This is a genomic window from Mesorhizobium sp. WSM4308 (assembly GCF_002294905.1).
In the GTDB taxonomy this organism is placed as follows: Bacteria; Pseudomonadota; Alphaproteobacteria; order Rhizobiales; family Rhizobiaceae; genus Mesorhizobium.
Genome location: NZ_NSFW01000020.1, coordinates 57,672 through 115,342 on the forward strand (window position 1 = coordinate 57,672; position 57,671 = coordinate 115,342).

The following is a 57,671-nucleotide window of genomic DNA, read 5'->3' on the forward strand; positions in this document are numbered from 1 at the left end:
TCATCGGCGGACTGGCCGGCTATCACGGCGGTCTCTTCGACCTGATCGTTCAACGGATAATCGAAGTTCTGCAATCGATCCCCAGCATTCCACTATGGCTGGCTCTGGCGGCGATCATGCCGATAACCTGGAGCCCGATCCTGATCTACTTCGGCATCACCGTCATCCTCGGGCTGATCCACTGGACCGGACTGGCGCGGGCCGTTCGTTCGAAGCTTCTAGCCCTTCGCGAGGAGGATTACGTTCTGGCCGCGCAATTGATGGGCGCCAACAGCAGCCGCATCATCGGGCGTCACCTCATTCCCGGCTTCATGTCGCATTTGATCGCGACGGCGACGATCTCCATACCGGGCATGATCCTTGGCGAGACGGCGCTGAGCTTCCTCGGGCTCGGCCTGAGGGCGCCGACAACCAGCTGGGGCATCCTGCTCACCGAGGCACGCAGCGTCAGCGTGATCGCATTCTATCCATGGCTGCTTTTGCCGATGCTCCCCGTCATTCTCGTCATCTTGGCGTTCAACTTCCTCGGCGACGGCTTGCGGGACGCCGCAGACCCCTACAAGTGAGACCGCTATTCCGGCCGCGCGCCGGACGCGCGCCGGACGCCGGCTCCACCGGTATGATCCTTGTCGGCTGCCTGCTCGGTTATTGCTGTGTCCATCGTTCGCCTCTATATGCGGCGAGACTCGATCGGGGCTTGACACGTCGCCCCAGGGTTTCACCCGCGACCCGTTCTGGTCGCGGGCATCGCCGATCTCTTTAGCTGGTTGAGGACACACAAACGCACATGAGTCGCCTTGAGAATTTCATCAGCAGGATGACCGCACAGCGCGACATTCTCGACCAAGTCTGCGTCGAGGTGGCGAAGATGGATGGGCTCGTGCTCGAGCTGGGCCTCGGCAATGGCCGGACGTTCCATCATCTGCGCGAGCGCCTACCCGGACGCCGGATCGTGGTGTTCGACCGCGAAGTGGGCGCACACGCCAGCTCAATTCCCGAAGCTGAAAACCTCGTGCTCGGTGAGATACGCGAGACGGCGAAGAGGTTCATCGGCATCGATGCCGCTCTTGTTCATGCCGACATCGGCACCGGCTATGACGATCGCGATGCAGTGACCAATACCTGGCTTCCCGATCTGATTGCGCGAATGCTTCGCGTCGGCGGCTTCGCGGTCAGCGGCACACCGCTCGATCACCCGCAGCTGCAACGCCTCCCGCCGCCAACCTCGGAGCCCGCCGATCGTTATTTTCTCTCCAGGCGCGTGTGAGGGCGGAGACGAGTCTTCAGGGACCAAGTCTTCAAGGACCAAGTCTTCAAGGAATCGTATATACTGCTATTTCCCGCTCAATGCCGCGCAGCGAGACTTCGTGAGGCACGGGCGTCAGCGCGTTCCTGCGCAACAGATCGGCGGTGAGATCGTCGTCGACCACAGCACGAGTGGCGAAGATCGCCTGTGCGTTGGCAAGGTTCTGGACCCGCGAAGCAATGTTGACCGTCTGGCCGAAATAGTCCTGTCGCTCGTTCATGGACACCGCGATGCAGGGGCCGGCATGGACCCCGATCTTGAGCAGCAGATCCTCGCGCCCGCTCTTGTCATTGAGCGCACGCATGGCATCGCGCATCCTGAGGGCCGCAGCTATCGCGCGATCAGGCGTCGCGAAGGTCGCCATCACCGCATCGCCGATCGTCTTCACCACCGCGCCTGCCTCCGCCGCGACGATCTCGTGCAGCACCTGGAAATGCGCGCGTACGAGATCGAAGGCCGAAAGGTCGCCCACCCGCTCGTAAAGCGCGGTCGATCCGCGCAGGTCGGTGAACAGGAAGGTCAGGCTGGTGATCTTCAGGCGCTGGTTGATGTCGAGCGTATCCGCGCGATAGAGATCGCGGAACGTCTGGTTGGTGAGCAGGCGCTTGGCGGTGAGGAAGGGCCGGCGTTTACCGAGGAGATCATGCAATTGCTGGCCAGCGATGAAGACCGTCGGCAGCACGCGGGTGTCGGTCCTGTTTTCCAGCAAAATGCGCAACGGGCCGGGTTGCATCTCCAGCGTCTGGTTCTGGACATGGTCGCGGTCAAAGACCAAGGAGAGGCTTCGGCGCTCCTTTGTTGGTTCGCCCTTGACGTCGATGAACTGCGCTGAGTGGGTGACCGGCTCGAACACGATGATGAATTGGGACGGAAGCTGTATGGGCAGAACCGCCTTTTCACCGGGCGCAAGCTCGATATCCTCCAGCGAGAACGCTTCAATCTTTTTCGCGAAATCCTCATCCGGCAGATCGACGCCGGACGCCCAGTAGATCTGGCGGAAATATTCCACCAACGGCAGTTCGTGTGGATTGTGGGCGGCAATCCTGCGCATGCGGGGACTGACGGTGAATGTCACCTCGACCATCTCGTCGAGGGTCGGCGAATAGCCCTCGGCGCACAGCGCGCAGGTGTATTCTTCCTTCTGCATGGTTTTCAGCGTTGCATTGGTGTCGAGCACGCCGCCACAGCCGGGACACAGAACATTCCAGGAAATGTCAAAGATGCCCACCCGCGCCGCATGGAGAAACGCGCCTATGGTGCGTTCCTCGTCGAGGCCATGCTTGCTGGCGAAGGCTGGCGCGTTGATGCGGCAAAGTTCGCGGTCCTTGCCCTCCGCGATTGTTCGCTTGATCGCGTCGATTGCCTGTGGATCGACATCGGTCGATTGCCGCAGAAGCGAGAACAGGTCCTGAGCTTCGTTCATCGTGCAGGCTCCGGAAAATGCACCCCCGCGGCGTGTTGACCGGACCGCTCTTTAATCCGGGTGTTCTATTTTACTTCGAAACGGACCGTATGGCCATTCGAGTAGATAAGCCGGGTGACAATTCATTTCCATTCGGCCGATTTTCAACAGCCGCAAGCGGCACTATGATGGGTCATGGGGCATTCATCTTTGGGACCGTCTCCCATCCCGACATCCGACAACCCGCCATTTCCCGCGGCTCTGCGCCTTTTCTCCGCAGGGGTTATCATCGTCCTGATCGTCGGCGCAGGCCTGTTTTTCGCGCCGGCCCTGGTCAAGCCGCGCTGGCCCTGGCCAGTCACGCCATTCAGTGCCCGCTTCCTCGGCGGCTTCTACACCGCCGAAATGGCGGTGATGGCGGCGCTCTTGTTCTGGAACCGGTGGTCGCCCGGCAGGCTGGTGCTCGTCATGGCCTTCATCTTCACCGTCATCGTGTCGGCGGTTTCGTTGATCAATCTCGGCTATTTCGACTTCGAGCGAAAAGCGACCTGGCTCTGGTTCCTGGTCTATCTTGCCTCGGCCGCGGTATCCGGGCTGTTCCTGTGGCAGGCCAGGGCCCGCCCTTCAGCGAAAGGCGTGACTTTGAATCCCGCATGGCGCGGCTACATGTTGGCGGAAACGACGATCCTTGGGCTCTATGGCGTCGGCATGCTGCTGTTTCCCCTGATGGTCAGCCGCACCTGGCCATGGTCGGTCGATCCCTTCCACGCCCAGGTCTACAGCGCCATCTTCCTCGCTGGCGCTGGCGGCGTATATCTCGTCTGGAAAAGCGCGCCGCGCGAAGAACTGCTGGTGCTCGGCCTGGCGCAGTTTCTGGTCGGCCTGCTTGCCATCCTTGGCCTCGTCATCACCGACGCCGCCGTGCACCGGATCGGCTGGACGGCGACCGGGACATTGTGCTGGCTCGCCCTTTTCGGTTGGATCGGCGTCAGTGGCGCCTTCAAACTCTACGGCGCCTTCCGGTATTTCAGCGCGCAATCGGCATCATAGGTTGTAGAGACGGCTGGATTTTCAGGTGCAGTCCGGTGCATCGTGCCGGGCCTCTTGCCTTCACCGGAACGCCATGACCAGCACCACCTCGCCATCCCCCGAGAAAATCCAGCCGCAAATCCGGTCCGTCCGGCCAAGCGATGCGGAGGCGCTTTGCGCCATCTTCAACATGCCGGGCTTCCGCGAGGGCACGCTCAGGATGCCCTTCGAGAGGGTGGAGCAGGTGGAACGGCGCATCGCCAAGTCCGGCCAGGAAACCACCTGGATCGTTGCGGAATTGGACGACAGGGTCGTCGGCCATGGCAGCCTGGTCGTGCAGGGTTCGCCGCGCCGTTCGCATATCGGCGAGATCAATATCGGCCTTGACGATGCCTTTGTCGGCAAGGGGATTGGCTCGGCCATTCTTGGCGCGTTGCTTGACGTGGCCGACAATTGGCGCGCCTTGAAGCGGGTCGAATTGACCGTCTATGCCGACAACGAACCGGCCATCCGTCTTTACGCAAGCCACGGCTTTGAGGTCGAAGGCCGGCATGTGAAGGCCGGTTTTACCAACGGGCGGTACCACGACCTCCTGAGCATGGCCCGGCTGCGGTTCTAAGATCCGCTGTTGGGCCTCAACTGCCAATCCAACAATTCGTGCCGAGTCTGGTCTCCCTTGGCGTTTGCACCGCAAGCGGCTAGACGGGACCAATGACTGCCGTCCTTGACCCTACCTCTGCGCCTCCGGCGGACATTCTGGCTGTGCTGTCGCTGCTTTGCCCGGAAGTTGTGGGTGACATCGAGCAGAACTGGAATGCACCGGTTTCCGAATATGCCCGCCATCTGTGGCGGCCCTTGCCAAGGCCTGCATCGAGCCCGGCGATCGCAGCCCGCTCAATCCTGCGCGATGTCCTGCAGCAGCGCCTCGGCGTGATCATGCAGCCTGAAGAGATCGGCAAGGCCCTCGAAGAGTTCGAGCACAGACCGGTGATTCAGTCCGGCCTGCACTGCCTGCTTCTGATGGACCGGATCACCTTCGACGCCCACCTGCTTGCCTGGCTCGGCGCGGTCGAAAACGGGCTGTCCGTCTTCTTCAGCTTCATGGGAACGACGATGACCATGGAGACAGTTGGCCGGGAGGGGCCGGGATGGCTCGATGTCGGCGACGACAAGGTCAACCTGTTCGGCATGGGGCGCCACAAGCTGTGCCGCAAAAGCGCCTGCGCGGCCGGTCCCGTCACCCTCAACACGAGCGCGCTGGAAGCGGTGGGCAATGAGACGGACGCCAGTCGTTGGCTGGGCACACTGCTCGCCAGCCAGGACAAGGTGTTTGCAACCGCCGCCGATGCGCTCACAGAGCTCAACGAAGACCTAGTCGCCAGTTGGGATCGTTCCGGCATGGCCCTGCCGGTTTTCATCGATGATCGGCTCGCCGCGGCTGCCATGGCTCGGCATCTGGAATATGACGGCAGCCTCCTGTCCAGACTGCTCATTGAGCCCGCAAGGCGCCAGCGTCTCGACCGTGCCTTGCAAGAGGCCGCATCGACCCCATTTGGCAGATTCCTGCCCAATGCCACGGCTTATTTCTGGGGCATCCGCGAGGAGCGCGTGCGCAAGCTCGTCCTCGAGAACGGGCACCTGATCGAGCCTGACAGGCCGCATGGTCTTTCCATCCCGTTCGAGCGGCCGCATCTCAGGCAGGCGCTGCTGGACGGCGTGCTGCTGCCGAACTTGTTCCTGATGTTCCTCGTCCTCGCCATATTGCCGCGCGTGCGGGTTGTGGGTGGCCTGAGACAGATTGGTTATGTAGCGCTTTTCCACTCGATCCTGCTGGCTGCGCTAGATGAAAACGCGCCGGAAGAGCGCGATCTGGCTGCGGAGCTGCAGGTTCGGGAAAATGCCTGGGGCATGCGGGTCATCGATGAAAAGATCTCGGTCCGCGAGCAGCTTGCCGGCCTGCCGGAAGGGGCGCTTTTCCCGGAACTGCTCCGGCAATACCGATTGCGGACATTTGCCGAGACGACCGACGACCTGAAACTGGTTCGCGAAAACGCTCGATGGCGCAAGATCGGCCAGGCTGGGATCAAGGCGACCTGACATGGCCTCCTGTCATTGCACGACACCGGCCTTGCGGAGCCCGTCCACCACGAGTTCGAAATCGGCAGGGTTCTTGTAGGGCAAGACCTTGCGACGGTATTCCAGCGAATAGTCGGGGTTGAGGCGAAGCACTTCCTGCCATGCCGCGCGGGCCTCGGCGAAACGGCTGAGATGGCCGTAGCAGGCGGCCAGAAGCGCGCGAGAGACGTCGGTGACAGCGTTGCGAGCCAGCCGTTGCAGCAAGAGGTCAACGGCCTCTTCGTACCTTCCCAGTTGGAACGCCGCCAAAGCCTGGAAATGCAGAAGCACATCTGGAAAGTATGGATTCAAGGTCTTCGCCCGGGCGAAACTCTCGAGGGCCTCCTCGGGTCTGCCCGAATAGTACAGCGCCTCGCCGAGGATGACGTGCCCTTCCGCGAAGTTCGGATTGAGGACGATCGCGCGCTCGGCCTCGTCGATGGCCCCATCGTGCTGTCGCGTGTACAGCTTGGCTATAGCCAGCGCCCAGTGCGCCCAGGGATCGCTGCCATCCAGCGTTACCGCTCGCGTTGCGACCTCTTCCGCCTGCGCCATCGATTCCGGCGGCGAGGCACTCCACCTATTGAGGTAGTCGAGTCCGTGCGTGAGTGCGAGGAAAGCGTGGGCAGAGGCAAAGTTCGGGTCCAGGTCGATGGCACGTTGCAAGACGTCGCGGGCTGCGACGTTGGTCTCCTTCGTCAGCCGGTGCCACAGCTCCCGGCCCCGCAGGAAACAGTCATACGCCTCCGCGTTGCGCGGGTGCTCGGGCGCCAGCCGCTGACGGTCACCCTCGGTCAGATTGAGCGCCAGCGCACCGACGATCTGCTGCGTCACGTCGTCCTGCACGGCGAATATGTCGGTCAGCTCGCGATCGAACCGCTCCGCCCAAAGATGGCCGCCCGAGGTTGCATCGATGAGCTGCGCGGTGATGCGCACCCTGTTCCCCGACTTGCGTACGCTGCCCTCAAGCACATGCCGCACGCCGAGTTTCGCGCCCACCTCCTGCACATGGACGTTCTGGCCCTTGAAGGTGAACGACGAATTGCGCGCGATGACAAAGAGCTGCGACAGTTTGGACAGCGCCGTGATGATGTCTTCGGAGATGCCGTCGGCGAAGTAGTCCTGTTCGGCGTCACCGCTCATGTTGGCGAACGGCAGGACAGCGATCGACAGCTTCGGCGGCGCTGCCGTCGCCGGCCTGCCCGTCGCGGTTTCCGGGGTCGCCTTAGTCCCGGCGCCGACTTGCAGCGAATAGACCCGGATGGGCTCGGCGATGTTCTTGAGCTGCGTGCTGCCGAGATCGCTGACCGAGAGGTCCAGCCTCGCCTTGACCTGGCGATAGGCATCCTCGGACAGGCAGATGGCGCCGGGCGCCGCGACGCCCTCCAAACGCGAGGCGATGTTGACGCCGTCGCCCATCAGGTCGCCGTCGCTCTCTTCGACCACATCCCCCAGATGGATGCCGATCCTGAACTCGATGCGGCGGTCCTGCGGCACGCCGGCATTGCGCTCGACCATACCGTTTTGAACCTCAACGGCGCAGCGCACGGCATCCACCACACTACGGAACTCAACCAGCGCCCCATCCCCGGTGCGCTTGATCACCCGCCCGTTGTGCACGGCGATGATCGGATCGATCAGGTCGCTGCGCAGGGCCCGCAACCTCGCCAAGGTACGATCCTCGTCCGCGCTCGCGAGCCGGCTGTAGCCGACGACATCCGCGGCCAGGATTGCGGCCAGCTTGCGGTTCTCGCTCATCGGTCCGTCTCCTCGTCCCCACAATAGCAGGAAGACAGAGGGGAAGAGGGAACTTTCGCAAAGGACGCAGCCGCCCGAATCGGCAGCGCCCCACGGAGCCACACGGATCGCTCGATGCCGATTTGCGCTGCCGCTTGCCGGTCGACGGCTAACGGTTCATCCTTGTGAATACCTTGGCCGTGACGTGCGTAGCGCGATCACGCCGTCACGGTAGCTAGTGAGGTCTTTTCGATGGACTGCTCGGGCTGCGGTTTCGAGGTTGAGAGCGGATACGCTTTCTGTCCGAGGTGCGGCAGGCGCCAACCCGTGCCATGCGCAAGTTGCGGCTACCTCTGCGCACCTGATTTCGAGTTCTGTCCGAAATGTGGGGCAAGCGTCGGTGCGCCCGCAAAAGCGGTCGAACGGCCTGCTCCTACACCAAGCCGGACCGTTGTGCCGCCTTCTCGAATTCCGTCGCTGCTTCCGAACATCGAAGGCGATGGGCTGCAACCCGTCTCAGAGGCCGATCGTCGGACGGTAACGGTCCTGTTCGCCGACCTTTGCGGCTTCACGACACTCAGCGAGCAGCTCGACCCCGAGGTGATGCAAGCGCTGCAGAACGAACTGTTCAAGGAATTGACGGCGGCCGTGCGAAACTTTGGTGGTTTCGTCGACAAATTCATCGGCGACGCACTGCTTGCCTTGTTCGGGGCGCCAGTCGCGCATGAGGACGATCCGGAGCGTGCGCTTCGCGCCGCTCTCGACATGATCGCCCGGACGGCGCGGCTCGGCGAAAGCGCGCCCAACTCCGGCTCGCCGCTGTTGCTCCACATCGGCATAAACACCGGTCCGGTCGTCACCGGCGGATTGGGCATCGGCACCGCCAAATCCTATTCGGTTACCGGTGACACCGTGAATACGGCGCAACGCCTGCAATCGCTGGCCGCACCGGGTGAGGTGCTGGTAGGCGAGCTCACTCACAAGCTGACCCGGCATGCCTTCTCCTACGAACCGCTGGGTGATGTCGTGCTTCGCGGCAAGGCCGGCAGTGTGCTCGTCCATCGGCTGGATGCACCGCTTGCGGCGCCGCGTGCGGCGCGTGGGCTCGAGGCGCTCGGCCTCAGCGCGCCGATGATAGGTCGTGACGCGGAGCTGCATAGAATGCTGGCGAGCCTTGACCAGGCGTGCAGTGGCTCGGCCCAACTTGTCCGCCTCGTTGGAGAAGCCGGTATCGGGAAATCGCGGCTGGTGAAGGAGTTCGTCGCCCGCGTCGGCGACGAGGATCGTTTTCGCAACGTCGCCGTGCGGCAGGCCACGTGCTCACCGCTGGGCGAACGATCATTTGGCGCCTTGGGCGCGGTGGTGCGTAGCGCTGCCGGGATGATGCAGAACGACAATGGGGACGAAATGCGGGGGAAGCTCGCAGGCTTGCTGGCCGATCTCGGCCTGCAGGGCGAGGAGGCGAAGCGGCTGATGCCCTTGCTCTACCATGTGCTTGGTCTTGGCGACCCCGATGCCACCTTGCAGCATGTCGAGCCCGAGCAGCTGCGGCGGCAAATTCTCTACGCAGTCCGCACAATCATCGAACGGCGGCTTGCGTTGTCGCCGCTGTTGATTGTCGTCGAAGACCTGCACTGGGCCGACGCCGTGTCGCTCGAGGCACTGCGTTTCGTGATGGACAGGTTGGAGCGCACGCGGTTGATGTTGCTGGTCACGCATCGTCCGGAACCGGACCACGGCCAGCTCGACTCAAGTCGGGTCAGTCACACAGCACTCAGGCTTTCACCGCTTAGCCGCGATGACGGACGCAGCCTGTTAGCGGCGCTTTTCGGCGAGAGCTGGGTAAACTCCGCAGGAGGGCTTCTTGACCAGATCCTCGAGCGCGCGGGCGGCAACCCCCTTTTTATAGAGGAGATCGTTCGCGGCCTTATCGATCGCGGTGTACTGGTGCGCGAGGGCCAGCGATGGCGGACTGTGGCAGGCGAGGTCGCAACCGGCATCCCCGCCACGATCCAGGCAATGTTGCTCGCCCGCGTCGACCGGCTGCCCCAAGAGGTACGCCGGTTGGCCCAGGAAGCCGCGGTGATCGGCCCGCGCTTCGATGCCACACTTCTGAAAACCGTGACAGCCGATCCTGGCCGGCTGGAAGCCGGCTGCGAACTGCTTTGCGATGCCGAAATCATCGAGGAAGTTGCCGGATCAGGCTCGGTCTCGTCGCAAAGCTACCGCTTTACGCAAACATTGCTGCAGGACGTGATCTACCAGAATCTGCTCTTGCAGCGCCGGACCGACATCCACGGGCGGGTCGGTGCTGCCTTGGAGAAACTGTGCGGCGACAAGCCGGAACGGCTCGAGGATTTGACCGTGCTCGGTCATCATTTCGCACAGAGCGCCGAGCGGGAGAAGGGCGCGCACTACCTGCAGGCGGCGGGCGATCACGCTCGCATGATCTACGCCAACGACGACGCCCTTCGTTTCTACGAGCGGGCACTGACTGCGTTGGGCGCGACCGGGCAGACACCGCTCAAACTGGCAATTGCAGAGCGCATTGCCGATTTGAGCGGTCCGGCAGGCCGCCGCGAGATCGCGCACCGCCATTACGAGACGGTGTTGCAGGCATATCGCGAGTCAGCCGATCGTGTCGCTTCGGCGCGCGTTTTGCGCAAGATCGGTCGCCTGTTCTGGGACGTCGGCAAGCGCGACAACGCAGAATCCCGCTATGCTGAAGCGGCAGCGCTCCTCGATGGAGCGGATGCCCCGATCGAGCAGGCGCATCTCTGGCAAGAACGTGGCCGGCAGGCGTTCCGTAGCGGAGATCATGCTCTCGCGGCAAAATGGGCGGACGCGGCGCTGGATTGCGTCGGCGCTCTGACGACGGAGCGTGCCTCCGAGGCAGGGTGCGATGCCACCCTTGTGACAGCCGAGGCACTCAATACCAAGGCTGTCGCGCTGGCTCGCCTTGGACGAGACCGTGAAGCCGTGCGGCAGGTTGAGCGTAGCATTGAATTGGCCGAAGCCGCCGGTCTACTGGGCGCGGCCTGCCGCGGCTACACCAATCTCGGCGTGCTTTACACGACCATCGATCCGGCAAAGGCGATCGAGGTCTGTCGGCGCGGTCTTGAAGTGGCGCGCCATATTGGTGATCTGGGTTTCCAGGCGCGCCTCCTCGCCAATCTGGCGGTCGCTTGTTGTACTTTCACGGATCGCTGTCCGACGGAGGGCATCCCTGCCGCAGAGAAGGCCATCGAGATCGACCGGGCACTCGACCAGCGCGAGCACCTGCCGGTGCCGTTGATCGTGCTTGGGCAGATCCACCAGTGCAACGGCCGTCCGGAACTGGCGGTTGGCTTGTTCGAGGAAGCACTGGACGTAGCCCGCGAAACGGGCGAGCCCCAGTTGCTGTTTCCGTGCTATGATGGTCTCGCAACGCTCAATCTCGACCTCGACAATCTGGCCGAGGCCGAACGTTACTTTTCCCTGGCGCAGGGAACATGCGCCCAGCACGGGCTGGATCCGGAAACGCTTGTGGTGCTGCCTTTTCTCGACTAGCCGGGTGGGAGGTTGAAATGTCCGCGCCTATTGACTTGTTACCGCTTCAACCGGGCGACCGCGCGCCGAACTTGGTACTCGACGCCATTACCCAGGAAGGCAAGATCGCGCTTGACGACTTTCGTGGACAAAAGCCGGTGCTGGTCGGGCTGTTTCGAGGTCTGCATTGTGCGTTTTGCAGGCGCCATATCGCCGCCCAGGCGCGGCTCGATCCGGAGTTGCGCGAAAGGGGCGTGGGGAGCCTGACGGTGGTCAACACGCCGATCGAACGGGCGCGTCTCTATTTCCGCTACCACCCGATGCCGAATCTGCTTGCGGCCTCGGACCCTGAACGCGCTTCACATCGTGCTTTTGGACTGCCCAATCTCGAATTCACCGAAAACGAGACGAACTGGCCGTACAAGGTCTCGATGGCAGCGGCAAAGGATATGCGGGTCGACATGCCAGGCGAGTTGCCCGGTCCTTTGGATCCCTTTGCCGCCAGCGAAATCCTCAACAACAAGGACCACTACGAACTGACCGAAGCCGACGAGCAGATGATGGCGACCGGACACGGACAACTGATAGGTCAGTTCCTGCTGGACCGGCAGGGGATCGTCCGCTGGAGCTTCACGGAGGTTCCAGAGGGTGGGCGATACATGTTTGGGGCGCCAAACCCGCAGGAGCTGATGTCAGCCGTGTCCCAAGTCGCCCAATAGACTAGCGAAGGCGGTACCGGCGGGACATTGAGCAAAAAGCGGAACCAATTTGTCACAAATCTAGACCGGCCTCGACGAGCCAGAATGTAAGGTTCTGGCAATGCTCTGCATCGCCTCTGACTGGCGATGTTCTTTGTGGATCATTGGGGCGCGCTGCGACAGCAGTCCTTCCAACCGCTAGAATGCCATCGTCAACGCAATAATCTCGTCGAGAGCACGATAGACTTGGCGCGCACGCTGCGGAGCGTCTCGTCGATTGTGTCTTGCCTATTGTGAGCGGGAGCAATGACACTGATACGTTCACCGTTTATTCGAGCACGGCCTCGACAGTGGCGACAAAGTCATCGAGCGAGCGATCCCCTCGAATCTCGATACGCGGAAGGTCGATGGGATCGCAATCGAGGTCCGCCGGCCCGTGTCTGGCGCCGAAGCCGATCCGATAACCGCACTCCCTGGCCAGCCGGCCAAGCCGTCCGTCGGTGACAGAGAAGGGTGCCGTGAACGCCGTGGTTGGACGACCGGTCCACCGTTCGATGAACATACGAGAGCGCAGGAGCTCGGCGGCCAGGTCAGAACTCGACAGACCATCGATCGCGCGATGCGTCGCCATGTGGCTTCCGAAGAACGCGCCTTCGGCGGCGAGGCGTCGCACCGTCCCCGCTCCCATAAGTTGCGTCGGCGGACCGTTGTGGGCGTCCCACTGTGCACTTTCCCCCACAAGGTCCGTCACCAGGAACACTTCCGCGGTCAGGTCGTTCGCGCGCAAGGTCGGCCAGGCATGGTCGGCAAAATTCTGGAAGCCGTCATCGAAGGTGATAAGAACTGGGCGGCCAACGAATGGTTGGCGCTTGGCGATGCACACTTCCAACTGATCTGAACTAATCGCGTGAAAGCCATTGGCGCGCAGCCATGCCATCTGGCTGGCGAATGCGGCGGGCGTGAGCCGGAAACGGGCGAGCGCGGCCGGACCATCATCGGAGACGCTATGATACATGAGGACAGGGATACGCTGCCGCCGTTCGTTGCGCGCGACGTCGCGGCGCAAGGCCCGCGCCCCACCCCAGATGATATTTCGCGCGACCCCGATTTCGATAGGCGCGCGGATTGGCACATGATCGATCATCGGTTTCGCTACCAAATCGCCCTGCGACAGGCGAAGGAAGCGGTCTATGCGGTAGAGCTCCGTCTGGATCGATTGCTCGAGCACGAGGCCTTCGGTCGCTGCCAGCGTCTCCGAGATCGCCTGGGCACCGAATGTGTTCCAGTCGAAGCCCGTCCTTTCAACATTGTCACGTAACACGAATGCGTGTGCGCTGATGAAACTGCCGCCAGGGGCCAATGCCTCAGCGAATTTTTTAGTGATACGCTGCAACTCGGCGAGATCATCCAGGTAGTAGAGCACTTCCGAACAGAAGATCAGATCCATCTCACCCGGCAGGGCGTCCGCAGCGAAGTCCAGCACACCGAACTCAATGTTAGGCTGATCACTGCATCGCGCACGGGCCCGCTCGATGGCTATGGCGGAGATGTCGGTTGCGGTCAAATGGCCAACACGCGGCGCCAGCTGCCGCGTGAAGTGGCCCTCCGCGCAGGCCAGCTCAAGCGCCCGTCCGATGGGGCCGGCAGGCAGGATTTCGAGCTGCCGCTGATATTTTTCCTGCTCATAGAGCGAGCCGTAGTTCCACGGATCCTCGGTCGCGAAATAGCTGTTCCAGAACGCCGCGCGATCATTCCTGTCCGCGGACCGTGCTCGGCGCGGCGCTGCAGGAGGTTGTGCTGGTTCGGCGCTCGACCGAACCAGCTCCCGCGCTGCAGCGGCCAATAGGGCGAGTTTGCCGAAGTGACTTTCCGGATCGGTCCGGCGTTCGGCTGTGGACAGCAACGCCTCGGGTGCAAGCGTGTTTGACGTGTCGGCACCGACGCCCTCTTGCGGCAAAGTTGATCGTACTGCAAGCCTTGCCGTACCGTCTGTAAGCCGCTCAGCGGGCACGACATTCTGAATCAACTGAATCCAATGATCTCTTGTCACTGTCCCGAGCACGCCAAACTGCACGACAGCCTCGATCTGGCCGTCCATCATCAGATAGGCATAAATTCGATCGATGCCTTCCGGGAGTTCGATCGCGGTCGGATTGCGAGCGTCGACGCGAATTCCGAGTGTCCGCGCCAGCCTGCGCCGCGCGGCAAGATCGTCGACGTCGAGAAGCATTTGCTCAAGCTGATACTGGGCGCGGCGACCCGCTGCGGGATCGCCCCAGACCTTGCCGAGTTCGACGATCAACTCGGTGACGGCGCCGCCGAACTTGTCCCATCTGGCAGCCAATTGCGCCGGCGCCGACAGGCTTCCGACCATAAGCCCATCGAAGACCACCCTGACGGCCTCGCGCATCCATTTCCGCCCTGCCGGCAGCGCGCGCAGGGACTGCAGGTTGATCGGGCGCGAGCCGCTGCCACAATCTGACGCGGCGTTCCACAACGCAGTCCACGCGAGAGTAGCAGTACCGCCGTTTGCGTTGTCCTGAGCCATCGAGCTTTCGTCTTCTTCGGCAAGAGTCGGCGAATGTCAAAAACGGACGACGGCATCGGATGGCGGCGCTGCTCTGTCAAGGTCGGGGCGAATTAGAGGCAAGGCTAAAAGGTCTGGAGACAGGCTGAATGGCAAGCGATTATGCTCTCGTTGTATGGGCCTAGGATCCCGATGCCGGGCGTTCTGCGCCCAGAATCACCAATGCCCAGTTCATGGAACGGCCGGAGGCCGAGGTCGGAATGCCCTGCCCCTGCGGCTAGTAGACACCGCCAATTACCCGGCGCAAGGGTCTAGCTCAGACCGATGATGTCTTGCACCACAACATCGGCTTGTTCAAGGTAGAAGCAACGGCGGACATAGATGTCGTTGCTTGCCGATTGACCGGAAGGGTACAGCACGATGCCACGCATGATTCGACGATTGGAAGCCAGGAACCTGGCGCGCCCGGCACCACGTCTCGAAGATCTGGCGGCGATGTTTGTCCTGATTGCCAGGCCGCTGGTCTTCGGGATCGCCCTCCTATTGGCTGGCCCGACACAGGCGCAGTCACCGCCAACCGTCCCGCCTGAAAGGGTCAAACAGTTATTCGAGCTTCTCGACGATCCGTCAGTGAAGGCCTGGGTGGCCGAACAGCGAAATCAGGCCCCCGGGTCAACGGCAGCGCCCGCCGCGGCAGGAGCTTCGCCGGCCGATGCATCGTCCGACGCGGTGGCCGCGCCGGGCCAGATGAATACGATGGCATCCTCTACGCTCGATCGGATCAAGCATCATATCGAGCGGATCGTGCGAACTCTACCCTCGCTGCCAGGCCAGTTCGCACGCGTTCGGGAAGCGACGATGGAGGATATGTCCAGCAGGGGGCCAGCCGGCGTATTTTTGCTGATTGCGATTTTCATCGCCGCCGGCCTGGCGCTGACCTGGGGCACGTACAAACTCACCCGCCCATTTCGTCTTTGGATTATCGCCCAATCGAAGGATACGCCCATCGGGCGGGCCAAGAAGATTGGTGGTCGCACGCTTTATTCCAGCCTGCTGATCGTCTCGTTCGCGGTGGGCAGCGCCGGCGCGTTCATATTGTTCGACTGGCCAATGCTTATCCGCCAGATTGTGCTGACATTTCTGATGGCTGCCGTCGTTACATGGGGTGTGCGCACGTACGTCATAGCCCTGCTCGTCCCTTCCTTCATGCATGTCGAGAACGCCGTCGAGGTTCGTGCCTTGCCGATCGCCAACGAGACCGCCGACCATTGGTCCTATTGGCTATCGCGGATCGTCGGCGTCTTCGCCTTCTTCGCCGCCGCCTTTAGCCTCTTGCCGGGTCTCGGCATTGATCAGGACGGAATGATGGTCCTGTCTCTGGGCGCCGATTTCATCCTGCTGCTGCTCTTTCTGCGCGCCGTCTGGCGTCGGCCAAGAACACGGCGGGACGGCGGGCACGGTCACACGGCAGCGACATGGCTGTTGACTGCTTATTTCATCGTTCTGTTCCTGGAGCGCATAGCCGGCCTTTATATACTCTTCTGGTTTACCTTCACCGCATTCGTCTTGCCGTTGGCAATCGTGCTGACGCAGCGCGGGGTCAATTTCGTCCTACGGCCAGGATCCGAAGATGCCGGCCGGCCGACGATTCCGGCGGTGACGATCGCTGTCATCGATCGCGGGATCCGGATGATTTTGATCCTGGCGGCGGCTTACCTTCTCGCGCGTGTCTGGGGTCTGGACATGCAGTCCATGCAGGACAGCGATCCGACGACCACGCTGATATTGCGCGGCCTGATCAACGTCGTGGTCATTGCGCTTGCCGCCGATTTCGGGTGGTCGATCATCAAAGCCTTGATCGAGCGAAAGCTGGGCATTGAAACACCGCATGCGGTGATCGGCGACGAGGACGTCCCGACCCTCGATCCGCAGCAGGCACGGCTGCGCACGCTGTTGCCGATCATCCAAAACATTCTGCTTGCAGTGATCGTCGTGATGGCGGTGCTGATGATGCTCGCCTCAATCGGTATCCAGATCGGCCCGCTGATCGCCGGCGCCGGCGTCGTTGGCGTCGCTGTCGGATTTGGGGCACAAACCATCGTCAAGGACGTGATCTCAGGGGTGTTTTATCTGCTCGACGATGCGTTTCGTGTCGGCGAGTACATTTCATCGGGCAGCTACAGGGGTACGGTGGAGAGCTTTTCGCTGCGCTCGGTGAAGCTGCGCCACCATCGTGGCCCGCTGTTCACAATACCTTTCGGTGAACTCGGGGCGGTGCAGAACCAGAGCCGCGACTGGGTCACCGACAAGTTCAACATCACCGTTGGCTATGATACCGATGTCGAGTTCGCCCGCAAGCTGATCAAGCGGATAGGCCTCGAACTGGCGGAAGATCCAGAATTCAAACACTGGGTGATCGAACCGATCAAGATGCAGGGCGTACAGGAGTTCGGCGAGTACGGCATCGTATTAAGGGTCAAGGTCACAACCAGACCGGGAGGCGCCTTCAGTATGAAAGGCAGATTCTTTTTACGCCTCCGCCAAGCCTTCAAGGAGCAGGGCATCGAACTCCCATTCCCCACCGTCCACGTCCAAGGGCTGCAGAACCCACACGAGGCAGAGAATGCGCCATTGGAGATGACACCCGAGTTGCGAATGGCCGTCGCGCAATCGCACATCAATCGGCGCAGAAAGAAAAGCAGTACAACGGAGTAGGAAGGCTGTGACACCTGCCGGTCACAACGCGGCTTTTTCGCGCATCGGCCGTAAGGGGATACTCTTTATGTTCAATCGATTGAGACGAAGAAAGTGCGGTCACGAACCTCACTGGCCCTGACGGTCCTTTGAAATATTCAGTCGGCAGTATGCCGGAGATCCGTTGGACGTGGCGTTGGTGTCAAACTGTATATGCCGACGGATGCCGAACGCCAGCGAACGGATTTATTCAGTCCTATGTGGCGCACATATGAAGTCAGGTGAGTGGACCTTGATCACGCCCCTGCGATGCGGTCGATTTCGTCGCAGCCGCGGTAAGCCCCGTTTGGTTAGTTGTGGAACCTCAACAGGTTGTTAGCCCGGGGCGGCTGATAGGCGGTCTTGATTTTAAGCTGCCATGTGGCCTGTGCCAATTGTAGCGATGAAGCTATCGTGGCAGTTCTGCGGTGCGTTCATGAGAAGTGTTGTAGGCTCGAGCATAAACCCATTCGCGCAGGCTCGTCTGGATGAAGCCTCCGCCTTGCCGCTGGTCTCGGGCGTGTATGGTCGGCCAGCCATCGTACTCATCGATCGCCACGAGGAGCTGACCGAATTTCTTTTCATCCGTGATAGCGGCACGACCATTGGCCTTAGGCGGCTGGAGGCGCCCCGGAGGGGCAGGGTCGGGTCGCCCTCGGCCCGCAGGGTGACAATCGCCAACCGGAAGGCACTGCCGATCACGCCGCGCAGACGCCGCGCCGTTCCCGTCGGCCGCTCTTTTCGATCTTCTGGAGAAGTTGAAGAATCTCCGCTGGAGTGATCTCTTTGATTGGACGTTTGGCGAGCGGGCAGGCCAAGTCTTCGAGGAGCCATTTGGTTTTGGTGGCGGCCGCTGCGGCGTCCCGCTCCTGCATCCGCTTGACGTATTCCTCGGAGATCAAGCCAAAGGTAGTGCGCGCTTCTATGAGAGCCGTGATCTTCTCCTCCCTGCGCGACATGGGTAACGAACCTCCCGGGCAATGGGGAACGTCTGGATCGTTACCCACAAACCGATGCGTTGGAACGGCACGCGGCGGGTCCGCATGAGCAGCTCAGACAAGCTAACTCGTTGATTATGTTGATTGGTGGGATGCTGTGAGAAGCTATGGGAAAGGGAAATGGTGCCCAGAGGCGGATTTCGACCGAAGTGTTACTCGGCGTTGATTTTCCAGCAGAATTTCCGCCCGACTTCAGGTGCGTGTATGACAGCGTGTATCACAAAAGGCAAGCAAGCCTCTGGCAGTTGCGGTGGAGTTCCCAATCGCAGTCGTCACTCGCCTTCGCGTCGCCTTTCGAATCTCTTACCCTCGGCAATCATCCAGTTCATGAACGCGTGGCCTTCCTCTAGTTCTACGTCTACGGCCTTCGCGTACTCGTAGGCGAAGTTGTCGCGCGCTTCGTCCATCGAACAGCGGTAGACCTTCATAAATCCGTGAATCCGACCGAGGTAGTAGCGAGCGTCGTTCTCGTGCTCTCGATACTCATACACGGCCTTCAACAGATCGGTATTCTCGTGCGCCCGTCTCTTGATGGCCTCATAGTCAACATCGTGCATTTGGTTTGGGGCCACGGTGATCCCGCCGGCAACATCCCCGATCGTCAACGCCTGATAGTCGATACCGTCGTCCATCTGCTGGACCTTCGTGACGACCAAACGGCAGTCCTGACAAACGAGTACGGGGATGTGATCGATGATCATGCGGTTGGCCGACCCTATCCGCCAGTAAAGCGCACTCGGATCGTCATCACTGAATATCCAATCCCGAACGACGTGGATTTGAGCGGTCCACTTCCGGCTGTTCGCGGACACTCGACATATATCCTGCTTGGATCGCCTACAGCATCCGCAGGTCCAGTCGTCACCAGCTTTTGTCCAGTGTTTTTTCTCTTTGTTGATCGCCTCGACATAGGCGAGATCGGCTGGGTTTGGCGGGCGTCCTGGAGCCTTTGATTTCGGCCTCGCTGATGTCCCTATGGCATCTCTGGAGGTAGAGCGGGCCAACACCTTTAAGCCGATGCTATTGCCCCGTGGCAGGGCTGGGAAGGCTTTCGCGACCTGCTCCCAGATGATGGAGCGATCATCCATCCATAGCTCGGCGCGGGTGCCAACCGCCACCTCACGCCGGTTCTTTCCGTTGGCGAACCGCCTCGCCATGCGCTCGGCGAAGTCAAGCCGGTCGGCGATATCGGGCTTCACACGATCCCAAATCAACCGCACTGCTGCCATATCCAGTTCATGAACCCGGTTGTCGCTCGCACGGATGAAGGTCGCAATTTCTCTCGGCGAGAATGTAAAATCGGGTTCTATGTCGGAGCCCAGCGCCTTCTTGGCCTTTCCCTCGACTAGGTTGCAATCGATGCAGATCAGAGTCCGCTGGAACCGCTCAACAAACTGTAGCATGCCATACTTGGCGTGGGAGATTTGAATGTTGAACTCGCGCTCTTCGGTCTTCGGATTGATTTCCTCGAATAGCTTCCCGGCCTTGTCGCCTAGGTGATCGTGATGCGATTCCAATTCGCACAGGAGCACGCCAGCCGCGCTCACCCTCACAATCTGCGGTTTGGTCCGATGGCAGCAGGGACACGCCCAGCTCTGCCACGTGCCTGCCCATTGCCGGTTCAGGCTGAGCTTGTCCGTGTTGAACTGGCGTAGCAGGCGCTTGGTCTGCTCGCTCCAGCGACCGTCACGGAGCCGGGCGAGATCGGCCAATGCCTCATCGTCCATGTTGTCTACGTCGGGCACGATGATGTTTATGGAGTGACCGTTCACGGCGATTCGAACCTGAATGATAGTGGAAGTCTTGGATGCGTTCCCATAATCTAGCGTAAGGTGTTGAGCCATTCGCCAAGGCCGCGCGACGGGGGGAGAAACTTAGACGTGCCCAGCTTAACAGAAAATATCGAGAACCGAGTCCGCAAGCTTACTAAGCCGTCGAACAATTCCCAAGGCCTACAGCCGCTTTTCGAGGCTGTAAGCAACGCCTTCTTCGCCATTGAAGACCGGCAAAAGCTCCATTCAGAGTACAAGGGCCGTGTCGATATTCGAATCGAACACCTGAGCGACCCCAAGAAGATCGCGATAGAAGTAGAGGACAATGGAATCGGGCTTGATGGACCGCGATACGAGGCATTTTGTACCGTGGACACGGATTTTAAAAAATCAAAGGGCGGCAAAGGTGTCGGACGGCTCTTTTGGCTGGACGCGTTCAACAGCATCCGTGTTGAGAGTTCATATGATGAAGAAGGGGTCGACAAGCGCCGTGCGTTTCATTTTGAACTGGGCAATAGTGAGCAGATCGTACCTGAGACGCCCAAGGGACAGGCGTGGGCGAAATATGGCACCCTGATTCAGTTCGTAGGGTTACGTGGTGCCGAGTATGTCCAGTATTTTCCAAGACGGGCCGACACGTTCCTGCGTTACTTCACCGCGCATTTTATAGCGGACTTCCTTATGGGGAGCGGGCCTGAAGTGATCGTTCAGGTCGGCGATCATATCGCTCATTATCCCAAAGAGGTCTCCGATTTGGTTGTCGGCAAACCCCTGAAATTGGCGGCATTTGAACACGAGGATTTTGGTACGCTGTCAATCGTCGGGTTCGTCTGCAAGCCGGAGGCCAGTACCGGGCTCGATGGCAATCATCAACTTCATTTGCTAGCGGACGGACGCACTGTGGAGTCGCGGAAGATCGACAATCTGCTTGGGCTTCGTGATCTTTCGGCCGAAGGCGAGGTCGGCCTGTTCTTCCACGGATGTGTGACCGGCGAATATCTGGACAAACGCGTCAACGAAGGCCGCACGGCATTTAACATCCCGGAGAAGACCCTAAAGGACTTGACCCGGCACTGTGTTGAACAGGTGAAGGCGAAGTTCTTTCCCACCCAGCTAGCGGGTTATCTCGATGAGAGGCGGCAGAGCTTCGAAGCGTTCGTCAGCCGGCACCCGATCTACGGTTTCGACGACACCGACGTTCAGCTAGATAGGGTGCCCTTTCATGCCACCGAACCAGAAGATTTTGCTGCCGGCTTGGTCAAGTATCAGATCAGACGGGATGAAAGCCGCAGCGTAGCCATGCAGGGTGTCATCAACCAGCTAGACAGTCCAGCCGCGATCCCGGCGAATTTCAGCGAAGTGGTCTCGAAGGCCGCAACAGAAATCCATGACTCGGAGAAACTTGCGCTCGCTCAACACGTCGTTAGGCGCAAGCTTGTCCTAGAACTGGTAGACAAGATGATACGCCGCGTTCGCCAACGTGACGGCAGGGAGGACGACTACCACCTAGAAAGATCGCTTCATTCCCTCATCGTGCCTATGGGCATCCGTGGCGACGATCACAACGAGAGAAAGAGCCGCGCGCACGATCTATGGATTGTGGACGAGCGCCTTGCATTCACCCGTGCATTTTCTTCGGACAAACGGTTGGACGCGATCCTTCGAGAAGGTGGCACCGATGTCCGTGCAGACCTGATCGTCTGGGATTTGGCCTACGGCTTGGGCGTGACCGACCCAGAGAAAAGCCCTGATCAAGTCGATATCTCTGAACCGCTGCGTAAGATGATGATCGTGGAGTTCAAGCGACCGGGTCGCAAGGAGTACAAGGGTGTAGAGGATCAGATAGAAGCGCAGATCATCAAGTACCTCTCGCAGCTAAAAAGCGGCGAGATCGAGAGCTTTTCACGCGAACGTATCCGAGTAGCGGATGACTGCATCTTCTACTGCTACGTGGTGGCCGATATCGAAGGTGATCTGGTCCACCAACTGTCTGCATGGCAAACTACTGCAAACGGGCAGGGACGAATTAGGCCGCTTCAAAACGCTTACCGAGGATCAATCGAAGTCGTACAATGGCGTGACCTGATCAACGATGCTTGGCTACGAAATCAGGCTACGATTAGCGCGGCAGGTCTGAGCCGCAATGCACCAATTCTCGATCCAGACAAGGCTGAGGTTCAACTTAAAGGCCCCATTCTCACCCGTCTGGATACCCTGAGCACGGCAAACCCTTAGTGTGCGTCAATAATGGGCTGGTCGAATGTAAAGACTTACCTGATCATCCTTTTGTCCTGATTGCCATGACTTTCCTACCTGCAAAAACCCATATCGTTCGAACAAGCGGCGCGAGGGCAGGTTTTTTGACTGTATCGTGGCAAACAGCCCCCGACCTTTGACGGCTGCGAAGATGCCCAAGGCGAGAAGGTTACCGAGACGCGCACCGCGATGCCCCTCTGCAATGTGCAGGTAGCCGACCTCGGCGAAATACTCAGAATCGGGCAATTTGACGCCCGCGCGGTCTGCCCCTTCAAGCCTTCGTTGGTACGGCCGATTATTCTTGATGGCGTGGGTGCCGACTAGCTTCTCTTCGATATACAAGAATGCGAGGAAGTGCGCCTGTTCGACAAGACCAGGTAGTGAGGCTTTATTAACTTGCGGGTCCTTCTTGACCAGTTCTACAAAAGCATTTCGCTCAATGGAGGAAAACGCGCTGGGCGGCCTTACGACTAGTTGCAGCGTCATGATCAGCCCTCTTTGCCCAGGTCGATGGTGATTGTGATCGCTGCCTGAATCGGTGCCGAGCGGGCATACAGCAGGTTGCGCAGATTCGGGTCGGTGGCATCCTCAAATAGACGCCCCTCACGACACCGTAGGACTTCATCCGCGACGAACCGCTCCAGCCTCCAGCCACGGAACGAACCCGCATCGGCGGGGTCAATAGGCAGGCTCACGGTGAGGCTTCCGGCAGTAGGTGCTTGCCCGTCTGTGAGGCTCGTGAGGACCCCATGCACCAAGTCGGATTTTAGGACGCGGCAACCTACCCTGTTTACGGCGGCTGGCACCGCTCCTGCCAAAGCTGGATATTGTGCCGAGAAGGGTAGGGACGTGGGATTGTAGAGGCCGTAGTACACAGGAATGCCCCGGTCATCAAAGTAGTTGTCGATAGCCTCGATCTGGTGGTCGCCAGCCCGCATCGCGCCATACACACAGGTATCGTCGAAGGTGAAACGTCGCTGGGTGCTCAATGGCCTTGACGGGTCCGTGCGATCTGCGATCCGGCCTATACCGATCTCCCAATCTGCTCGCTCCAATTCATGAACGGGCACCTCGCGTGAGTAGAGGCGCTTTGTCTGGAGCAGTGCTACCTTGCGCATTTGGAGATGCCCCTGTCGTCGCAAGACGACAAAGAAGGCAATGTCGGCAATCTCCCATCGACGCCACATGTGTCGACCGCCAAGCCAATGTGACTCGATCGCCACGCCAATGCGCTCATTCGCGAAGAAGGCCGGGGGCGCGGCCGTAAGTTCCATGATGAGCAAATGGTCTAAGGACTCTTCATGCATTGAAGGATGCGCGTCCATTGCCCTCGACACCTTGTCGTTGGCTGCCGCGAAGACACCGCGCACGTACTCAATGACCACTGATGGAATATCTGGAAAGCCGAATGTCATGTACTGTCCCTCCCGCGACCGAATCTATCACAGACTGTGAACGACTGGAGACCCATGCGTAACTTCTTCCGAAGATCGGGCAAGGTGACAGCCGATGCCGCTCGGCGGGTGACAGGGATAAGCACTCCTGTCTTCGGGGTATCATGGTCTGATCCTGGGCCAGCCGAAGGCGAGATTGTTCGCCGGTTCCTCGTCTTTCTCGAAGATCGACGGGTGCTCTATAACCCGTTCGACATGGAGACCGAGGCAGAGGTTGAGCATTCAGTCCATCAGATACGCGAGGAATGCACCAAGACCCTTCAGACCCTGTCTGTAGATGCGTTTGCAGTGGTTGCCGTACGCGCGATACGTGAGGCGGGACGCCAGTTCCATGACGACCAACGAGAGCACTACCGACACTTCGATTTCCAATGGCGCGACAAGCACCCCAGCCCCGCGTTTTTTGTGGCTTTAGGAGCCTTCCGCGCAACGGTGGGTCATCAGATCGCCGTCCTCGCTGGGCGATATGACATCGATGTCGAAGGACCTCTGGCGAGCATCATGCCGACGCTTGGCGACTCTCTTATTGAAGACTGAGACTTCGGTGTGAGCTACGGTGAAGCGCGGTCAGTTCGGTAGCAGAAACACGCCTGACACCAATTCCTGCCCGGCGTCTTCGATTGCCGAGGCGAGCAGTTGCAGACGCAGGCCAATTTCGACAGCGGCTTCTCTGGTTGGAATGGGTCGAGTGCAGATGTCGTCCAGAACGTCCCTCAGTCGCATGGTCGTGGCGGTAAGGTCCTCTAGTTCGTCGAAGTTTTCGATCTCCTGCATCCCGTCCTCTGGAATATTGTTTGCGCCACAGACAATGGTTTGTCTTGTAAGTTTCGTCAAGTACTTGTTTTTGAACAGAATATCTTGACGATTAACTCCGTTCTAACGGCTCCGGCGGTTGAGCCGTTGTCCAGTTTTTCTGTACATTGTCGGTCAGATATGCAATCATGCGTTTGAATTTATCTCGTGCTTTTCGCGCGTCAAAAGATCAGTTCCTCCCGTTGCGGGGCAACGGCTTCACTCACACCTTTGAACCTAGTGACCGGCTCGGGCCGGAGGGATTTCGTTATGGAAAATCACGTTACATGGGAGTTGACGCCCACGGATAAGTTGGCGCTTGCCACCACTTTTAAACTGGAAACGGTCGCGGGTCGTCATGAGCTTCGCTTACGCGCTCGGGGGCTTGTTCCTGCGCTGACGCTCGACTTCCTCACGATTCGGAAGAAGCCCAATTCTGTCGTGGTCGAAATTTCAGTGAACTACCGGGTTTCCCTCCAAGAAGCCGATCGGAGCGCTTCCGGGCGCATCGTTCTCGTGCGCGAAGCGCGAGTTTTGGAGGTGGCGGTTCGTGATGCTGTAGCCGAGGTGGCTGATGCCGTTCTGGCGAGGGTGGCTTTCTCGCACGGGCAGGTAGGATGGGCAGCGTGACCGACACTCTTCTATCGGACGCCGTACTCAGCCTCTACTCGCCCGGCCGAGATCGCTTTGGCGTGATGGCATGGCGCGAGCTTGTGCACTCTTCTACAGAAGTTCGGTCGGCATTCTGCGAAGCTCACTTCAAGTGGACGATCGCATGCGACAAGTCCCAGATCGCTCTGAAAGCGCGCGGTAGGACCGTCGGTCTGAAGCTTACCCTCTTTGCCGTGAGCCATAACGATGAGGCGGCCGAATGTGAAATTGAATATGAGGTTGAGGTCAGCCGCTCGCGGGGGCGTTCCTTTAGCTTCACCGAAACTATCACCGGCGACTCCTTCGGTCAGGCCATGTTCCTGATCGGGAATCCATTTCGTTTGGCCGATATCGTCGCCGACGAGATCGATGCTCGCGAACCAAAGAGCACATCATAGTTCCGCGCGAGTTGGACGGCGCGTGGACGGCGGCTGCGGCGGTTCTTGGGTGCGCCGCAGCCGCCGTCAAAAATATTGCATGATGCTGGATGAGGTGGTGTTCACCATCACTACTTCGACAGCCGCAAACGCTTCGAGGATTTTGAGCCGTTTTTTCAAATTTCTGGACCCAGCTCGCTGCTCGTGCAACCTTGCGACCGTGGGTCTTCCAAAGAAGCGGAGTGGCTGTTGCCCCACGGGGTGACGGCCACTTGCCACCCACCAGATGGGCGCATGGCGGGGCCAGCGCTGACATCACCTCAACCAGCGCTGACTTTGGGAAGTCCCACAAAATCTCCCGAAACGACGCTGAATTTTGGCGCAAGCAATACGGTTGCTTGTGGGTGCGTTCGTGCGCCCAAATTTTGGAGATTTTCAAATGGCGAAATCCGCCCGCAAGGCCTCTGGCGATGCCCAGATCACGGCTGAGATTATAGACATTCAAACCAAGGAGCCGTGGATGCCGGACGCGGCATTCGATTGGCATGCTCGGCAGCTTGCGCCCGACACCGAGCCGACCAGCCGGTTTCACGACGCCGAGATTTGGGGCGAGATGTCGCCCGAGGTCGCGGCGCTGCCGATCGCCGTTTCGGTTGCCGAGAACCGCTTTGAAAAGGAATGGAAGCCGGTCCCCGAAGCACCGTTCAAGGCGGTGTTCGAGGGCATGTTCGCGCAGCACAAGATCGGCAAGAAGGAAGGCCGCTGCTTCGTCACCGGCACACTCGGCCAGTCCAAGCGACGGACCAAGAACAACGTCCTCAAGAACTACATGATGGGCATCGACGTGGACTCGGGTGCGTCTCTGGAGGATTGCTTCCAGAAGGTTCGCAATGCGGGTCTGACTTGCATTTTTTATTCCACGCACTCGCACGGTTCGACCGGCATCGAGATCGCTCAGGATCGCTTCCACCGCTGGGCTGAGAAGAGCCAGATCGACACCACGCCGACGACCGAATCCATTCGCCGCTATCTGCGTGAGGAAACGCCCTACGTCGACGACGTGGTCGACGCGGCAGAGTTCATCGAGAAGCGTCAGGACGACGGCATGAAGCTGATCATCCAGACGCGGCCGATCGACAAGTTCCGCATGATTTTCCCGCTGGCGGTACCGTTCGTCTATACGGAGCAGGACGGCGCGCATAAGGACGTGATCAATCTCTGGTCGCAGAAGGTCCTTGGCCTCGGCCGGTCGTTCGGCATCGATCCCGATCCGGCCGCGCGCGATCCGAGTCGACTGTTCTATCTCCCGCGTCACTCGAAGGACCATCATAACTACCGCGTCATGCTGACCTGCGGTCGGCTGATCAAGTTCGAGGACATCCCGAGCGCCGGCAGCGCCAAGGTCTCTTCCGACCCGTTCGATCAGGCTGCCTACATCATGGGCGCGACGGCGCGCCGCCAGATCGTATCGCCGACGCTGGGCATGGAACTGCGGCAGTGGGCGCGCGACCGTAGCCATGGCTTCGACATCGCGCAGGTCTTCCGCGACTATTGCGACGACAAGATTCGTACCGAGCAGTCGGACTCGAAGCTGACGATCGAATGCCCGTTTGATGATGACCATTCCAATCCCGGCGACCCTGACGATCAAGGCTGCTTCGTCCAGTCTGCCGGTGCCGACGCCGAGACCTTTTCCTTCCACTGCTCGCACGCTGGTTGCGCCGGCCGCGACCGTCTCACCCACATGCAGAAGGCGATGCAGGATGGATGGTTCCCCGATTCCATCCTGACCGATCCGACCTACGATCTCGCCGGCATCGACGACGAGGGCGATGGAATTACTCAGCATGGCTTCGATGCCTTGTTGAAGCGTGCAGTTGCGGAAAGGGCGGACGGCGGCGTCATTGGAGCAGCAACTAAGGATGCACTGATCGAATGCTGCGCTTCGGGGCGCGCGCCCTCCAATGCGATGGAATTGTTGAAGGCGCGAGCAAAGATCGGCGCGACCGAGTTCGGCAAAAAGGTTGCCGATCGCAAAAAGGAACTCCGCAAGGAACGTAAGAACGATCGCGCCAAGGGCACGATCTATGCGAGCGACGATTTCGACGTGCAGTGCGAGGCTTTGGAGTCCGCGCTGTTGCAGCGGAACGATAATGAACCTTCGCTTTATAACTTCGGTGGAGCCGCATCGCGGCTGATTGAGACGGTAGACGACAAGGGACCGCGAATGGTCCTTGCACCCATGAACCGCGACGAATTTGAAAGCGAGTGCAACGACACGCTCACCTTTGTCTTCGACCTCACAGACGGCGAATATCGGAAGGAAGCTCTTCCGCTTGTCGTTGTGAAGAAGACTTGGAATATGGCGATCCGCGACTATCTACTTCCCCTTCGTCGGATCGTTGCCACGCCCATTCATGCCGCCAATGGCTCGCTTTGCCAGACGGCCGGCTATGCACGCGACGTTTGTGCATTGGTGGATATCGGCCCCCTTACCATTCCTCCGGTCAGCGATTGCCCGACGCCCGAGGAACTGGGCCGTGCCAAGAACCTGATCCTGATCGACTTCTTGGGGGACTGGTGCTTTGCCGACGACTTCGGCGGCGAACCGCGTGATGGCATCGCATCGAAGGCGCATGCCGTCGCGCTTCTGCTCCAGCATTTCGCTCGCGAACTCTATACCGGCTGCACGCCGGGCTTTCTCATCGACAAGCCCGCGCCGGGCACGGGCGCTACCTATCTGGTCGATATGATTCACCGCGTTGCTCACGGCCGATCCGCTGCTGCTGAAGCGTTCCCCGAGACCGAAGACGAGGTTCGCAAGGGCACTACAGCCAAGTTGCGGGCAGGCGTCAGCATGATCTTTTACGACAACGTCCGGCGCAAATTCGGCGGCAACGCCGTCGCAGCCCTTCTGACCGCTGAATCGTGGCGGGACCGCATTCTTGGTGAGACGCGGATTGCAGAGTATCCGAACCTTGGCGTCATGGTCGTAACCGCCAACAATGCGTCGATCTCCGATGAGCTTGTGCGGCGTTTGCTGCCGATCCGTCTGGATGCGCGAATCCCGGAAGCGGCGCTGGAAGATCGTACATTCAGCAAGCCCGACCTTAGCGGATGGGTGATGGAGAATCGTGGGGAACTGGTCTGGGCCTGCCTGACGTTGATTCAGAACTGGATCGCGAAGGGCCAGCATCCGGCCCGACAGGGGTTTAAGAGTTATGAGAGCTTCGCCAAGGTCATGGGCGGCATTCTCGGCGCGGCCGGCATTCGCGGATTCATGCAGAATGTTGACGCGTTCCGAGCTTCGAAGAAGGTTGAGAACCTTGAAGATGTCGACCTTATGCAGGCACTCTTTGACGGCCTCCAGACGAAGGATGCAGATGCTAACGTGCCGGCCTTGACGGGCTTCACGGCGGCCGATGCTCACGACATTGCGTTTGAACAATCCGGTGTCTGTAAATTCGCAGGATTGGCGATTACCGCCGACCGTGATGACGAACATCTACAGAACCGTGTGCTCGGCACGCGGTTGGAAAAGCGCCTGAACTCCTATCGCCTCGCGGGTGGTGACTACCGTTTTGAGAAGGCCGGCACGCGCGACGGATCGAATGTCTACCGTTTTGCCCTGATCCGGGCGAACGGTGCGCCCGAGCCGGCGTGAAACACCGTGAAACGGGGAGACGGGGAGACTTTTCCTTACCCCGCGTGTGCAGAAAAAAAAGGGAGTGCTGTCTCTCTGAACTCGACTCGGTTTCCATCATTCTTTTTTTTCCGAATGATGGGTAAGGGTGGAATCATTCCCCGTCTCCCCGTCTGCACTCGACCCGCCCTAGCGTCCGGCGCCGGTCAGCCTTCGCGAGCAGAGAACCGTCACCTCGTCGGTCGAGCGCAGATCGCCGCACGATTGCCCTGCATGCCGACACGCGAAGCGGGATGAGTGCAGACGGCTAGAATTGGGGCTCCGCACGTCGAGACGCGACGTGGCGTTCATCCCCTGAGCGCGCCCGACGACAAAAGCAGCAATCGCAAAGAGATCGAAGTCACCCCTGAGATGAAGGCGGCGGGGGCTGAGGTGATTGAAAATCTGGTAGGGGACTCCAGACTAGAGCCTGTGGCACGGCAGGTTTATCGAGCGATGGTCTTGGCACGAAAGCGTGAGGATTGCCGGCTGCGGCCATCTTGAGCGACGTCTCTGTATCGCTCGCCAGCGAAAAGCCAAACATGCTGTAGTCGTGGATTTCGTCCGCGACGCGCCTCAACTCCTCAAGCGTGACCGGGCACAATATCTGCTGACCTGATTTGTTGTACTTAGCAAGAACGATGCCTCCGACGTCTCGTGATTGGCTTGTAAAGCGACCGTTAAAGCTGGAATGCATGATATTATTCCGATTACCTGTGCAAACGTCGTACCCCTTGGCAAAATGCGCCATGAAATCTTTGTACAGATCGGGCATGTCGGTTCGTGGCTTGTAAAGCTGGTCGAAAATCCTGAGGCGACCGTCATTCTGCAAACGCTGAAATAACGCCTCTACCTGGAACGCACTCATGCCGGTCGAAACAGCAAACAGATGACGAAAGGCAGTTTCCAACTGGCAGTAGTTGAGGCCGATCATTCCGATAGCGTATATGTCATCATGCCAGCCGGGCAGATACCAAGGCCATTTGGGTTCATTCATAGGTAGCTCACCTCAACCGCACGAGACCGATCACTACGGAGACAACGAAGCGGAGGCACGCTTTCGCCGGCTTCTCAAGTCTGCGGTGGGCACCCCTTCCCGCTCCGTCGAAGAGCTTGGCACCGATAGGCGTCCCGGCGCAACAGGGCGGCCCTGCAAAGGACTTATGACGACTATGGAGACTGACACCGAAGAGCAAGACGCGGAAGGCAGCGAATACGTCGTGGTGCCCGAAGAGGCGATTCAGTTCCTCCCTCCCGAATGGCGCGATGCGCTGCAATCGAAGCTGGACGACGGCCGAGCGATTTTGGAGGCCGTCGATAGCGACATCAAAAGTCTGGTCCGGCTTATTGGTGCCTCTCAAGTGATGACGAGCGTCAGCTACATTCACCAGCGCCTCGCGACGGCGGACTTCAAGCCGACCATTGAGGCAATCCTAGAGCATGACATGCTCACGTCCGCTTTCGTTGTTGCGTATGTTCGACTCATTGATGGCGGCATTGGAAGTGGTGTCTCCCGGAAAGCTATCCCTGCGCATCTTCGCCAAGCCCATGACGAAATCATCGAACTGCGGAACAAGCGATTTGCCCACAATGCCGGCCACCATTCTATCGATGGAACGATTGAAGTCGGCTTCGGCGATGGCCGGTTTGACCTAAGCGCCACCATGCGGCTGGGTTACTATGTCAGGGGTGCAAACGAGTGGGGAGACTTGGTGGCCTTCCTCAACGGATTAATGTTCGAACGGCTCGCTAAGCTGCTGGAGAGGCTAAGGGACAGGACCGGATACGAATGGACCTTCCCCAGCGGGCCACCGCCGAGTTGGATCGAACGCCAGCGCGAGGGATAAGCGACTCATTTGAGCGGCGAGATGGCCGGGTCACGATCGCCGAACTCGAACTCGATCCAGTCGTCGCTATCATCCTCGCCTGTCTTAATGACCTCGACGGTGACAGGAAGCTGCCCCCGCTGAAGGTTCCAGAGGAAAACGTTTTTGGCCGGATTGGCATGGGGTGGCTCATTGCGGCTCGCCCCGACATTCATGGCCCCATTGTCGTCAATCGTCCGGAGGCCAGCCATTATCTCCATCAACTCTCGCGAACTGATGCGAATTTTCCCGCCTTCCATTTGAAATCCTCCATGATGGCCAAGGTGATAGCCTGACTCCCGTGCTCGGAACGCGCCATTGACCGGCAAGGCAATCGGCTTGGGGAGTTTTCCAATCACCGCAGCGAAAAGGGCTTCGAGTTGGTCTTGGCCGTGGAATCCTTTGCGGACCACGAGCAGGTGGTGCACCCAACGCTCCGGAGGCTTAATCTCCCACCGCGACTGCCGAGTCTCTCTAATCGTTAACAGCAGAACGAAATCTATTGATGAATATTGACGCAGGAACTCCTGCGCGATTGCCGTCGCCGATACATATTTCGAATAGGCCCCGCGATCGGAAAAAGCTGCACAGTCCCCATCACATACAATAACACCCGTAATACCCTCAGCACCGCGAAGCTGCTCAACCTTGGCCTTCATGGCATAAAAAAGCGGATTCCGGTCCTTAATCGTCGGAGCATCGTACAACGCATATCCGCCCCCGCTGTAAGGAGACTTTTCAGGATCAATGGTGATTTCGAGGCCTACGTCATCGCTGTCGATCGCGATGCGCAGCACCTTCTCGCCGGTACGGATTTGATCACGCATTCGTGGGACAATCTCGTTCCGAACAAACTCTGGTAGCCGCTTTCGCGGAGGTAGCCGCAACACGGTCTGGATACCCCGCGCAGAGCGATGATCTTTCGACTTAGCTTGCAGGTCTAGGCCGCCGATGGGGAGACCCAGCCTGTTTTTCTCCTTTTCGATAAGGTCGAGAAGATCGAAAAACGGGTTCTTGTCGTCCAAACCCTCATCAGAGACCGTCGTAATGTCGGCGACGAACCGCACGTCGTCGTTATTAAATGCGGCGTCAGGACGCCGCCCTGTCGGGAGTGCCACTTCGCTCTGAAGGCTGCCGCAACTTGCCAGCGCATGCAGGACTACGACTTCCCACATTATCGCAAGCCGGTCCCTTCCGGGCTGGTTAAGGCGGGCCGCGAGCAGATCAACCGCAGCACCATCAAGTGTCGAACGAAGGTCGTTCAATCGCCGTTGCAACGCTCGTCTCGCAAAAATCAAGATACGATCCAATTATGATCTATGTGAGGATAGCGTAAGCGACTGCGATATAGGATTATCGCCAGCCCGGAGGCGGAATCTCTTGTACCAATGGCGTCCGAAGGCGCGATTTGTACACTTTTTTCCATCGGCGGGAACCTGTCCAGCTTGTATCATGAGGTTTTTCCCGCGATCCCGCTGTGCCGGCAATGGCGTGCGCTGTATCAATGCAAACCTGGCCTGAGGAAACGCACTCGGACGACGAGATAGCATCCGCGATCGTTAAAATGAGCATCAAATACCGAATAGCTCGACCGATACGAAAAAGGCCCGGCAGGAAGACCGGGCCTTTCAGGGTGGCAGACTTATCGCTTACGCGGCCTCGGCGGCCTGCTCTTTGAGAATGCGAAAAATGCTGGCGCGAGAGACGCCGAGCGTCGTAACGATCTCTGGCACCTTAACGCCCTCCATCTTCAACCGGATGATCTCCTTGGCCTGCCGTTGAGCAGTGGGGGCTCGGCCTTTGTACTTACCTTCACCCTTGGCCTTGGCGATACCTTCTCTCTGGCGCTCCAGCATAAGCTCTCGCTCGAATTGCGCGACCGACCCGAGCATGTTCACCATTAGCTTGCCAGTTGGTGTTGCGGTGTCGAGGTTGATGGCGAGGATACGCAACGTCACGCCCTTGGCCTCAAGCTGGCGCTGGATATCGACCAGATTGCCGACAGAGCGCGCGAGACGATCGAGCTTGGTCACCACCAGCACGTCACCCTCGCGGGCAAACTCGATCGCGGCGTCCAACTTGACGCGCTTAGCGTCTACGGATGATCGCTGCTCCTGAAAGAGCTTGTCGCACCCTGCGGCCTCTAGGTCTCTGACTTGAGCCTCAAGACCGGCCTCTTGCTCGACGGTTGATGTTCTCGCGTATCCGATGAGCATTCCTTTTGGCATGTCTTCGGCCTCCAATCCAATTGAACTTAAGGACGTTGATAGACTACATGAGTCTCATTTACCAACCATTCTTGTGAGACTGGTTAATGGCCCGTTTGGCTATGTTTCACTAGTCGCGTGGAAGCCTGCTCTAGTGAGACTCGTCTTGCGCAGGTTTGAAGCAACGCACCAGGGGGCAAGCATAGATGCCCGTATGCGCAATGCCGGCCGCACAGGCATGGTAGTGCGCTCAACCTGTTAACCACACCACGCGGAAGACAAGTGGAAGATGTATCTATTAGTAGTCGCTTTGCAGAAAAAATGCTATTAAATCAACGGCCTATGGTACCTAGTGGGGTATGCGGGGTGGGGTGGGTCTCAGGCCCTCATGGTGGCTCTGGCGGCCGAGTAAACATTGAGCCCAGCTCTCTTCTGCACTCAACCCCGAAAGCTTTTCGCCTCCGGGTCCCATAGGCTGGGGACCCGAGCTAGGGCGTACGCGCCGAGGCCAATGGGACCTAGAGCCAAGGCCGATCTCCAATCGCAAGCAACAGGGTTGAGTTCAGAGCCAGGGCGTCGAGGTTGAGTTAAGACCGTTGGGACGTAGGAAAATATTCCTTGCCAATAGCTATCAGATAGCTTACCATTCGCTCGACTGATGCGCGGGGCGTGTCACAAATCCCAACACAATCAATTAGGATGAAAAACGATGGCCCGACCTCGGCGTCCCGGTCTAACCGTGCCCATTTATTGCCGCGTCAGCGAAGAGGACGCCGCCTACCTTCGCCGGTACGCCGCCGAAAACCGCCTTACTGACTCAGATGTCATTCGGCAGGCTCTGCTTTACCATCAAAAGGCCACGGCCCGGTTGGCCCTGCTTGGGGGCGAACTCGCATGACGGAGGACCAGCGTGCTATTCTTGATCAGCACGGCGTCACGTCGCCGGTCGATCTTCCCCTCATGGAGCGGTTGCGGTTCGCCAACGCTCCCTCCGAGGCAGAAGTCGTCGCCGCGTCGAAGGCGGAAGCGCGCTCGACCCCGGCAGACAATGTTCCCGCCGATGCTGGGCGCTTTGCAATCGACGGGCCGATGCTTTGGGAAGCCATACGCGACCCGCGCACCCGCGCAGAGATCAACGATAAGTTCGAGCTGTTGGCCTCAGAGCGTGTGGCCCGAAACGTCGGACGCGGCAGCATGTCGGATGACGCGTACTTCCGAGAAATCGCGGCCATGCGACCGTACGTGACTCACTATACGGCTCAGACAATCACCCGTATGCTCATAGCTGCCGGACGCGCTGCGGGTTGAGTTGGGGTTTGCTGTGAAGAATGGCAGGAACCGAGAGAGAAAGCCTGCCCAACTCGCAACCAAAATGTTAACCGTTTGTTGTGAGAAAGACTCACGTCAATAAGTGGACCGCCGTGGCCCGAAGCGACCTCCTACTGTCGATTGTTCGCGCCGGTGCATCCGGTGACAGGGCAACGCTGCGTTCATCGGTTGAGGCGATAGTCGCGGACGAGCGCAGCAAGAACCACCACACATTGGCGGATCGGCTCCAGCGCGCCCTAAGCGCCGTCGTTGTGAGTCCGCCAGCGACGGTTCATCCATCGGTTCAAACTGGCAAAGACACCATACTCGAGTCAGTGCCACGTCAGCGGCTCGATGATTTGATTCTGCACCTGCCGGTGGGTCAGCAGATTAAGCAGCTTGTCGAAGAACAGCATCGGGCAGACCTGCTGCGATCGCACGGAATGCAGCCACGGCATCGCGTTCTGCTGTCAGGGCCACCCGGCAATGGGAAGACCTCTGTCGCAGAAGGGATTGCTGAGGCGTTGGCGGTTCAGTTCTTTACCGTTCGATATGATGCGCTGGTTGGCTCCTTTCTTGGTGAGACCAACACCCGTCTTGCTCGGTTGTTCGACTACGCTCGCACCGTCCCGTGTGTTCTCTTTTTTGATGAGTTTGATTCAATTGGCAAGGAGCGTGGCGATATCCACGAGACCGGCGAAATCAAGCGCGTTGTTTCCTTTCTACTCATGCAGATCGACCAGCTTCCGAGCTATGTCGTCACTGTGGCTGCAACAAATCACGCCGAGCTTTTGGATCGGGCCGTATGGCGTCGCTTCCAACTCCGCCTCTCAATGCCGCAACCCACTCGTGAAGCGCTAGCCGTCTTTGTCGACCGTCAGTTAGACGCTTGGCCCGAACCGGCTGGTTTGAACGCCTCGACTTTGGCTGACAAACTTGGGGAAGTCAGTTTCGCAGAGGCACTGGAATTTTGTCAGACGGTACGACGGCAACATATACTTTCGCTCGCCAATCGGACTCTAAAAGATATTCTGCACGAACAGATCAGTCTCTGGTCAACGCGAGTGAAACCGGTCGAACCCGATGCCGTACGATCCAACAAAGCCGCTATTACGCTTGAACGGCCCAAATCCGGTTCCAAGACGTCGCTCCGGAAGCGGCGGAGCAACACCCCGTCAGCTTGATCGCGGTGCGCAGGTCCAAGCGCACGGTCCGGCGTTTCAAAATCTCCAAAACGTTTTGGGAAGCCCAAACGCTTCGCTTCAACTACGCGCCGACCCGAACTCCCTCGCACCAGAACGCCTCTTGGTTTTTGAGGTAACCGGGTCCGTTGCGAACTTCGCGCGGGCAGTAGCGCAAATTCAGGGGCTAGAGTTCGCAGGCGAGGAAGAGCTTGCGGCAGATGCGCTGGATGCGGCACCGGAGTTCTACCTCCTGGTGCCACAACTCGCGGCGCTCCGGGAAATCGTCTCTCTCTGGTCACGCTGGCAAGCCAACGGTTCGGTGCCCAGGAACTATACGCCTTGGCGGGACCTATTCCTCCAGCTCCGTGCCGTTCGACCTTGGGGACCGGCCGATCGCGTCACGCCGCTGAACCGCGCATACTTCGAAAAAATTGTTGACGGCGCACCAAACAACGAACTCGTTCGCATCGAAGTCGAGTTAGTGTACCGTGGCAACGCTGCTGCCGCCACGGCGGCCGAGACCGACGTGATAGGCCGAATAAACGAAGCTGGCGGCCAAATAATCCACCGATCGCGTCGCCCCGATTTCGCTTATCATGCCTTGCTCGTAGATCTTCCGGCGGCGGAAGTCAGGCGAATAGCCGCCTTAGACCCCGCGTCGCTTGCCGGAGCTGATCCGGTCGTGTCGATCGTGCCGCAGAGCGTGGGCACGCCGATCGAGGCCGGGGATAGAGTGCCCGATGACGTCGCTCGCTGGCCCCCGGCTAACGCTGATCCGATAGCGGCGGTTTTCGACGCTGTGCCGGTGCAGGCACATCCAATGCTTGCCGACTACCTTACAGTTGATGATCCGGACAATCTTGAAGCCCGCGCGGTCGGGGCTCGTGTCCATGGCACCGCAATGGCATCTCTTGCCGTTCATGGCGATTTGAACGATCCGGCTTCGCCGATCAGCCGTCGCCTATACTTCCGGCCCGTCATGTTCGCTCAAGCCTTTGGCGACGAAATTTTCGACAGCGGGAAACTCGTCATTGACGTGATTGTGGAAGCTGTGATGCGAATGCGCCAGAACGGTGGAACGAACGTGGTCGTGGTCAATCTTTCGCTGGGCGATCGGACTAAGCCATTCGGGGGCAAGATTTCGACTTGGGCTCGCGCCCTCGACTATCTTGCCTACACCTATGGTATCCTGTTCCTCGTCAGTGCGGGCAACGTCAATGATGGGGTGCTCGTTGACGAGTTCGCGGATCAGGCAACCTTCCTAGCGGCTACATCGGACGACAAAGACAAAGCCATTTTTCGGGGCCTTGATGCAACCAAGGCTGACCGCCGAATCCTTTCACCGGCTGATAGCGTGAATGCCCTCACAATTGGCTCATGGCATCGGGATTCGTCGCAGGAAGTGTTCCCGGGCGTCAGTCCCTTTCCAGCATATGCAAACGCGCATATGCCAAACCTGTCATCTCGCCTCGGTCTCGGTCTGCGACGCGCCACGAAGCCGGAAGTGCTACTGGCGGGTGGTCGCCAGAGGGTTAGGCTTGATCCAATGTCGGTTGCGCCGGTGATCATTCCGCATCCTCATCCGACCCGATTTGGCGGGTTGAAGGTCGCAGCTCCGCCCGAAAATGGGGCGGCGGGTCTACATTTCACCATCGGCACGAGTGCCGCGACAGCGCTAGCGACACACTCCACGCACCGAATTTTTGACGCTCTTGAAGAAGCGTACCCGCAATTGATTGGCCCAATGCCGCTGACCGAGCGGGCCGCGCTGCTTAAGGCCCTGCTAGTTCATTCCGCATCATGGCGAGGCTCCGAACGCTTAATCCGACCGATTGTCGATCCGAATCTAGACCTACACCACGAGCATTGGCGGCGCGAAGTCAGTCGGCATCTCGGTTACGGTTTTGTCGATCCCGAGGACGCGGTATCTTGCGCGTCCGATCGGGCCACGCTTTGGGCTACAGGTACTCTCGCTCCAGAATCATCATATACGTTCGACGTTTCTCTACCTGCGGCGATAGGAGCAAGCGCGACACCTAGGGAGGTTCGGGCAACACTAGCGTGGTTTACGCCGATCCGACCGGGGCACCTCGCCTACCGGGCTGTGAAGCTGAAAATCGCTTCGCTACAAGACCCGGCTATTGAAGCTCTCGGCGTGAGTACCAACTCTCAGCAACCTTCAAATAGCCAATCCGAAAGCGGCACCATCGTCCACCGGAGATGGCTGGATTCGCGAATTGGAAACTTCGCTGCGGGCGCGACTTTCCCGCTGCAAATCCAGCGCGAGCGGGATCAAGGCACACCTATTGATGAGGCAATTCCGTTCGGCCTTGCAGTGACGCTAGAGATGCCCGGCGCGGCGATATACCAAGAGGTCCACGCAAGCGTGGCGATCAAGCCGAGGGTGCGAGTCCCCGCATAGCGCTAGCTGACGCGGAAACGTGCTGTCGCGCAGTGCCGCGCACCTATGCGGAACTATGTGGAGGGCCGGTCCGAGCCGCACGAACCCGATTGCCGAACGGCATTCGTCCCACGCGTTCTTTGAAGATGGTGATCAATCGGTGCTCTACTTGGGCGTAGTCAGCAACCTCTGCCCAGGTGATCATTAGCGGGGCATCGAGCAGCAAGATTGCCTGCCCGCCTCGATGCGGTGTCGATCCACCAAACTTGTGCCGCCGAAACTGGCTTAGCCGCTTTCGCAGATTCCTCGCTCGACCGATGTAGACGATGGGCTGATCGCCTCGCCATATGTGAGGACCAGGGTCGAGGTCGGGCTTCAAAGCGACGGCCTCGGGATCGGCGACAGAGATCACATAGACACCGGAGGCGGTCGACGGAACGCTATTGCCCCACTGCGTACTGCCGCTCGGCACTATCGCCGCGAGTTTATATAGATCGCCGGGTAGAAGGCATGGGTCCATAAAGTCAATCGTTATGATTGCGGATCAGTTGTTCGGCAATGCCACGAAGCCGATCACGTACGGATGCGCTTTCGGCCCCCGCAATTGCGGTGAACTCCTTGGCTGCCTTTTCGACCGCATCGGCACATTGTGGAAATCTCTCCAAAGCGCCCGGCAATGCGTCTTGCATTCGCTGCATGTCATCGTCGGACACCATTGGATCACCAGCATACTCAGCCGGGGCGCTGATGTTGGCCGCACAATCAGAAAGCGCTTCAAGCGCGTCGATGACCTTAGCACGCGCTGCCTCAATGCGCAGGGTATCTGCCTTGGCGATCTGGTGCCTCCCAAGCTCCGACGCTATGTGGTCGGCGTGCTGCCTAATGTTAAAGGCCCATTCCGGCTTCACGGAAGATGGATGGTACTCGGCTTCATCGTCGTTAAGATCGTAAATCGTCCTCCATATCCCCTGCAAAAGCTCCGTTGTGGAGTTGTTGAGATAACGGCTTTTGGTCTCGATAGAATCCAACCGCCGCTCAATAATCTCGCGCGCCATGATGTCTTGCTGGACATTCATCTTCTTGATTTGGTGCCAAACTGGCATCGCAGCGATTAATGCGACGCCCGCCGCCAGCAGCGTCTGAAACTCGCTTAGGACGCGATAGGCAAGGCAGACTACGTTGTTACAATCCGCTGCTGCATTCGAAGGCACGAACATCGCCTTCATGGTCAACAGCAAGATGAACACGAATACGTAGCCTGCGGCAAACACCGCGATTGTTGAATTGTTCCGCATGCCGCCCTCTGCACTCAACCCGCGAACTAAGTTGCCCCACTTGTGACGATAGGCTGCCTCGGAAGCAAACGACAGGTCACGCACGCCGAATTAGGCGTCGGTCAAGAGGGGGAGGCAACTTAGAGGTTGAGTTCAGACAAGCTGGTCTCGGGTCGAGGCTTGTCATTGTTTTCAAACGACAGGCCGTACCTGATTTTCTTAATGGCGGCATCCAGTCGCTCCAATCTGAAATCGCTGCCATACCGCCCCGCCATGCCGCGCTCGACGTGGCCTTGCAACGCGTTCATGACGGCCGAGTCTATCTCGGCATCGCGGCAAGCGTCTTCGAATGAATGGCGAAAGCTGTGGAAGCAGTTCTTCCGCGATTTGACGCCGGCCGCTCGGATGAGACGGACAAAGAGCTTCGACGCTGGCGACGAACGGTTCGACGCTTCACCAATTTCGATGTCTGGGAACAGTCGGTCACCCGGACTTTTCACCTTGGCAATGTATTCAAGAAATCCTGCCCTGACCAATGCCGGATGAACTGGAATGCGCCGCTTTGATCCCCGTGTCTTCAACTGTTTGTCGCCTTCTTCGTTGAGATCGAAGAATGTCACGTCGCCGATGGTTTGAACGTCGCCTCGGCGAAGCTGGACAATCTCCATCAACCGCGCGCCGGTATATGCCGCGATGAGAGGCACCCAGAACTTGCCGGATGAGTGCAGAACTTCGTCGCCGGGCTGCAACCAATGGCTTTCGGATTTTGCGCCCGTAAACGGCGGACTGGCGAAGATCGCTTTCAATTCGTTCGAACTGAACGGGTCACGTTCTTCGCGCGCTACCGTGTCAACCTGCGGCTTCACGCCCTCGAATGGATTAGACCTGACCTCATCGAAGTTCTTTTTCGCCCAGAAGAACAGCGCTGACACGGCGTCCATTTTCAGAGCGACGTTCTTCGCCGTGGGCTTCTGGTCGCCTGCGGCTTCGGCCTTCTCGGCGATGGCCACTAGGCCGAGCCCCTTATAACCTGCTTTCTTATGCGCGTTCGGCGGGATGTTGAATAGAACATCCTTGAACCGCTTGGCTTCGGCCTTCACGTAGCTGCCAACAGGATGGTCGCCAACAACTTCGATGAATGCTTTGACGTTCGCTTCCCGCTCAAGGCGCGTCTTCTCACGCCACGCATTGGTGCGCTCCTTTTCGGCCAGCCAGTCGGACAACACGAGCGACAAGCGAGGGCCGGAGCCGCCTTTGCCGTTCGCTGGCGCTGCCGCGCTGACCGAACGCTCTTGCGGCCCTGTCGCGCTGCTAGATGGCACTGCGGCCTCGATAACACTAGCATCAGGTTCGCCCGCGTCGATTGACTGTAAGGCGTCTATCTCAGCATGGGCGATGAGCCTTGCGAGGATCAGTTCGCGGGCGCTGTCGATCCCTGGTGAACGGCTCCGTGCGATGGCTACCATCTCGGCGAGATTGCCGGCTGCAAGCGCGCGGCGAAGTTCCGTTACACGATCCTTTACACGGCAGCGGACGAGGTAGCCGACGATCTTGTCTAGGTCACCCTCTTCAACAAGGTGGTCGAAATAGCGGGACTCTGGTCGCGGCTCTCCCTCTTCCCCATCTTCATCCTTCCACTTCCGACCGGGTAGCGGAGTCACTTCGTTTTTCCAAAATGGACCGTCCTTGTCTAACGCGGCCTCGAATAGGGCGGCACGTTCGGCGAACTCCCGGTCGCTGATTTCGCGGGCGTGTTGCCGGGATATCTCAGCAAAGCTCAGCACTGGCACTGCCGGTGCGACCTCTTGAACTTTGGATGCCTTGATAGCGGCGCGCTTCTCTTCGAACTCCCCGAGGATTGCCGCCATACGCTTCTGTGAAGCCCGGCAGGCTTCCGCCTCTCTATTTTTGATGCCGAGGGACTCCGTGATGAAGCGCTTGCCGTAACTCTCTATGAGGTCTTTCGGCACGCGGACGTGAACATAGTAGATGCCATTTCGGATGATTGTGTTTGGTATCTTGCGCATGTCGTCCATTCCTCGACTGTATCACAGCGTGTATGACAGTCGAGGTGGGTCAAACCCTTGGAAAATAATGCTCTCAGGAAAATCAGCGGCTTGGGAGAAAATGGTGCCCAGAGGCGGATTCGAACCACCGACACGCGGATTTTCAGTCCGCTGCTCTACCAACTGAGCTATCTGGGCCTGTTCCGGCAAACGAAAACGCGTGAACCGGATTTCATGAAGGCACCGTGGGGCGCCCCTTGAAAGCGCGTGGGTTATAGCACGGGAATTTAGCCTGTCCAGCGCCTAGGTGGCGATTTCCGGCAGGAAAAGCGAGGCTGTGGAAAGGCTGGCTTCCTCAGGCGCTTTCATTGCCGTTATGGCGCGAGGGCTGGGCCCTTCCGGCCTTTTTTGCCTCCGTCCCGGGGCCGTAGCAACTGCGGGATCCGTCGTTAGGCAATGATCGAGATGCCGCAATGCATTCGTATCGATGGGAAGGCGGCAACGAGCCCTCACTCTACCTTGCGCCGGCCACACCCTTGCGGAAGTCGGAGGGCGTCATGCCGGCCAGCTTGCGGAAGGATTTGTTGAAGGCGCTGAGCGAGCCGAAGCCGGAGTCCATGGCGACGCGCAGCACGTTGGCATCCTGATGCATCAGCAATGCCTGCGCGTAGCTCAGCCGCAGAAGGTTGACATATTCGTTGAGTGTCATGCCGGTCGATTTCTTGAACAGGCTCATGGCGTATTTGGGATGGATGTCGGCGGCCGCCGCTATGTTCATGCAATCGATGTCGTAGAGGAAATTCTCGGCGATGAAGTCGCACATGCGTCCGACATTGCGGGAGGATTGCTGGTCGAAGGCACTGCCGGCTTCCTGCCCGGCCGCCGTCTCGGGCACCAGCCGGTAGGGCTCGAACCGCACCCGCTCCAGCCGCAGCAGAAGCTCGTTGACGGCATGCTCGGCCTTGGCCGGATCGCCCGAGCGGGCATAGCTGTTCCAACGGGCGAAATTGTCGTTGTCGGATTGGTCGGTGGCGCTGGTCACCAGCGTCGCACCCGTCATCAGCCGGTGGCGCACGTCCGCCGGCAGATGCAGGCGGAAAAAATGCACCAGCGGCAGATGCGCGCCGGCATAGATGGCGTCGTCGCTGAGATCGTCCATCTGGTGCGGCAGGCCACCCCAGAAGAAGCACATCTCGCCGGCCGAAAGCGAGATTTCGTGCTCGTTCATGCGGTAGTGCACGCTGCCGCGGACGATGAAATTCACCTCGACCTGGGCATGCCAGTGCGGCTTGAGCATCACCAGCGGAGCGGTGTGAAACATCTGCAGGAGCAGCGGCAGGCCTTCCACGCTGCTGGCCCCTGGCTGGTAAAACGGCCGCTCCGGCATCTTACTTTCCGCCAATTCCGTATTCCCTTTGTCGGCGACAAGCCTTCCGCGCCGAATAGTGTAGCCACGCTCGCAGAGAGAGCAAATGAAATGGGAGGATTTCAATGCGCATCACACTGACCTGCGCCGCGCTCGCGCTTGCCCTGGGCTCAGCCCCGGCCTTTGCGCAGTCCGGCGAAATCACCATCTGGAGCTGGAATGTCGCCGCTTCGTCGCTGAAGGCGACGGTTGCCGGCTTCAACAAGCTGCATCCCGACATCAAGGTCACGGTTCAGGATCTCGGCAACCAGCCGACCTACGACAAGTCGATCGCCGGCTGTGCGGCCGGCGGCGTCGGCCTGCCCGACATCGTCACCATCGAGAATGGCGAAGCCGAGAATTACTGGAGCCAGTTCCCCGACTGCTTCGTCGACCTGCATACGCTGGGCTACAGTGCCGAGGACCAGAAGAAATTCCCCGATTTCAAGCGCACCGAGCTCGAGGTCGACGACAAGGCCTATGCCATGCCGTGGGATTCCGGCCCGGTCGCCGCCTTCTATCGCCGCGACTTCTACGAGAAGGCTGGGGTGGATCCGGCATCGATCAAGACCTGGGACGATTTCATCGCCGCCGGCAAGAAGATCCAGGCCGCCAATCCGGGCGTCTCGATGACCAATGCCGATTTCAACGGCGACACTGAATTCTTCCGCATGATCTCCAACGAGCAGGGCTGCGCCTATTTCGCCGAGGATGGCCAGTCGATCACGGTCAGCGAACCCAAATGCGTCGACGCCCTGACCAAGGTCAAGGAGATGAAGGACGCCGGCATCGTGTCGTCCGCCGACTGGGGCACCAAGATCACCAATAACACGGCGGGCACCGTCGCCACCCAAGTGTATGGCGGCTGGTATGAAGGCACCATCCGCACCGAATCAGCCGGCGAGAACGGCAAATGGGGCGTCTATCTGATGCCGAGCCTGACGGCCGACGGTCCCCGCGCCGCCAATCTCGGCGGCTCGTCGCTGGCCATCACCTCGGCCTCGAAGAACAAGGAAGCGGCTTACGAATACCTGAAATACACGCTTGGAACCAATGAAGGCCAGATCACCATGCTGAAGGAGTTCGGCCTGGTCCCTTCGCTAGTCTCGGCGCTGGATGACCCCTACGTCAGCCAAGGCCTGCCCTATTGGGGTGGCCAGGCGGTATGGAAGGATATTCTGGGCACCTTGCCCAAGGTCGTCCCCAGCCGCGGCACGCAGTTCCAGAGCGATGCCGAAATCATCGTCCGCGCGGTGCAGACCAAATATCTGGCCGGAGGCTATCCCGACGCCAAGGCGGCACTTGACGACGCCGCAAAACAGATCGCGGCGGCGACCGGATTGCCGGTCAAATCATAACCTCCCAGGGACGGGGTCCGGGACGGCTCTTGCCGCCCGGACTCTGCGCCTGCGAGCTTGTCTGAAACACCGGATATGAAGGAGGAGCAGCAGGATGCGCAACCGCAACGCCACGGCCTATCGTTTCCTGGCGCCTTATCTGCTGATCTTCTCCGTCTTCTGGGTATGGCCGATCATCTCGTCGTTCATGATCTCCTTCCAGGCGACACGCACCGTGCCCTGGCGTTTCGCGCCGGGCTTCAACTGGGGCCGGCTGATCGGCGATCCGGCCTTCTTCAACGCGCTGAAGAACACGCTGCTCATCCTCGTCATCCAGGTGCCGGTGATGATCGCGCTGGCCATGGTGATGGCCGTGCTTTTGAATTCGCCGCTCTTGAAGGCGAGGGGTCTCTACCGCTTTGCGTTCTTCGCTCCGGTCGTCGTCGGCGAGGTCGCCTATTCGGCGGTGTTCCGGCTGATGTTCAGCCTCGATTTCGGCATCGTCAACAAGCTGCTGAACAGCGTCGGGCTCCCTAAGGTCGACTGGTTCTCCAATGTCACGCCGGCCATGGCGCTGATCATGATCGCGGTCACCTGGCGCTGGGCCGGCTACAACGCCATCATCCTTCTGGCCGGCATGCAATCCATCCCCGAGGATGTCTACGAGGCGGCGACGCTCGACCGCGTCAGCAAGCTCAAGCAGTTCTTCTACATCACCTTGCCGCTCTTGAAACCGGTCATCGTGTTCTGCCTGGTGCTGTCGATCATCGGCACCATGCAATTGTTCACCGAGCCCTTCCTGATCACCGAGCGCGGCGGGCCGGGCGGCGGCACCGAGACGCTCGGCCTGCTGCTCTACCGCCAGGGGTTCCGCTCGCTCAATTTCGGCTATGCCTCGGCCGTCGCCTACACCATGGCGGCGCTGGCGATCGCGATCACGCTGGTGCAACTGTGGCTGACGAGGGAAAAGCAATGAGTTCGCTGTCCTCCGCCCGCCTGAGGCGCAGCATCGCGCTGCATCTTGTCCTCACCCCGCTGGCGCTGATCTGGCTGTTCCCGCTGTGGATGATGGTGGTGTTCTCGACCATGCCCGACAACGGCATCTTCAGCCCTGGCATCGAGCTTTTGCCGCACGGCAATTTCGTCGACAATTTCAACAATCTGCAGCGCGACACCAATTTCGTCGGCGCCATCGGCATCTCCGTCTCGGTGGCGGTGACCTACACCTTCCTGTCGGTGCTGTTGACGTCGATGGCCGGCTGGGCGCTGGCCCGCTACCAGTTCTTCGGCAAAGGTGTGGTTGTCGGCATCATCTTCGGCACCATCACGCTTCCCTATGCGGTGGTGCTGATCCCGCAATTCATCATGGTGGCGCGCGACTTCCAGCTCGCCAACACCTGGGTGGCGCTGATCGTGCCGCCGCTCTTCAATTCGCTCGGCGTGCTGTTCATGCGGCAAAGTTTTTCGATGATGCCGGACGATCTGTTCGACGCCGCCCGTGTCGAAGGCGTGAAGGAGTGGCGCATCTTCCTCTTCGTCGCGCTGCCGCTGGCGCGGCCGATGCTGGCCGCGCTCGCCATCATCCTGTTCCTTGCCTCCTGGAACAATTACCTCTGGCCGCTTTTGATCAACAGCCAGCCGGGTTCGATGACGGCGCCGGTGGCGCTCGGCACGCTGATCGGCCTCACCAAAGTGTCGTGGGGCGGCATCATGGCAGGGGCCGTGATGCTCACCGTGCCGATGCTGATCGTCTTCGTGCTCCTGCAGCGCCATTTCATCGCCGGCATCGCCGCCGGCGCAGTCAAGTAAGAGGCAGCATGGCAACCGTTACGCTGAGCAATGTGGTCAAGCGCTTCGGCGTCTTCGAAGTCGTCCATGGCGCCAACATCGACATCAAGCACGGCGAGTTCGTCGTCTTCGTCGGTCCGTCCGGCTGCGGCAAGTCGACCCTGCTCAGGATGATCGCCGGGCTCGAGGACATCAGCGGCGGCGAGATTGCCATCGGCGGCAAACTGGTCAACGATGTCGAGCCGGCCGATCGAGGCATCGCCATGGTGTTCCAGTCCTATGCGCTCTATCCGCATATGAGCGTCGAGCAAAACCTCTCCTTCGGGCTGCGCATGACCGGCAATCCCAAGGCCGACACCGACCGGCGGGTGAAGCGCGCGGCCGAGATCCTGCGCATCAGCGAATTGATGGACCGGCGCCCGAAGAAACTCTCCGGCGGCCAACGCCAGCGCGTTGCCATCGGCCGCGCCATCGTGCGCGAGCCGCAAGTGTTCCTGTTCGACGAGCCGTTGTCCAATCTCGACGCCGAACTGCGCGTCCAGATGCGCGTCGAGATCTCGCGCCTGCACAAGGAACTCGGCGCCACGATGATCTACGTCACGCACGACCAGACCGAGGCGATGACGCTCGCCGACCGGATCGTCGTGCTGCGCGCCGGGCATATCGAGCAGATCGGCCGGCCGCTCGATCTCTATGACGATCCCGACAATCTGTTCGTGGCCGGCTTTGTCGGCTCGCCGAAAATGAACTTCATCAAGGCGCAAATCGTCGGGCACGATGCGCGTGGGGTCGTGGTCGAGCTTGCGGGCCAGGAGAAAACCCGTATCACCCAGCCGCTGGCCGGCGCCGCGCCGGAAGCGGGCAGCAAGGTTATCGTAGGTGTGCGGCCCGAGCATTTCGGCAGTGCCGGGGAAGGTGGCACCGACCTTGTCGTCGCCATCGACGTGGTCGAGCATCTCGGTGGCACGAGCTTTCTCTACGCCCGAACGGCCCATGGCGAAGACGTGGTGATCCAACGCGACGCGGCGAAGGTTCCCACGACGTCCGAGGTCACCGTTTCCATCCGCAAATCCTACCTGTTCGACGAAAAAGGGCTGCGGCTGCGCTGACCGGCTGCCCCCTTCCAGCCTTCAAGGAGAATGACAATGACCGCAACCACGCCCATTCGCTGGGGCATTCTCGGCCCGGGCAGCATCGCCCAGGCGTTCGCCGGCGGCCTGGCCGCTTCGCGCACCGGAAAACTGGTAGCCATCGGCGCGCGCAATCCCGACAAGCCGGGCCTTGCCGGGAAATTTCCCGGCGCCCGCATCGTCCACGGTTATGAAGCGCTGCTTGCGGATCCCGACATCGATGCCGTCTACATTGCGATCCCGCATCCCGGCCACGCGCAATGGGCGATCCGGGCTGCGGAAGCGGGCAAGCACGTGCTGTGCGAAAAGCCGCTGGCACTGACCGCCTTCGAGGCCGACGCCATGTTCCATGCCGCGCGCAAGGCCGGCACTTTTCTCGGCGAAGCCTTCATGTACCGGCTGCACCCGCAGACTCTGAAGCTGGTGGAACTGATCAGGTCGGGCGTCATCGGCGAGGTCAGGATGATCAAGTCGAGCTTCGGCTTCGCCATGCCGGGCTTCATGCCGGAACACCGTCTCTATGCCAATGATTCCGCCGGCGGCGGCATACTGGACGTCGGCGGCTATACCGTCTCGATGGCGCGGCTGATTGCCGGGGCGGCATCGGGACAACCTTTCGCCGAGCCCGACAAGGTGGTTGGTACCGCTCATCTTGGCCAGTCCGGCGTCGACGAATGGGCCTCGGCGCTGCTGCATTTTCCCGGAGGCATCGTCGCCGAGGTTTCCTGCAGCATCTCGCTGAACCAGGACAATGTGCTGCGCATCCTCGGCACCAAGGGCCGCATCGAAGTGCCGGACTTCTGGTTCGCCGGCGGAAATCGCGATGTCGGCCTCGGCCGGATCGACGTGATCGGCGCCGACGGGTCGCGCGAGACGATCAGCGTCGATGAAAAGCGCCATGTCTATTCCTTCGAGGTCGACGGCGCCGGCGAGGCCATCCTTGCCGGCCGGCAGGAGTTCGCCTGGCCGGGCATGGATTGGGCCGACAGTCTCGGCACCTTGCGCGTGCTCGACAGATGGCGCGCTGCCGTTGGACTGGAGTACGAAATCGAAAAGGCCCCGCTGCGCACCAGCACCATCTCCGGCCGGCCTCTGCGGTCGGGCGGCACGGCGATCGGCAAGCGCGCCATTCCGGGCCTGGCGAAGCCGGCATCGGTGGTGGCGCTCGGCTTCGAGGATTTCCGCACGTTCTCCTCGGGCTCGATCCTGCTCGATGCCTTCTTCGAGGCCGGCGGCAATCTCTTCGACACCGGCTATGTCTACGGTGGCGGCTACACCGAGACACTGCTTGGCCAGTGGTTGCAGAGCCGCGGCGTGCGCGAGCAGTCGGTGATCATCGCCAAGGGCGCGCATTCTCCGCTCTGCTATCCCGACGTGATCGGCAAGCAGCTTGCCCAGTCGCTCGATCGCCTGCAGACCGATCATGTCGACATCTATTTCATGCACCGCGACAATCCGGATGTGCCGGTCGGCGAGTTCGTCGATGCCATGGACCGTGAGGTGAAGGCCGGTCGCATCCGTGGCCCGTTCGGCGGCTCGAACTGGACGATGCAGCGCATGGACGAGGCGATTGCCTATGCCGAGCGCACCGGCAAGCAGAAGCCCGGCGCGCTTTCCAACAATTTTTCGCTGGCCGAAATGCTGGAGCCGATCTGGGCGGGTTGTGTCGCCTCTTCCACCGACGACTGGAAGGCCTGGCTGACATCCAGGCAGATGCCGAATTTCGCCTGGTCGAGCCAGGGCCGTGGCTTCTTCACCGAGCGCGCCGGGCGCGACAGGCACGACAGCGAGGAACTGGTGCGGGTCTGGTATTCGGAGCGCAATTTCGGCCGCCGCGACCGCGCCATCGAGCTCGCCGCGCGGCTGCGCAAGAGCCCGATCCATGTTGCGCTGGCCTATGTGCTCAACCAGCCTTTCCCGTCGGTTCCGCTGATCGGGCCGCGCACGCTGGGCGAGCTGGAGGACAGTCTGCGGGCGCTGGACATCGCCCTTTCGCCTGCCGATCTCGAGTGGCTGGACGGCGGCAGCCTGCACGCGGCCTGATGGAACAGGCCTCAAAGCGGCATCAGGTCTCGTCGTCCGACACCCTGACGCCGCGCCTGGCCGGCGTTCGCAGACTGGCATACATGCCCGTGGTGCGGAACTGGCTGGGCGTGGTGCCGTAGAGGCGGCGGAAGACCTTCGAAAAATAGTTCGCATCCTCGAAGCCGCACAGGATGGCGACTTCCTTCACCGGCAGGAAGTCCGCCTTGGTCAACAGCTTCGCCGCCCGCTGCAGGCGCTGCTGCAGCACGAATTCAGCGGGCGGCAGGCCTTCGCTCTCGGCGAAGCAGCGCGAGAAATGAGCCCGGCTGAGGCCGCTGATCTGGACGAGCTCCGCCACCGGCAGCGGCTTGTCGAGATTGGCGTTGATATGGTCGATGACCGGTTGCATGGCGCTCTGTTTTTCGGCAAAGGCATGTGAGCCGAAGACATCGTCATAGAGCGCCATCGCCGCCTCGTAAGCGATAGCGGACGCGGCACCCGCTGAGGCCGCCCCCTTGATGAGGCGCAGGCTGCAATCGGCAAGGTGGTCGATCGTAGCCGGCTTAAGCCGGAACACCGGACCGGAGATGCTGAGGATCGACTTGTGGATGCGCAGCGCCTCCTCGCCGTTCATCGAGATCCAGAAATATTCCCAGCGCTCGTCGCTCGCCAGCCAATAGCGGTGGTTGTGCGGCACCAGCACCAGCAGCGTGTCGTTCTCCTGCAGGCGGTAGTTGCGGTTCTCGTAGCGCAGCCGGCCGGTGCCGCTGATCGTGTGCTGGAGCACGGTGAACGGCGTCTGGCCGCGTTTGCGTCCGTCCCAGTCATAGATCTCGTCCTCGCGCACCTCATAGCCGGTGCTTGTCGGCATGGCATGCAGGCGCTGCCGGCCGCGCGGCAGCGAGATCGTGCGCATCGACTGTCCGTTGGCGATCAAATCTCGTAGCACAAAATTACCCTTGAAAGCATAATCCTTCTCTGGTCGCGCTCGTGAATAAGGGCATAATCCCCCTCGAAAAGCGAGAGAGATCCGCAGGCGAGGAGCGGACAGGGAGGTCGACAGGCCGGAATCCGGCTTGTCCCGCACACATGCCATGGCATGTGGCTGCGACCCGCCCCCTGTCACTCCCGGCCTGTCACTGGAATAGGATGAGGTGCGGCAGATGAGTTTCAAAATCGCTATCATCGGTGCCGGCAGTGTCGGATTCACCAAGAAACTGTTCACGGACATCCTGTGCGTGCCCGAATTCAGGGATGTCGAATTCGCGCTGACCGACCTCAGCGAACACAATCTCGGGATGATCAAGGCGATCCTCGACAAGGTCGTCGAGGCGAACGGATTGCCAACGAGGGTGACGGCGACAACCGATCGCCGCAGGGCGCTCGAAGGCGCGCGCTATATCATCAGCTGTGTGCGGGTCGGCGGTCTGGGGGCCTATGCCGACGACATCCGCATTCCGTTGAAATATGGCATCGACCAGTGCGTCGGCGACACAATCTGCGCCGGTGGCATCCTCTATGGTCAGCGCAACATCCCGGTGATCCTCGACTTCTGCAAGGACATACGTGAGGTCGCCGCGACGGGCGCCAAATTCCTCAACTACGCCAACCCGATGGCCATGAACACCTGGGCGGCGATCGAATACGGCAAGGTAGACACGGTCGGCCTCTGCCACGGCGTCCAGCATGGCGCCGAGCAGATCGCCGAGGTGCTGGGTGCGAAGTCCAGGCACGAGCTCGACTATGTCTGTTCCGGCATCAATCACCAGACCTGGTTCATCGATTTGCGGCTGAATGGCCGCAGGATCGGCAAGGATGAGCTGATCGCCGCCTTCGAGGCGCATCCGGTCTATTCGCAGCAGGAAAAGCTGCGCATCGATGTCTTGAAGCGCTTCGGCGTCTATTCGACCGAGAGCAACGGCCATCTCTCCGAATACCTGCCATGGTACCGTAAGCGCCCCGACGAGATCACGCGCTGGATCGACATGTCGGACTGGATCCATGGCGAGACCGGCGGCTATCTCCGTTACTCCACCGAAACCCGCAACTGGTTCGAGACGGAGTATCCGCAATTCCTCGAAGCGGCGTCGAAGCCGATCGATCCGGAAAAGCGCTCCAACGAGCATGCCAGCCACATATTGGAGGCGCTGGAGACCAACCGCGTCTATCGCGGCCACTTCAACGTCAGGAACAATGGGGTGATCACCAATTTGCCGCAGGACGCCATCATCGAGTCGCCCGGCTTCGTCGACCGTTTCGGCATCAACATGGCCGCCGGCATCACGCTGCCGGAAGCCTGTGCGGCCACCTGCATGTCCTCGATCAACGTCCAGCGCATGTCGGTCCATGCCGCGATATCAGGCGACATCGATCTCCTGAAGCTCGCCGTGCTGCACGACCCTCTGGTCGGTGCGGTGTCGACGCCGGAGGAAGTCTGGCAGATGGTGGACGAGATGGTCGTCGCCCAGGCTCAATGGCTGCCGCAATATGCGCATGCGGTTCCGGCCGCCAAGGAGCGGCTGTCGAAATCTGCGGTCAAGACCCGTGAATGGGCCGGTGCTGCGCGGCGAAACGTGCGCTCGATCGAGGAATTGCGTGCCGAAAAAGCCGCGCTCAAACAGGCCGGCTGAAAAATCCGGGCGCGGCGGACACACGGGAGGCAGGTCCACCGCAGCCAGTTTCGGGCAGAAGACGAGCAGCAGAAAACGTCTGAACATGAGGGAGGAGATTATGAGAAACCTACGCAGCATTGGCATTGCCGCCGGACTGGCGCTGAGCGTCTCGGTTCCGGCACTCAACGCTTTCGCTTCAGAGCCGACAGTCCCGCCGGTGCCGGCGACCTTTCCGGCCGAGGGCAAGATCAAATACGTCGCGCGCGACTCCATCCTGGAGTTCAAGGCCCTGCCGGAATATCACGAGCCGGATTGGGTGACCGAAAAATACGTGAAGACCGGCAAGCTGCCGCCGGTGAAGGACAGGCTGCCGAAGGAGCCGCTGGTCTTCAAGACGGCCAACATGCCTGACGGCGTCGGCGTCTATGGCGACACCATGCGCCATGTCATCGGCGGCCGGCCGGAAGGCTGGAACTATGGCGCCGGCCAGACGCAAGGCTGGGGCGGCATCGATATCGGCCTCTCCGAATGCCTGACGCGCACGGCGCCGCTGTTCCAGGTCGAAGCCAAGGACACCGAGCCGCTGCCGAACCTCGCCAAAAGCTGGGAGTGGTCGAAGGACGGCCACAAGCTGACCATGCATCTGATCGAGGGGGCCAAATGGTCCGATGGCGTGGCCTTCAACGCTGACGACGTCATGTTCTATTGGGATGACGAGGTGGTCGACCCGAACGTCTCGCCGCTCAATGGCGCGACGCCGGAAACCTTCGGCGTCGGCACGACGCTGAAGAAGATCGACGACTACACTGTCGAGTGGACGTTCAAGGAAGCCTTCCCGAAACAATACCTCTACGCCATGGCCTACGGCACCTTCTGCCCAGGCCCCGCGCACATACTGAAGCCGCAGCATCCGAAATATTCGAAGAACACCTACGACCAGTTCAAGAACGCCTTCCCGCCGGAATATATGAACATGCCGGTGATGGGCGCCTGGGTTCCGGTCGAATACCGGCCGGACGACATCATCGTCATGCGCCGCAACCCCTACTATTGGAAGGTCGACGAGAAGGGCAACCAGCTGCCTTATCTCAACGAACTGCAATACAAGCTGTCGACCTGGGCCGACCGCGACGTCCAGGCGGTCGCCGGCTCGGGCGACTTCTCCAACCTCGAGCAGCCGGAAAACTTTGTCGCCTCGCTGAAGCGCGCCGCTGAAGCGAACGCGCCGGCACGGCTCGCCTTCGGTCCACGCCTCATCGGCTACAATCTGCGCATGAACTATTCCGCCAATGGCTGGGGCAACCCGGACGAGCGAAGCCAGGCAGTTCGTGAGCTGAACCGCAATGAGGACTTCCGCAAGGCCGTCACCATGGCGCTCGACCGCAAGGCGCTGGGCGCCTCCTTGGTCAAGGGGCCGTTCACCGCCATCTATCCCGGCGGCTTCTCCTCGGGCACCAGCTTCTATGACCGCAAGTCGACCGTCTACTATCCGTTCGACCTCGCGGGCGCCAAGGCCGAACTTGCCAAGGCCGGCCTCAAGGACACCGACGGCGACGGTTTCGTGAACTTCCCGGCCGGCACCGCCGGCGGCAAGAACGTCGAGATCGTGATGCTGGTCAACAACGACTACGGCACCGACAAAAGCCTTGCCGAAGGTGTCGTCGCGCAAATGGAAAAGCTGGGCTTGAGGGTCGTGCTGAACGGCCTCAACGGAACCCAGCGCGACGCCTCGCAATATTCCGGCCGTTTCGACTGGCTGATCCGGCGCAACGACCAGGAACTGACCTCGGTCGTGCAGAACACCGAACAGCTTGCGCCCGTCGGCCCGAAAACCAGCTGGAATCACCGTGCGCCGGAAAGCGGCGAGGTCGACCTGATGCCTTTCGAAAAAGACCTCGTCGACATCGTCAACAAGTTCGTCGCGTCAGAGGACAACGACAAACGCGCCAGTCTGATGAAAGAGTTCCAGAAGATCTCGACCGAACACGTCTACAATGTCGGCCTGACGGAATATCCCGGCGCGCTGATCGTCAACAAGCGCTTCTCGAACATTCCGCAGGGCACGCCGATCTTCATGTTCAACTGGGCCGAGGATTCGATTGTCCGCGAACGCGTCTTCGTCGCGGCCGGCAAGCAGGCGAAATACGAATTGTTCCCGCAGGAGCTTCCCGGCAAGCCCGGGGACAAGGGCCCGATGTAAGTTTACCTCCCCTGACCAAGAGAGACCCGGTCGCGCCGCTGGCGCGGCCGGGACAGACCAACCCTCCGAACGACCCTCAATGGGAGCGTCCGGCGAAATGAGGAAGCCGACCGTCCATGCTGCGATTCTTGGCTATGCGCATAGCGTCGGCAATTCCGGTCCTCGCAATCCTGAGCCTCGTCACCTTCGCCATCATCCAGGCGCCGCCCGGCGACTATGCCGACTACATCCGTTCGCAGCTGATCAACCAGGGTGGCGCGTCCTTCGCCGAGGCCGATGCACAGGCGCAGGCCTACCGCGTCGAACACGGCCTCGATAAGCCGCTGCCCGTCCAGTATCTCAACTGGATCGGCGGCATCATCACCCGCGGCGATTTCGGTTACAGCCTCTACTACAACAAGCCGGTGGCCGATGTCGTCGGCGAGCGCCTGCCGCGCACGCTGCTCCTGGCGCTGGTCTGTCATCTGCTGGCCTCGGTGCTGGGCATCACCTTCGGCATATGGGCGGCGACAAGGCAATACACCTGGATCGACTCGACGCTCTCGGCCATCTCCTTCCTCGGCATGACCGTGCCGCGCTTCCTGATGGCGCTGATCATCGTCTATCTCTTGGTCTTCCAGTTCAACGTGTCGGAGATCGGCTCATTCTTCTCGCCGCAATTTGGCGGCGCGCCGTGGTCGTGGGCGAAGTTCGTCGACCTGGTCAAGCATGTCTGGCCGGTCGTGGCGATCGCCACTTTCGGCGGCCTCGCCTACAATATGCGCGTCATGCGCGGCAATCTGCTGGATACGCTCAACGCGCAATATGTCGAGACGGCGAGAGCCAAGGGTCTGACCGGCAGCGCTGTCGTCATGCGCCATGCCGTGCCCAATGCACTGCATCCCCTCGTCATGTATCAGGGCGTGGTGTTGCCCTACATGCTCACCGGCGAGATCGAGACGGCGATCATCTTCGCGTTGCCGACCGTCGGCCCGGCGATCGTCGGTTCGATGGCGGTCGGCGACGTCTATGTCACCGCTACCTTCATGATGGTGCTGTCGGCGACGCTGATCGTCGGCAACATCATCGCCGACATGCTGCTCGTCCTGCTCGACCCGCGCATCCGCCAATACGGAGAGAGCTAGATGCTTGCCCGCGATCCATCACCCCCGCCGCTGCCGGCCGAAGGACCCATCGTCGCCAAACCGGCGCGCGGCAATGAGAGCTATGTCGCGCTCGTCTGGCGCCGGCTGAAGCGCTCCTGGACCGGCATGGCAGGGCTTTGGCTCGTCGTGCTGCTGCTGGTGATGGCTGTGTTCGCCGAATTCCTGGCGCCGATGGATCCGAAGGCGACCGATGTCGGCTTCGCCCCGCCGCAACTGCCTTCCTTCCACGACAAGGACGGCAATTTCGTCGCGCGGCCACGGGTCTATGCGCTGGCCGATTCGGCCGACCTCGATCCGGTCACCTTCCAGCCCGTCGTCGGCCCCGACTACGACCATCCGAGGCTGCTTGGCTTCTTCGTCGAGGGCGCGCCCTACAAGCTCTTCGGGCTGATCCCGGCGGACCGGCATTTCTTTGCTTCGACGGACGGCCAGCCTGTACATTTCCTCGGCACCGACAAGTTCGGCCGCGATGTGCTGTCGCGCGCCATCCACGGCTCGCGGGTCTCGCTGATGATCGCGCTGACCGTCGTCTTCATCATCACCGTCATCGGCACCACCGTCGGCATGGTTTCCGGCTATTTCGGTGGCCGGTTCGACGTCTGGATGCAGCGCTTCGTCGAACTGGTGCTGGCCTTCCCGCAACTGCCGCTCTATCTGGCGCTGACGACGCTGATCCCCGTCACCGCGCCGACCAACGTCTTCCTCGCCTTCGTCATCATCGTCATGTCGGCGCTGGGCTGGGCGCAGATGTCGCGAGAGGTGCGCGGCAAGACGCTGGCGCTGGCGCGCATCGAATATGTGCGCGCCGCCATGGCGGTCGGCGCCACTGACCGGCGCATCGTCCTGCAGCACATCTTGCCCAATGTGATGAGCCACGTGATCGTCGCCGTCACCTTGGCGATCCCGACGGTGGTGCTGCTCGAATCCTTCCTCGGGTTCCTCGGCTTCGCGGTCAAGCCGCCGCTGATCTCGTGGGGCCTGATGCTGCAAGACACCGCGACCTATTCCGTCATCGGCACCTATCCCTGGATCCTGTCGCCGGTCGGTTTCGTGCTTGCCACCGTTTTTGCCTTCAACGCGCTGGGCGACGGCCTGCGTGACGCCGTTGATCCGTATTGAGGTGGCTGGGATGACCGTCGTACTCGCCGATTCCTTCGCCCCGACCGTTCGTCATGACCATGACGGTCGCCAGGACCAGCCCATCATCGATGCCCGCAACATCGAGGTCGCCTTCAAGGTCGAGCACGGTGTTGTCGAAGCGGTCAAGGACATCTCGTTCCAGCTCTATCGCGGCGAGACGATTGCCATCGTCGGCGAATCCGGTTCCGGCAAGTCGGTGACGGCGCGCGCCGTCATGGGGCTGCTGTCGCGGCGGGCCACCGTGTCGCCCCGGTCGAGCATTTGTTATGACGGCCAGAACATCCTGAAATTCCCCGAGAGCGAGCGGCGCAAGCTGCGCGGCAACCGCATCTCGATGATCTTCCAGGAGCCGATGAGCTCGCTCAACCCGATCTATACGGTGGGCAGCCAGATCGTCGAGGCGATCCGGGTGCACCGCAAGGTGAGCCGCCGGGAGGCCTGGGCACGGGCGCTCGAACTGCTGCGGCATGTCCAGATCCCCGAGCCGGAGGCGCGGCTCAAACAGTATCCGCACCAGCTTTCGGGCGGTCAGCGGCAGCGCGTGATGATCGCCATGGCGCTGGCCAACGATCCCGACGTATTGATCGCCGATGAGCCGACCACCGCGCTCGACGTCACCGTCCAGGCGCAGATCCTGAACTTGATCCGCAATCTGCAGAAAGAGCTGCGGATGGCGGTGATCCTGATCACCCACGATCTCACCGTGGTGCGCAAATTCTCCGACTATGTCTATGTCATGCAGCATGGCGCGATGTGCGAGCACAACGTCACCGAACGGCTGTTTGCGGACCCACAGCACCCCTACACGCAGCGGCTGCTCGCCTCGGAGCCGCGCGGGCGTCCGCAACCGCTTCCTGAGGGCAGCGGCGCCATCCTCGAGGCCAATGACGTGCGCGTCTGCTTCATGCTGCGCCACGGCGGTTTCCTGAAGCCGGACTGGCGCGAGCTGGTCGCCGTCGACGATCTCGGCCTTAGGCTTTGCCGCCACGAGACGCTGGGGCTGGTCGGCGAATCCGGTTCCGGCAAGACCACCTTCGGCCAGGCGCTGCTGAGATTGATCGACGCCAGGCGCGGCGAGATCCGTTTCGACGGCCAACCGATCCAGGGCCTGTCGCGCAACGAGATGCGGCCGCTGCGCTCGCGCATGCAGATCGTCTTCCAGGATCCGTTCTCCTCGCTCAATCCGCGCATGACGATCGGCCAGATCATCGAGGAAGGGCTCATCGTCAACAGCATCGGCGCGACGCGAGCCGAGCGGGTCGACCGGGTGCGCGAGGCGCTGGTCAGCGCCGGCATGCCGGGCGATATCCTGTCGCGGTTCCCGCACGAATTCTCCGGCGGCCAGCGCCAGCGCGTCGCGATCGCCCGCGCCATCGCGCTTGAGCCCGAATTCATCCTGCTCGACGAGCCGACATCGGCGCTGGACCTCTCCGTCCAGGCGCAGATCATCGACCTCTTGCGCAAGCTGCAGGACGAGCGCGGCCTTAGCTACCTCTTCATCTCGCACGATCTCAAGGTGGTGCGCGCGCTGTGCCACCGCGTCATCGTCATGCAGCACGGCAAGATCGTCGAGCAGGGACCTGTCGA

42 protein-coding genes, 1 tRNA gene and 1 pseudogene (2 of these 44 cut by a window edge) are annotated in these 57,671 nt (G+C 60.3%); 27 read left to right on the top strand and 17 right to left on the bottom strand.

The features are described 5' to 3' along the window. Both CK227_RS29845 and CK227_RS29850 read left to right on the top strand, forming a co-directional pair. Window positions 1–566, top strand: the end of a protein-coding gene (locus CK227_RS29845; RefSeq protein WP_095775246.1) for an ABC transporter permease. Its footprint begins 616 nt before the window's first position; 566 of the gene's 1,182 nt are visible here — the last part of the coding sequence; its start codon lies beyond the left edge, outside the window; the stop codon is at window positions 564–566. A 221-nt stretch (window positions 567–787) separates the two neighbouring features. Next, the gene (locus CK227_RS29850; RefSeq protein ID WP_095775247.1) at window positions 788–1,267 is read left to right on the top strand and encodes a class I SAM-dependent methyltransferase; all 480 of its coding nucleotides are present in this window, start codon (window positions 788–790) and stop codon (window positions 1,265–1,267) included. 46 nt (window positions 1,268–1,313) lie between these two features. Here the strand turns inward: CK227_RS29850 and CK227_RS29855 are convergent, their stop codons facing one another. Next, the gene (locus CK227_RS29855) at window positions 1,314–2,729 is read right to left on the bottom strand and encodes an adenylate/guanylate cyclase domain-containing protein (RefSeq protein ID WP_095775248.1); all 1,416 of its coding nucleotides are present in this window, start codon (window positions 2,727–2,729) and stop codon (window positions 1,314–1,316) included. Between the two features lie 189 nt (window positions 2,730–2,918). Between CK227_RS29855 and CK227_RS29860 the strand changes: the two genes are divergently transcribed. From CK227_RS29860 to CK227_RS29870, 3 genes are all read left to right on the top strand, one after another. Continuing rightward, on the top strand, window positions 2,919–3,758 hold the full coding sequence (locus tag CK227_RS29860; protein ID WP_245318298.1) for a hypothetical protein: 840 nt from the start codon (window positions 2,919–2,921) through the stop codon (window positions 3,756–3,758). Between the two features lie 73 nt (window positions 3,759–3,831). Next, a complete protein-coding gene (locus CK227_RS29865; RefSeq protein WP_095775249.1) occupies window positions 3,832–4,356 on the top strand; it encodes a GNAT family N-acetyltransferase in 525 nt (174 codons plus the stop codon). Window positions 4,357–4,448: 92 nt separating this feature from the next. Further along, entirely contained in the window at window positions 4,449–5,834 is a 1,386-nt protein-coding gene (locus tag CK227_RS29870; protein ID WP_095775250.1) for a hypothetical protein, read from the top strand. A gap of 12 nt (window positions 5,835–5,846) precedes the next feature. Here the strand turns inward: CK227_RS29870 and CK227_RS29875 are convergent, their stop codons facing one another. Further along, a complete protein-coding gene (locus CK227_RS29875) occupies window positions 5,847–7,610 on the bottom strand; it encodes an adenylate/guanylate cyclase domain-containing protein (RefSeq protein WP_095775251.1) in 1,764 nt (587 codons plus the stop codon). A gap of 231 nt (window positions 7,611–7,841) precedes the next feature. Here CK227_RS29875 and CK227_RS29880 point away from each other — a divergent pair, with 231 nt between their 5' ends. Both CK227_RS29880 and CK227_RS29885 read left to right on the top strand, forming a co-directional pair. Further along, window positions 7,842–11,138 (top strand): adenylate/guanylate cyclase domain-containing protein, encoded by a 3,297-nt coding sequence (locus CK227_RS29880; RefSeq protein ID WP_142877443.1) that lies wholly within the window; start codon window positions 7,842–7,844, stop codon window positions 11,136–11,138. Window positions 11,139–11,155: 17 nt separating this feature from the next. After that, window positions 11,156–11,836, top strand: coding sequence for a redoxin domain-containing protein (locus tag CK227_RS29885; protein WP_095775253.1), 681 nt, complete (start codon window positions 11,156–11,158; stop codon window positions 11,834–11,836). Between the two features lie 307 nt (window positions 11,837–12,143). Here CK227_RS29885 and CK227_RS29890 read toward each other — a convergent pair whose 3' ends face one another. Continuing rightward, window positions 12,144–14,363 carry an SAM-dependent methyltransferase gene (locus CK227_RS29890; RefSeq protein ID WP_245318299.1) on the bottom strand — a complete coding sequence of 740 codons (2,220 nt, stop codon included), beginning with the start codon at window positions 14,361–14,363 and terminating at the stop codon, window positions 12,144–12,146. Between the two features lie 408 nt (window positions 14,364–14,771). On the opposite strand from CK227_RS29890, the gene CK227_RS29895 reads away from it, so the two are divergent. Further along, complete coding sequence (locus CK227_RS29895; protein WP_245318301.1) at window positions 14,772–17,057, top strand: mechanosensitive ion channel family protein; 2,286 nt, start codon at window positions 14,772–14,774, stop codon at window positions 17,055–17,057. Between the two features lie 329 nt (window positions 17,058–17,386). Here the strand turns inward: CK227_RS29895 and CK227_RS29900 are convergent. From CK227_RS29900 to CK227_RS29910, 3 genes and pseudogenes are all read right to left on the bottom strand, one after another. Next, window positions 17,387–17,606 (bottom strand): annotated as a pseudogene (locus tag CK227_RS29900) (integrase core domain-containing protein); the annotation flags it as partial. A gap of 167 nt (window positions 17,607–17,773) precedes the next feature. Beyond that, window positions 17,774–18,034 carry a hypothetical protein gene (locus CK227_RS36940; protein ID WP_179296540.1) on the bottom strand — a complete coding sequence of 87 codons (261 nt, stop codon included), beginning with the start codon at window positions 18,032–18,034 and terminating at the stop codon, window positions 17,774–17,776. 311 nt (window positions 18,035–18,345) lie between these two features. Beyond that, window positions 18,346–19,845 (bottom strand): hypothetical protein, encoded by a 1,500-nt coding sequence (locus CK227_RS29910; RefSeq protein WP_143750545.1) that lies wholly within the window; start codon window positions 19,843–19,845, stop codon window positions 18,346–18,348. Window positions 19,846–19,953: 108 nt separating this feature from the next. Between CK227_RS29910 and CK227_RS29915 the strand changes: the two genes are divergently transcribed. After that, the gene (locus CK227_RS29915; RefSeq protein WP_095775255.1) at window positions 19,954–22,080 is read left to right on the top strand and encodes an ATP-binding protein; all 2,127 of its coding nucleotides are present in this window, start codon (window positions 19,954–19,956) and stop codon (window positions 22,078–22,080) included. Window positions 22,081–22,086: 6 nt separating this feature from the next. Here the strand turns inward: CK227_RS29915 and CK227_RS29920 are convergent, their stop codons facing one another. After that, entirely contained in the window at window positions 22,087–22,587 is a 501-nt protein-coding gene (locus CK227_RS29920) for a GNAT family N-acetyltransferase (protein ID WP_095775256.1), read from the bottom strand. A gap of 2 nt (window positions 22,588–22,589) precedes the next feature. Beyond that, window positions 22,590–23,516, bottom strand: a complete 927-nt coding sequence (locus tag CK227_RS29925) for a hypothetical protein (RefSeq protein WP_095775257.1) — start codon at window positions 23,514–23,516, stop codon at window positions 22,590–22,592. A gap of 54 nt (window positions 23,517–23,570) precedes the next feature. On the opposite strand from CK227_RS29925, the gene CK227_RS29930 reads away from it, so the two are divergent. Further along, entirely contained in the window at window positions 23,571–24,092 is a 522-nt protein-coding gene (locus CK227_RS29930) for a DUF6650 family protein (protein ID WP_095775258.1), read from the top strand. A 30-nt stretch (window positions 24,093–24,122) separates the two neighbouring features. On the opposite strand, the gene CK227_RS29935 is transcribed toward CK227_RS29930, so the two are convergent. After that, window positions 24,123–24,329: a hypothetical protein gene (locus tag CK227_RS29935; protein WP_095775259.1), complete on the bottom strand. Its 207-nt coding sequence runs from the start codon at window positions 24,327–24,329 to the stop codon at window positions 24,123–24,125. 288 nt (window positions 24,330–24,617) lie between these two features. Here CK227_RS29935 and CK227_RS29940 point away from each other — a divergent pair, with 288 nt between their 5' ends. The 3 genes from CK227_RS29940 to CK227_RS29950 all read left to right on the top strand — a co-directional run bounded on the left by CK227_RS29940 (window position 24,618) and on the right by CK227_RS29950 (window position 29,039). Further along, window positions 24,618–24,977, top strand: a complete 360-nt coding sequence (locus CK227_RS29940; RefSeq protein WP_095775260.1) for a hypothetical protein — start codon at window positions 24,618–24,620, stop codon at window positions 24,975–24,977. Next, entirely contained in the window at window positions 24,974–25,396 is a 423-nt protein-coding gene (locus CK227_RS29945; protein WP_143750546.1) for a hypothetical protein, read from the top strand. The genes CK227_RS29940 and CK227_RS29945 overlap by 4 nt, the downstream gene beginning before the upstream one ends. 418 nt (window positions 25,397–25,814) lie before the next feature. Further along, complete coding sequence (locus CK227_RS29950; protein WP_095775262.1) at window positions 25,815–29,039, top strand: hypothetical protein; 3,225 nt, start codon at window positions 25,815–25,817, stop codon at window positions 29,037–29,039. A 379-nt stretch (window positions 29,040–29,418) separates the two neighbouring features. Here the strand turns inward: CK227_RS29950 and CK227_RS29955 are convergent, their stop codons facing one another. Then, window positions 29,419–30,054, bottom strand: coding sequence for a hypothetical protein (locus CK227_RS29955; protein ID WP_095775263.1), 636 nt, complete (start codon window positions 30,052–30,054; stop codon window positions 29,419–29,421). 175 nt (window positions 30,055–30,229) lie between these two features. On the opposite strand from CK227_RS29955, the gene CK227_RS29960 reads away from it, so the two are divergent. Then, complete coding sequence (locus CK227_RS29960) at window positions 30,230–30,904, top strand: hypothetical protein (protein ID WP_143750547.1); 675 nt, start codon at window positions 30,230–30,232, stop codon at window positions 30,902–30,904. Window positions 30,905–30,909: 5 nt separating this feature from the next. Here the strand turns inward: CK227_RS29960 and CK227_RS29965 are convergent, their stop codons facing one another. Continuing rightward, complete coding sequence (locus tag CK227_RS29965) at window positions 30,910–32,187, bottom strand: hypothetical protein (protein WP_245318303.1); 1,278 nt, start codon at window positions 32,185–32,187, stop codon at window positions 30,910–30,912. A gap of 384 nt (window positions 32,188–32,571) precedes the next feature. Continuing rightward, entirely contained in the window at window positions 32,572–33,150 is a 579-nt protein-coding gene (locus tag CK227_RS29970) for a recombinase family protein (RefSeq protein WP_095775320.1), read from the bottom strand. An 873-nt stretch (window positions 33,151–34,023) separates the two neighbouring features. Between CK227_RS29970 and CK227_RS29975 the strand changes: the two genes are divergently transcribed. From CK227_RS29975 to CK227_RS29985, 3 genes are all read left to right on the top strand, one after another. Beyond that, on the top strand, window positions 34,024–34,437 hold the full coding sequence (locus CK227_RS29975; protein WP_095775265.1) for a hypothetical protein: 414 nt from the start codon (window positions 34,024–34,026) through the stop codon (window positions 34,435–34,437). A 113-nt stretch (window positions 34,438–34,550) separates the two neighbouring features. Further along, on the top strand, window positions 34,551–35,621 hold the full coding sequence (locus tag CK227_RS29980) for an ATP-binding protein (protein ID WP_095775321.1): 1,071 nt from the start codon (window positions 34,551–34,553) through the stop codon (window positions 35,619–35,621). A gap of 121 nt (window positions 35,622–35,742) precedes the next feature. Further along, a complete protein-coding gene (locus tag CK227_RS29985) occupies window positions 35,743–38,043 on the top strand; it encodes a S8 family peptidase (protein ID WP_179296541.1) in 2,301 nt (766 codons plus the stop codon). A gap of 503 nt (window positions 38,044–38,546) precedes the next feature. Here the strand turns inward: CK227_RS29985 and CK227_RS29995 are convergent. From CK227_RS29995 to CK227_RS30010, 4 genes are all read right to left on the bottom strand, one after another. Then, the gene (locus CK227_RS29995; RefSeq protein ID WP_095775267.1) at window positions 38,547–39,317 is read right to left on the bottom strand and encodes a hypothetical protein; all 771 of its coding nucleotides are present in this window, start codon (window positions 39,315–39,317) and stop codon (window positions 38,547–38,549) included. Between the two features lie 119 nt (window positions 39,318–39,436). Then, window positions 39,437–41,323, bottom strand: coding sequence for a site-specific integrase (locus tag CK227_RS30000; protein WP_179296542.1), 1,887 nt, complete (start codon window positions 41,321–41,323; stop codon window positions 39,437–39,439). Between the two features lie 101 nt (window positions 41,324–41,424). Continuing rightward, window positions 41,425–41,500: transfer RNA gene (locus CK227_RS30005), tRNA-Phe, on the bottom strand. 316 nt (window positions 41,501–41,816) lie between these two features. After that, the gene (locus CK227_RS30010; protein WP_095775269.1) at window positions 41,817–42,689 is read right to left on the bottom strand and encodes a helix-turn-helix domain-containing protein; all 873 of its coding nucleotides are present in this window, start codon (window positions 42,687–42,689) and stop codon (window positions 41,817–41,819) included. A gap of 104 nt (window positions 42,690–42,793) precedes the next feature. On the opposite strand from CK227_RS30010, the gene CK227_RS30015 reads away from it, so the two are divergent. The 5 genes from CK227_RS30015 (at window position 42,794) to CK227_RS30035 (ending at window position 49,005) form a co-directional block, all read left to right on the top strand. Next, the gene (locus tag CK227_RS30015; protein WP_095775270.1) at window positions 42,794–44,065 is read left to right on the top strand and encodes an ABC transporter substrate-binding protein; all 1,272 of its coding nucleotides are present in this window, start codon (window positions 42,794–42,796) and stop codon (window positions 44,063–44,065) included. Window positions 44,066–44,159: 94 nt separating this feature from the next. Further along, entirely contained in the window at window positions 44,160–45,020 is an 861-nt protein-coding gene (locus CK227_RS30020; RefSeq protein ID WP_095775271.1) for a sugar ABC transporter permease, read from the top strand. Then, window positions 45,017–45,853: a carbohydrate ABC transporter permease gene (locus tag CK227_RS30025; protein WP_095775272.1), complete on the top strand. Its 837-nt coding sequence runs from the start codon at window positions 45,017–45,019 to the stop codon at window positions 45,851–45,853. Before CK227_RS30020 ends, CK227_RS30025 begins: the two co-directional genes overlap by 4 nt. An 8-nt stretch (window positions 45,854–45,861) precedes the next feature. Next, window positions 45,862–46,941 carry a sn-glycerol-3-phosphate ABC transporter ATP-binding protein UgpC gene (gene ugpC, locus CK227_RS30030; protein WP_095775273.1) on the top strand — a complete coding sequence of 360 codons (1,080 nt, stop codon included), beginning with the start codon at window positions 45,862–45,864 and terminating at the stop codon, window positions 46,939–46,941. A 36-nt stretch (window positions 46,942–46,977) separates the two neighbouring features. Then, window positions 46,978–49,005, top strand: coding sequence for an aldo/keto reductase (locus CK227_RS30035; RefSeq protein WP_095775274.1), 2,028 nt, complete (start codon window positions 46,978–46,980; stop codon window positions 49,003–49,005). 22 nt (window positions 49,006–49,027) lie between these two features. On the opposite strand, the gene CK227_RS30040 is transcribed toward CK227_RS30035, so the two are convergent. After that, window positions 49,028–50,083, bottom strand: a complete 1,056-nt coding sequence (locus CK227_RS30040) for an AraC family transcriptional regulator (protein WP_179296543.1) — start codon at window positions 50,081–50,083, stop codon at window positions 49,028–49,030. Window positions 50,084–50,150: 67 nt separating this feature from the next. Between CK227_RS30040 and CK227_RS30045 the strand changes: the two genes are divergently transcribed. From CK227_RS30045 to CK227_RS30065, 5 genes are all read left to right on the top strand, one after another. Beyond that, window positions 50,151–51,617, top strand: coding sequence for an alpha-glucosidase/alpha-galactosidase (locus CK227_RS30045; protein ID WP_095775275.1), 1,467 nt, complete (start codon window positions 50,151–50,153; stop codon window positions 51,615–51,617). A 100-nt stretch (window positions 51,618–51,717) separates the two neighbouring features. Continuing rightward, a complete protein-coding gene (locus CK227_RS30050) occupies window positions 51,718–53,799 on the top strand; it encodes an ABC transporter substrate-binding protein (protein WP_095775323.1) in 2,082 nt (693 codons plus the stop codon). 116 nt (window positions 53,800–53,915) lie between these two features. Continuing rightward, window positions 53,916–54,923: an ABC transporter permease gene (locus tag CK227_RS30055; protein WP_095775276.1), complete on the top strand. Its 1,008-nt coding sequence runs from the start codon at window positions 53,916–53,918 to the stop codon at window positions 54,921–54,923. After that, entirely contained in the window at window positions 54,924–56,063 is a 1,140-nt protein-coding gene (locus tag CK227_RS30060) for an ABC transporter permease (protein ID WP_095775277.1), read from the top strand. A 10-nt stretch (window positions 56,064–56,073) separates the two neighbouring features. Beyond that, window positions 56,074–57,671 carry the 5' portion of an ABC transporter ATP-binding protein gene (locus CK227_RS30065; protein ID WP_095775278.1) on the top strand. Its footprint extends 70 nt past the window's final position, so 1,598 of the gene's 1,668 nt are visible here — the first part of the coding sequence; its start codon is at window positions 56,074–56,076; its stop codon lies off the right edge, out of view.

Bases quoted from the DNA above. Each gene is read 5' to 3' on its own strand.
- CK227_RS29850 (WP_095775247.1), top strand. From the start codon at position 788: ATGAGTCGCCTTGAGAATTTCATCAGCAGGATGACCGCACAGCGCGAC.
- CK227_RS29855 (WP_095775248.1), bottom strand. From the start codon at position 2,729: ATGAACGAAGCTCAGGACCTGTTCTCGCTTCTGCGGCAATCGACCGAT.
- CK227_RS29865 (WP_095775249.1), top strand. From the start codon at position 3,832: ATGACCAGCACCACCTCGCCATCCCCCGAGAAAATCCAGCCGCAAATC.
- CK227_RS29870 (WP_095775250.1), top strand. From the start codon at position 4,449: ATGACTGCCGTCCTTGACCCTACCTCTGCGCCTCCGGCGGACATTCTG.
- CK227_RS29875 (WP_095775251.1), bottom strand. From the start codon at position 7,610: ATGAGCGAGAACCGCAAGCTGGCCGCAATCCTGGCCGCGGATGTCGTC.
- CK227_RS29880 (WP_142877443.1), top strand. From the start codon at position 7,842: ATGGACTGCTCGGGCTGCGGTTTCGAGGTTGAGAGCGGATACGCTTTC.
- CK227_RS29885 (WP_095775253.1), top strand. From the start codon at position 11,156: ATGTCCGCGCCTATTGACTTGTTACCGCTTCAACCGGGCGACCGCGCG.
- CK227_RS29890 (WP_245318299.1), bottom strand. From the start codon at position 14,363: ATGGCTCAGGACAACGCAAACGGCGGTACTGCTACTCTCGCGTGGACT.
- CK227_RS29895 (WP_245318301.1), top strand. From the start codon at position 14,772: ATGATTCGACGATTGGAAGCCAGGAACCTGGCGCGCCCGGCACCACGT.
- CK227_RS36940 (WP_179296540.1), bottom strand. From the start codon at position 18,034: ATGTCGCGCAGGGAGGAGAAGATCACGGCTCTCATAGAAGCGCGCACT.
- CK227_RS29920 (WP_095775256.1), bottom strand. From the start codon at position 22,587: ATGACGCTGCAACTAGTCGTAAGGCCGCCCAGCGCGTTTTCCTCCATT.
- CK227_RS29925 (WP_095775257.1), bottom strand. From the start codon at position 23,516: ATGACATTCGGCTTTCCAGATATTCCATCAGTGGTCATTGAGTACGTG.
- CK227_RS29930 (WP_095775258.1), top strand. From the start codon at position 23,571: ATGCGTAACTTCTTCCGAAGATCGGGCAAGGTGACAGCCGATGCCGCT.
- CK227_RS29935 (WP_095775259.1), bottom strand. From the start codon at position 24,329: ATGCAGGAGATCGAAAACTTCGACGAACTAGAGGACCTTACCGCCACG.
- CK227_RS29940 (WP_095775260.1), top strand. From the start codon at position 24,618: ATGGAAAATCACGTTACATGGGAGTTGACGCCCACGGATAAGTTGGCG.
- CK227_RS29950 (WP_095775262.1), top strand. From the start codon at position 25,815: ATGGCGAAATCCGCCCGCAAGGCCTCTGGCGATGCCCAGATCACGGCT.
- CK227_RS29955 (WP_095775263.1), bottom strand. From the start codon at position 30,054: ATGAATGAACCCAAATGGCCTTGGTATCTGCCCGGCTGGCATGATGAC.
- CK227_RS29960 (WP_143750547.1), top strand. From the start codon at position 30,230: ATGGAGACTGACACCGAAGAGCAAGACGCGGAAGGCAGCGAATACGTC.
- CK227_RS29970 (WP_095775320.1), bottom strand. From the start codon at position 33,150: ATGCCAAAAGGAATGCTCATCGGATACGCGAGAACATCAACCGTCGAG.
- CK227_RS29975 (WP_095775265.1), top strand. From the start codon at position 34,024: ATGACGGAGGACCAGCGTGCTATTCTTGATCAGCACGGCGTCACGTCG.
- CK227_RS29995 (WP_095775267.1), bottom strand. From the start codon at position 39,317: ATGCGGAACAATTCAACAATCGCGGTGTTTGCCGCAGGCTACGTATTC.
- CK227_RS30000 (WP_179296542.1), bottom strand. From the start codon at position 41,323: ATGCGCAAGATACCAAACACAATCATCCGAAATGGCATCTACTATGTT.
- CK227_RS30010 (WP_095775269.1), bottom strand. From the start codon at position 42,689: ATGCCGGAGCGGCCGTTTTACCAGCCAGGGGCCAGCAGCGTGGAAGGC.
- CK227_RS30015 (WP_095775270.1), top strand. From the start codon at position 42,794: ATGCGCATCACACTGACCTGCGCCGCGCTCGCGCTTGCCCTGGGCTCA.
- CK227_RS30020 (WP_095775271.1), top strand. From the start codon at position 44,160: ATGCGCAACCGCAACGCCACGGCCTATCGTTTCCTGGCGCCTTATCTG.
- CK227_RS30025 (WP_095775272.1), top strand. From the start codon at position 45,017: ATGAGTTCGCTGTCCTCCGCCCGCCTGAGGCGCAGCATCGCGCTGCAT.
- ugpC (WP_095775273.1), top strand. From the start codon at position 45,862: ATGGCAACCGTTACGCTGAGCAATGTGGTCAAGCGCTTCGGCGTCTTC.
- CK227_RS30035 (WP_095775274.1), top strand. From the start codon at position 46,978: ATGACCGCAACCACGCCCATTCGCTGGGGCATTCTCGGCCCGGGCAGC.
- CK227_RS30040 (WP_179296543.1), bottom strand. From the start codon at position 50,083: ATGGCATGTGTGCGGGACAAGCCGGATTCCGGCCTGTCGACCTCCCTG.
- CK227_RS30045 (WP_095775275.1), top strand. From the start codon at position 50,151: ATGAGTTTCAAAATCGCTATCATCGGTGCCGGCAGTGTCGGATTCACC.
- CK227_RS30050 (WP_095775323.1), top strand. From the start codon at position 51,718: ATGAGAAACCTACGCAGCATTGGCATTGCCGCCGGACTGGCGCTGAGC.
- CK227_RS30055 (WP_095775276.1), top strand. From the start codon at position 53,916: ATGCTGCGATTCTTGGCTATGCGCATAGCGTCGGCAATTCCGGTCCTC.
- CK227_RS30060 (WP_095775277.1), top strand. From the start codon at position 54,924: ATGCTTGCCCGCGATCCATCACCCCCGCCGCTGCCGGCCGAAGGACCC.